Raw genomic sequence first — 57671 nt, forward strand, 5'->3', positions numbered from 1 at the left:
GCAGGGCCAGGCGCCGCGACGCAGACAGTGCGCCTGCACGGCAAGGAGCGGCAACGACGCCATGGTCTTTTTGGAACGGGTTCTTAGCGGTTGACGTCGCCGCTGGCGATGGTAGTGCCGCCCGCGCCGCCCGGTGCGGTGACGGCGTTCACGGCATTCACACGCGGGACGGCGAGGCCGTTGGCGCCGCCGGGCCGGTTGGCCGTCGCCACCGTGTCGTTGATGGCGTAGGCGGCGATGGCGCCGGCCAGGGCCGGATTGGCGCGCAGAGGGTCGGCCTGGCCGGCCGGGTTCCGGCCGGCGGCGTCGGCGGCCGCCTCGGCGTCGGCCGCGACCTGGGCCGCCAGGTCCGTGGCCGGGCTGGTGGAGGCGCTGGCCTGCAGCGCCGCCGCGTTGATGGCGGCGTTGGCCGCCGCCTGGGCCGCGCGCGCTTCGGCCATCGCGGTTTCCGCCGCCGCGTTGGCCGTGGCCAGCTGGGCGGCGATACTCTGCGCCTGGGCCGCCAGCTGGGCGGCGGAGTTGGCGCTGTCCCGCGTGGCGCTGGAGCTGGGGGCGCTGCGCGCTTGCGCCGCTGCCTGGGCGGCGGCGGTGCTGGCGGCTGCCAGTTCGGCGGCCGCGCTCTGGGCCGCGCGCGCCTGTTGGGCGGCGGTGGCGGCCGCTGCATTGGCTGCCGCCACGGTGGCGTTGGCGTCGACCTGCTGGGCGCTGGCCTGGGCAGCCGCCAGCGCGGCGGCGGCCTGCTGCGCGGCCTGGGCTTGCTGCGAGGCGGTGGCGCTGGCCGTGGTGGCGGTCTGCAGCGCGTTGGCCGCCGTCTGCGTGGCGCGGGCCTGGATGGCGGCGGCGTTGTCGGCGGCCTGTCCGGTCTGGGCCTGGGTGGCCTGCTGCTCGGCCGTGGTCCGGGCGGCTTGCTGGGCCCCGGTTTGCTGCTGGACGTCCTGGGCCTGGTTGGCCTGCTGTTCGGCCGTGGTCTGCGCGGCCTGCTGTGCCTCGGCCTGCTGCTGGGCGTCGAGTACCTCGTTGGCCTGCTGCTGGGCCTGCAAGGTGGCGGCGCTGTTGGCCGATTGCTGGACTTGCTGCCGGGCGGCGGTCAGCGCCGCTTGCCGGGTATCCTGGGCCGTGGCTTGGGCGTTGGCCTGCTGCAGCGCCAGCGTCTGCTGGTCGGATTGCGCTTGCTGGGCTACCTGCTGGGCTTGCTGCGTGGCCAGGTCGGTCTGTGATTGCTGCAGCGCTTGTTGGGTGGCGGCGCTGAGCTGGGCATTCTGCGCGGTCTGGGCGTTGGCCTGGTTGGCTTGCAGCTGGGCTTCCAGCTGCGATTCCAGCTGGGCCTGGGCAGCGGCCTGGGTCGGGGTCTGGTTGCCCGTCACTATGGCGGCGGCTTGCTGCGCGGCGGCCAGCTGGGCTTGCGCCGTGGCCTGCTGCAGTGCGGCTTGCTGGGCCGCGATCTGCTGGGCGGCGGTTTGCTGCGCCGCCGTCTGCTGTGCCGTCTGCTGGTTGGCGGCCTGGTTGGCTTGCAGCTGCGCGGCTTGCTGTTCTGCCGTCTGGTTCGCCTGCAGGCGTGCTGCCTGTTGCGCGCTCTGGTTGGCGGTTTGCTGCGCTGCTTGCTGGTCGGCCAGTTGGTTGGCCTGTAATTGCGCGGCCTGCTGTGCCTCGGGTTGATACTCCGCTTGCGTAGCCTGCTGTTGCGTGGCCTGGCCGGCCTGCAACTGCGCGGCCCGCTGTGCCGCTGTTTGATACGCTGCCTGGGTGGCTTGCTGCTGCGCCAGCGGGTCGGCTTGCAGTTGAGCGGCCTGCTGTGCCGCCGTCTGATTTGCGGCCTGCTGTTCGGCCAACTGCTGGGCTTGCAGCTGTGTAGCCTGCTGTGCCGCTGTCTGGTTCGCCGCCTCGATGACTTGCTGCTGCGTCAGCTGGTCGGCTTGCAGTCGAGCAGCTTGTTGGGCTGCCGCCTGGTTTGCCGCCTGCGTGGCTTGCTGCTCCGCGAGCTGGTCAGCCTGCTGCTGTGCTGCCTGCTGGGCTGCCGCCTGGCTTGCCGCTTGCGTGCCTTGCTGCTGTGCGAGCTGGTCAGCTTGTTGCTGCGCGGCCTGCTGGGCAGCCGCCTGGTTTGCCGCCTGCGTGCCTTGCTGCTGCGCGAGCTGGTCGGCCTGCTGCTGTGCCACCTGCTGGGCTGCCGTCTGGCCTGCCGCTTGTGTGTCCTGCTGCTGATCGAGCTGGGCAAGCTGCTGCTGTGCGGCCTGCTGCGCCGCTGTCTGGTTTGCTGCTTGTGTGCCTTGCTGCTGCGCAAGCTGGTCGGTCTGCAGCTGCGCCGCCTGCTGGGCTGCGGCCTGTTGTGTGGTAAGCAGGCTGGCGGCCTGGTTGGCCTGCAACTGCGCGGCCTGCTGTGCCGCTGTTTGTATCGTGCCCAGCCGGTTGTTGCCCAGCCCATTCGCCTGCTGCTGCAGCTGCGCCAGGTCGACCAGCGGCGAGGGCGTGCTCTGGATGCGCGGCGCCAGCCGGTCCAGCGCCGCGCGCTGGGCGGCGAGGCGGTCGGCGGCCGTTTCCGGCGCCGGCGTCAGCAAGGCCTGGCGGGCGGCGTTCAGCCGCAGATTGGCCGCCACGCTGGCCGGCGGCAAGGTGCCGTCCGGATTGGCGGCCTGCACCGCGCTGGCCGCATTGCTCAGCTGCTGGGCGAATTCGTTGCCGATGCGGCCAAAGGTGTTGGCCGTCTGCTGCAACAGGTTGGTGGTGCCCTGGCGGTCCACGTTGTAGGCCTGGCGCAGCACGTCCGCATCCAGGCTCAGCCCCGCGCTGGCGTCCGCCAGCAGCGGCGGCTGCAGCGTGATGCCGATGCGCGCCAGGTTGGTCGCCGTGGTGTTGGCTGCGGCCTGGTCGCCCCCATTCTGTCCCTGCTGGGTCAGGTTGTTCACGATGTTGTTGACCAGCGCCGCATTCTGCACCACCTGCGCCTGCTCGAAGGTGGTGGGCGGCAGCAGGTTGAACGCGTTCACCAGGTTTTGCGCTGCGGAATTCAGGTTGGCTTGCTCGGTTTCCGTGTCCGGCGGGCCCTCGCCATTGGCTACGGCGGCCTGCAGCTGGTTGAGCTGCTGTTGCGATTGCGAGACGCTGGAGAGGAATTGCGCCACCGGCGAGAAATCCACGGCCGTGGACGCCAGCGGCGCCAGCTCGATGGTGCTGCTGACGGTGGCCGCAGGATTAACCGTGACCGGCGTGGCCGGCAGCACGGGGTTGGACTGCTGTACCGTGGGCAGCGAGATGGCCGAGCTGGGAGTCGTGGACACGGGAAACATTTCCTTCTCCTGCAAAGAGATCCAAGCGCCTCAGTATCCTCCTTTTTGGGCCCCAGCGTCAGTGTGCGTACGCACATAAGCCCGCCAGCCGGGAGAGGGGGCGATTTTGTTAGCTGCCGCACTGTGGCCATGCGGCCGAGCGCCTATCGTGGATTGACCTAACAACCCCACATAAAGGAATGACCATGAGCGCTAACATCGACACCAGCACCGACAACAAAATCAACACCGCCCGCGAAGGCGTGACCCAGATCAACCGCGACCTGCGCGCCGACGCCCACACCGCCATCGACAAGGTGGCCGACAAGGTGCCGGCCGTGACCAACCGCCTGGCCACCAGCGCCCACAACGGCGTGGACAAGGTCGCCGACACCGTCGAAAACTCCTCCGTCAGCCTGTCCGAGCGCGCCAAGCAGTTCAGCGCCTCTTACAAGGAGTACGCCGAAACCGGCCGCGAATACGTGCGCAACAAGCCCGCCATCTCGGTGCTGATCGCTGCAGCGGCGGGCTATGGCCTGTCCAAGCTGCTGAGCTCGCGTAAATAAGCTCCTGCCGTGCCCCATATCGACGGCGGCGCCGCCACCCAGCGGTAGCCGCCGCATTTTTTGCCTACAGAAGCTGTTTCAGAATGACCATGGCGTCGTTGCAGCACCTCGCCGTGCAGGCGCACTGCCTTCGGTGCCGCGCCTCGCCCTGCTCATTCTGAAGCAGCTTCGTACCCGTGAGGAGACCTGCCATGCTATCGCAAGCCCCGATTCCCGGCGTCGCGCCGGCCACGGTGTTGACCGCCGATTTCGACGGCCACCACGCCGGCGTCAGCTGGAGCGCCGTATTTGCCGGCGCCGCCGCAGCCGCCGCCTTGTCCTTCATCCTGCTGATCCTTGGCTTCGGCCTGGGCCTGTCGGCCGTCTCGCCATGGCGCTACAGCGACGCCCCGATCGGCCGCTCCACCATCCTGTGGCTGACCTTCATGCAGCTGGCCTCGGCCGCCGTGGGCGGCTACCTGGCAGGACGCCTGCGCGTCAAGTGGGCCAGCGTGCACGATGACGAAGTGTATTTCCGCGACACCGCCCATGGCCTGCTGGCCTGGGCCGTGGCCACCCTGCTGACCGCCGCCGTGATGGCGGGCGCCGTCAGCGCCGTGTTCAGCGGCGCCACCAAGGCCGGCGCCGGCGTGGCTGCCGTCGCCGCCAGCGCAGCGCCAGCCATGGCCCAAGCTGCGGCGCCGGAGGGAAGGGAGCGCGCCCTGGGCGGCTACTACGCCGATGTGCTGCTGCGCAGCCCGAGCGCCGCGCCGGACACCGACAATGGCGCCCAGCGCGCGGAAGTGAACCGCATCCTGCTCGCCACCCTGCAGAACGGCAGCCTGGCCGCCGACGACCGCCAGTACCTGGCCACCCTGGTGGCGCAACGCACCGGCCTGGCCCCGGCCGACGCCGGGCGCCGCGTGGACGATGCCTATGCCCGCATGAAGAAGGCCGCCACCGACGCCGCCAACGCGGCCAAGGCCGCCGCCGACGAGGCCCGCAAGGCGGCCGCAGCCTCCGCGCTGTGGATGTTCATCGCCCTGCTGATCGGCGCTTTCGTCGCCAGCTTGTGCGCCACATTCGGCGGCCGCCTGCGCGACCGCGTCACGCTGCATCCCAGCCGCGTCTGAACAAGGAGAGAAAACATGCGTTCGATTTTACTGTGGCTGCTGGGCGTGCCCATCCCCGTCATCATCCTGATCGCCCTGATTTCGCACTGATCCCAACCCGAGAGGTAAACATGACGTCTTCCAAGCAATCGCCATCGCCCGTGCAGGGCGCCGGTTCCGTGTTGAGCACCGTGTCCGGGCCATCCTCGGCGCCGCCGCCGCAAAGCCTGGGCAACCCCGGCCCCGAGGCGGCGGCCCTGCTGCAGAAGGTGGCGGCGTCGCAGGAGTTGTCGGCGCAGATACCGTACAACGAAAGCAAGGCCGGCGAGCATGGCGAGGCGGCGCGCACGCCGCAGCCCGGCCGCACCTGCCCCATCCACCATGCGTCGGCCACGGCCAGCACGGCCAGCGAGACCAAGCCCAGCCCGAAAACCGGCGACGGCGTGCCGCCGCAGGGCGTCAATCCGTCCAACGCCGCGCTGGATAGGGTGCGCGTGGACTCGGGCGAACGGCAGCTGACCACCAACCAGGGCGTGCCGGTGGCGGACAACCAGAATTCGCTGAAGGTCGGCCTGCGCGGCCCGACCGCAATGGAAGACTTCATCCTGCGCGAAAAAATCACCCACTTCGACCACGAGCGCATCCCGGAGCGCGTGGTGCATGCGCGCGGCTCGGCGGCGCACGGCTATTTCGAGGCCTACCGCGACCTGGGCGACCTGACCCGCGCCGCGCCGTTCTCGGCGGCTGGCAAGCGCACGCCGGTGTTCGTGCGCTTCTCCACCGTGGCCGGCGAGCGCGGCTCGGCCGATACCGTGCGCGACGTGCGCGGTTTCGCCGTCAAGTTCTACACCGAGGAAGGCAACTGGGACCTGGTGGGCAACAACATGCCGGTGTTCTTCATCCAGGATGCGATGAAGTTTCCCGACCTGGTGCACGCCGTCAAGCCGGAGCCCCACTTCGCCATGCCGCAAGCCTCCAGCGCGCACGATACCTACTGGGACTTCGTCAGCCTGATGCCGGAATCGACCCACATGCTGCTATGGCAAATGTCGGACCGCGCCATCCCGCGCAGCTACGCCACCATGCAGGGCTTCGGGGTGCACACCTACCGCCTGGTCAACGCGGCCGGGGCAGCGGTGTTCGTCAAGTTCCACTGGCAGCCGCTGGCCGGCACCCACTCCCTGATGTGGGACGAGGCGGCCAAGATCATCGGCGCCGATCCCGATTTCCACCGGCGCGACCTGTGGGAGAACATCGAGGCCGGCAACTACCCCAAGTACGAGCTGGGCATCCAGGTGTTCACCGAGGAGCAGGCGGCGCAATTCCCCTTCGATATCCTGGACGCGACCAAGCTGGTGCCCGAGGAACTGGTGCCGGTGCAGATGGTAGGCAAGATGGTCCTGAACCGCAATCCGGACAACTTCTTCGCCGAGACCGAACAGGTGGCGTTCTGCACCGCGCACGTGGTGCCGGGCATAGACTTCAGCAACGATCCGCTGCTGCAGGGCCGCATCCACTCCTACCTGGACACCCAGATCAGCCGCCTGGGCGGCCCCAATTTCCACGAGATTCCCATCAACGCGCCGCTGGCCCAGGTCCACAACAACCAGCGCGACGGCATGCACCGCCAGGCCGTGCACCGCGGCCGCGTGGCCTACGAACCGAATTCGCTGGGCGGCGGCTGCCCGTTCCAGGCCGGCATGGCCGGCTTCACCACCGCCTTCAGCCGCCTGCGCGACGTCCCCGAGGACAAGGTGCGCGGCAAGCCGGAGCTGTTCGCGGAACACTATGGCCAGGCGCGCCTGTTCTGGATCAGCCAGTCGCCGGACGAGCAGGCCCACATCGTCAACGCCTTCCGCTTCGAGCTGACCCGCGTACAGACCCAGGCCATCCGCCTGCGCCTGCTGTCCATGCTGGCCAATGTCGATCCCATCCTGGCCGAGGGCGTGGCCCAGGGCCTGGGCCTGCAGGTGCCGGCGCCCATGCCGCTGGCCACTACCTTGCCGCCGCCCCAGTACGAACCGTCGCCCGCGCTGTCACTGCTGGCGCGCCCGGGCGAGAAGGGCATCAAGGGCCGCAAGGTCGCCATCCTGGCCGCCCCCGGCGCAAAAGGCGACAGCCTGAAGGCGCTGTACGCCGACCTGCTGGCGGCCGGCGCCGTGCCGCGCCTGGTGGCGCCGGCGCTGGGCCAGCTGGTGACGGAGGAGGGCGAGGCCATCGACGTCGAAATCTCCATCGACGCCGGTCCCGCCGTGCTGTATGACGCGCTGGTGGTGGCCGACGGCGTGGCCTCGGTCCAGGTGCTCAAGTCCGATGCGGACGCGCTGGAGTTCGTGCGCCAGCAGTACCGCCACTGCAAGCCCATCCTGGCGCTGGGCGCGGGCGAGGACTTGCTGCTGCGGGCCGGCATCCCCACCAACGGTCCGGCGCCCGGCGTGACCGACGCCTCGCTGTGGGTGGCCGCCGACGGCGGCAAGCTGCAGGAGTCCGTGGACGCCTTCAAGATGGCGCTGGCTTCGCACCGCAGCTTCCTGCGCGAAGCGGCCGGCGTCGCGGTCTGAGTCGTCCCCACCCGTCGCTCCCGCGCACGCGGGAGCCCATGCTGAGCCGGCCGGCCCGCCCAGCATGGACTGCCGCGTGCGCGGCAGTGACGGACAGGCGCATCGTCGCTATCGATACGCAACTCTGCCTTTCGGTTCTTCATTCCCGGGCGCCATGGTGATATGCTGGCGCTCAGCCTCTGCCGATCAATCCGACCCTGACGCCACGCATGGACGTATATGCCCCGCAAAAATGGCTCCCGCATGAGCGCCCCACCTTGCCCGGGTCGCCTTCCAATCCCGATCACCCGGCGGCGCGCCGCCTGGCCTACCTGGTCGTCGGCCTGATCGTCGCCATCACCGGCGGCCTGGGGAACGCCCTGGTCTCGGTCAACCTGCCCTACCTGCAAGGCTCGCTGGGGGTGTATTCGGCCGAGATCCAATGGCTGCCGGCCGCCTACGTGATGTCCACCGTGTCCATGAACCTGCTGCTGGTGAAATTCCGCCAGCAGTATGGCCTGCGCCTGTTCACCGAGCTGTTCCTCGGGATCTACGCGGCCGCCACCGTGGCCCACCTGTTCGTGCACGGCCTCAGTTCCGCCATCGCGGTGCGGGTGGCGCACGGCATGTCGGGGGCGGCCCTGACCACCCTGGGCCTGTATTACGTGCTGCAGGCCTTCACCGCCCAGCACCGCCTGAAGGCCGTGGTGCTGGGCATAGGCTTTTCGCAGCTGGCGTTGCCGCTGGCGCGCCTGTTCTCGTCCGAGCTGCTGGAATACGGCGAGTGGCGCGGCCTGTACTTCTTCGAGCTGGGCCTGGCCCTGCTGTCGCTGGCCTGCGTGCTGATGCTCAAGCTGCCGCCGGGCGACCGCATCCGCGCCTTTGAAAAACTGGATTTCGTCACCTTCGGCCTGTTCGCGCCCGGGGTGGCGCTGCTGTCGGCCGTGCTGGCGCTGGGCCGCACCGTGTGGTGGCTGGAATCGCGCTGGCTGGGCTATGCGCTGGCGGCGTCCATCGTGCTGATCCTGGCGGCCCTGCTGATCGAGCATAACCGCCAGCGCCCCCTGATCAATACGCGCTGGCTCTCGAACGGCAATATGGCGCGGCTGGCGCTATCGGTACTGCTGATACGCGTGGTGCAGTCGGAAGCCAACGGCACCGTCGGCTTCCTGCAGGCGCTGGGCCTGAACAATGACCAGATGCAGACCCTGTGGTGGGTAGTGATGGCCGGGACCATTGCCGGACTGGTGGCCAGCGCGCTGACCATCACGCCGGCGCGCATCCAGCCCTCGCTGATCTTCTCGCTGGCCGTGATGGCGCTGGGCGCCTACATGGATTCGGACGCCACCAACCTGACCCGTCCTTCCGACCTGTACCTGAGCCAGTTCCTGCTCGGCTTTGGCGGCGCCTTCTTCATCGGGCCGACCTTTGTGTCCGGATTCGGCGCCGTGATTGCCGCGCCGAACAACCTGGTCAGTTTTTCCGTGATGTTCTCGATCACGCAAAACCTGGGCAGCCTGCTGGGCAGCGCGCTGGTGGGGACCTTCCAGGTGCTGCGCGAGAAGTTCCATTCCAGTGTGCTGGTCGACCACCTGACCCTGCTCGACCCGCAGGTGGCGGCGCGCGTGCAGTCCGGCGGCGGGACGCTGGCCGATCCCGCCCTGCGCAGCGCCAATGGCGTGGCCAACCTGGGCGCGGCCGCCACGCGTGAGGCCAACATCCTGGCCTACAACGACGTTTTCCTGATGATTACCGTGGTCGCGCTGCTGACCATGGGCTGGCTGCTGGCGCGCTACCTGTGGAGCATCTGCGTCACCTGCCAGCCCGCGCCCATCAACAATGCCCAGACCGGGCTGGCGCAGGTTTCCCTCAACAATGCCGGTTCACGCTGAGTGACTACACTGACTCCACCATGACCAACCCGACTTCACCTACTCCAGCATCGTCCTCCACCACGCCGACCCAGGCCGACGTCAACGCGGTGGCCGCCGCCGCTGCGGCAGCCGCCGTGGCGGCGGCCCAGCCCACCGCGCCGCCTCCCGATACGCGCGGGCAGTGGGTGTCGGCCGCCATCTTTGCGCTGGTGGCGGTGATCGGCGTGCTGGTGGTGCTGTATGCGTGGCGGCTGCCGCCCTTCAGCAGCGCCATCGTCTCGACCGAGAATGCGCTGGTGCGCGGCCAGGTCACGCTGATCGGGACCCAGATCGCCGGCTATGTCACGGAAGTCCATGTGCAGGACTTCCAGAACGTGAAGCAGGGTGACTTGCTGGTGCAGATCGACGATCGCATCTACCAGCAGCGCTACGAGCAGGCCCAGGCCCAGCTGGCGGCGCAGAAGGCGGCGCTGGACAACTGGGCGCAGTCGCGCAACAGCGCCCAGGCCAACGTGGCGCTGAACCAGGCGGCGCTGGCCAATGCCGAGGCGCAGGCCGCCAAGGCGGTGGCGGACCTGAGCCGCGTCAACCAGCTGGCCGAGGATGGTTCGCTGTCGGTGCGCGAGCAGGACCAGTCCAAGGCGGCGCGGGCGCAGACGGCGGCCGCCGTGGCGCAGGCGCGCGCCAGCCTCGATATCGCGCGCCAGCAGGTGCAGTCGGTCACGGTCAACAAGCAGTCGCTGGAAGCGGCGGTGGCCAACGCCGCGGCGGCGCTGAAGGCGGCCAGGGTGGACCTGGACAATACCCGCATCACGGCGCCCGAGGATGGGCAGCTGGGCCAGGTCACGGTGCGCAAGGGTGCCTACGTGAACACGGGCGCACAGCTGATGGGCCTGGTCCCGCGCCAGCTGTGGGTGATCGCCAACCTGAAAGAGACGCAGATGAACAATGTGCAGGTGGGGCAGAGCGCCACCTTCAAGGTCGATGCGCTCGATGGCGCCACCCTGACCGGCCAGGTGGAGCGCATCTCGCCCGCCACCGGCTCCGAATTCAGCGTGCTCCCGGCCGACAACGCCACCGGCAACTACGTCAAGATTGCGCAGCGCATTCCCGTGCGCATCCGCATCGACCCGGGCCAGGCCCAGGCGCGCCGTTTGCGGCCCGGCATGTCGGTCATCGTCAGCATAGATACCTCCTCGGTGCTGAACGACGCCGACCGCAAGGCCGCCGCCAACGCCGGAGCCCAGCGATGAAGGCGGGGTCAGGTCGGGCAAAGCGACAACATAGCCTGCCCGCATGCACCCAGGCGCCGGCAGACGCGCGCGCTGGGGTGGCGCCGCGCCGTGCCGTGACCCGGCTTTCCGGGCTCGCACTGGCATCGCTGCTGGCGGCATGCGCGGCCAGGGCGCCGGCGCCGCCCGCCTCCACCTTGCAGACGCCGCCGCAGTGGCGCAGCGCGGCCTTTGCCGGGCCGGCCGCCCATGCGCCCGCCATCGAGCGCCAGTGGTGGGACAGCTACGGCGATCCGGCCCTGAGCGCGCTGGTGCGCACGGCGCTGGAGCACAATGGCGACCTGCGCATCGCCCGCGCCCGCGTGGCCCAGTACCGGGCACAAGTCGAAGCCACCGCCGCCGCCCAGAAAGCCAGCGTCATCGTGGACACGGCGCCCACCCGCGCCCGCCAGCTGGCCTACACCGGGCAGCCCTACGTCACCAATGTTTACCAGGCCGAATTCCAGGCCAGCTACGAGGTCGACCTGTGGGGCCGCCTGGCCGCCCAGACCGATGCCGCCAGCGCCAGCTATGCGGCCGAGCAGGCCAACGCCGCCGCCGCCGCGCTGTCCATTGCCGCCACCGTGGCCACCGGCTACCTCAACCTGCGCGGCCTGGACGCCCAACTGGAACTGACCGAAGCCACCCTCAAGCTGCGCCAGGAATCGCGCGACCTGGCCAAGCGCCAGTTCGACGTGGGCTACAGCTCACGCCTGGAATGGCTGCAGGCCGAAGCCGAGTACCAGACCACGGCCGAAACCGTGCCGCAGCTGAAGCGCTCCATCTTCGAGCAGGAAAACGCGCTGTCCATCCTCGCCGGCGGCAATCCGGGCCCGATCGCGCGCGGCCGTCCGCTGGCCGAACTGGCGCCGCCGCCGGTGCCGGCCGGGCTGCCGTCCGACCTGCTGCGCCGCCGTCCCGACATCGCCCGCGCCGAATTCAACCTGGTGGCGGCCAACGCCAACCTGCTGGCGGTGCGCGACCAGCTGCTGCCCTCGTTCAAGCTGACCGCCGTGGGCGGGGTGCAGAACCTGAAATGGCACGACTTCCTGAACGCGCCCACGGCGCTGTGGCACCTGACGGCCGCCGCCGCGGCGCCGCTGTATGAGGGAGGAAGGGTGCAGGCGCAGACCGACGCCGCCGCCGCGCAGCGCGACCAGACCGCCATCGCCTACGAGAACGCGGTGCGCACGGCCTTCGCGGAAACCGACAACAGCCTGGGCGCCATCTACCGCCTGAACGAGCAGGCGGTGCAGAACGATGCGCGGCGCGCCACGGCGGCCGAGACGCTGCGCATCGCGCACAACCGCTACCGCAACGGCTACGCCTCCTACCTGGAGGAGCTGGACGCCCAGCGCACGCTGTACAACGCGGACGTGGGACGGCTGCAATTGAAGACGCGGATACTGGTGGCCTCGGTTGACCTGTACCGCGCCATGGGCGGCGGCTGGACGCCGCGCCCCGTCACTGCACCGGAATGAACAAATCCGATTCGAACACGCCGTCCGCGCCCATGGCGTAGTCGGCGGCGTAGCGCTCGAAGCAGGGCCGCGCTGGATCGAAAGCATGGCCGGCCGGTTCCACGCTGGCCACGAAGTCCTGCCAGGCTTGCGGCACCTGGTCCGCCGTGCCCTTGAAATGCACGGTGGCGTAGCGCCCGCCCGGCAGCACGGCGTCGCGGGCCGGATCGGCGGTGCGGTAATTGTCGTCCACGGCCACGCAGGCGTCGTAGCGGCATTCGTTTTCCGGCGTGGTGTGCGGGTCGTCGCGGGTGACGCCATAGGTCACGCGGCCGGTCAGGTGGAAAGCCTGCTGCCAGGGCTGGAACACCTCGGCCCAGAACTCGCCCAGCGCCGGGCCGAAGGCGCCCTTGTAGCGCAGGTAGGCCACTTTCACGTCCGGCAGTTCCTGGATTTGCATGCTCATGCGGTACTCCTCAATGTTCGGCGGCCGGGGTGGCGGCCGCGGGGGTGGACTGGGCCTGGACGGCGGGCTGGCGGCGCAGCTTCTGCATGCCGCGCTTGAGCAGGTGCTCCAGGTCGTCGATGTAGGTGAACACGGCCGGCACCACCAGGAGGCTGAGCAGGGTGGAGGTGATCAGGCCGCCGATCACCGTGATCGCCATCGGCGAACGGAAGCTGGGGTCCGCGCCCCAGCCCAGGGCCAGCGGCATCATGCCCGCGCCCATGGCGATGGTGGTCATCAGGATGGGACGGCTGCGCTTGTGGCAGGCGTCCACCAGCGCATCGAAGCGGCTCATGCCCGCCTGGCGCGCCAGGATAGCATAGTCGACCAGCAGGATGGAGTTCTTGGTGACTATCCCCATCAGCATGATCAAACCTATCATGGACGGCATGGACAGCGCGCTGTGCGTGACCAGCAGCGCCACGAAGGCCCCGCCTATGGACAGCGGCAGCGCCGCCAGTATCGTCACCGGCTGCATGAAGTCCTTGAACAGCAGTACCAGCACGCCGTAGATGCACAGCACGCCGATCAGCATGGCGATGCCGAAGCTGGCGAACAGGTTGGCCATTTCCTCGGTATCGCCCAGTTCCGCGATCTTCACCGACGGCGGCAAATTCTTCAGCGCCGGAAGGGCGCGCGCTTCCTCGTTCAGCTCACCGAGCGAACGGCGGCCCAGTTCCACTTCCAGCGTGATGTTGCGGCTGCGGTTCAGGCGGTGGATCTCGGCCGGGCCGCTTTCCATGCTGATGGCAGCCACGGTGGCCAGCAGCACCGGGCCGTTCTTGCCCGGCACGGTGAGGCGGCCGATGGCGTCCAGGTCGGCGCGCACGGCGTCCGGCAGCTTGACGCGGATCGGCACCTGGCGCTCGGGCAGGTTCATCTTGGTCAGCGCCGTGTCGTAGTCGCCCGCCGTGGCCACGCGCACCGTCTCGCCGATGGAGGAGGCGGTCACGCCCAAGTCGGCGGCCTTGGCGAAGTCCGGCTTGACGATGATCTCGGGCCGCACCAGCGAAGCGGTGGAGCGCACGTTGCCTATGCCCTTCAGCGTGCGCAGTTCGCGCACGGCCTTTTGCGCGGCCTCGTTGAGCGCCACCGGGTCTTCCGAGCGCAGCACCAGCTGCATCTTGACGCCGTTGTCGGCCGCGCCGACCTTGAAGCGGGCGCCGGGGATGGCGTCCATCTTGCGGCGCAGCTGTTCCTCGATGTCGGGCAAGGACTCCTTGCGCTCGGTGCGGTGCACCGTGGTCAGGGTCAGGACGGCGATGCGGGCCTCGGCCGCCGCGCCGGGGGCGAAACTGTCGCCGCTGGAGCCGCCGCCGATGGAGCTGAAGATGCCGGTGATGCCTTTCACTTCCATGGCGGCCGCGCGCGCCTGCCCGGCAATGGCGCGGGTCTCGGCCAGGGTGGAGCCGGGCGGCAGTTCCAGCGTGATCTGGGTCTGGGCGCGGTCGGCGGCCGGCACGAAACCGGTCGGCAGCAGCCCGGTCAGCATCATGGAGCCGACGAAGAAGGCGGCCGAGGCCAGGCCGGTCAGCAGTCGATGCCGCAGGCACCAGCGCATGGTGCGCATGTAGCGCGCCATGATGGGGCCATCTTCCTGCGCCTTGTGCACGGCGGGTTTCAGCAGGTAGGCCGCCATCATGGGCGTCAGCAAGCGCGCCACCACCAGCGAGGCCAGCACGGCCAGCACGGCGGTCCAGCCGAACTGCTTGAAGAACAGGCCGGGAATGCCGCTCATGAAGGCGGTGGGCAGGAACACGGCCACCAGGGCGAAGGTGGTGGCGATTACCGCCATGCCGATTTCGTCGGCCGCTTCCGTGGCGGCCTGCATCGGCGTTTTCCCCATCTGCAGATGGCGCGCGATGTTTTCGATTTCGACGATGGCGTCGTCCACCAGCACTCCCACCACCAGGGCCAGCGACAGCAGGGTCACGGTGTTGAGCGTGTAGCCGAACAGGTAGATGCCGAGGAAGGCCGGCATCACCGACAGCGGCAGGGCGGCGGCGGCCACGATGGTGGCGCGCCAGTCGCGCAGGAACCACCACACCACCAGCACCGCCAGCAGCGCGCCTTCGTACAGCAGGTGCATGGAGCCGGCGAAGTCTTCCTCGACCGCGGTGGAGTTGTTGATGACCTGCTTGAGCACCAGCTTGGGATGGGCCTTCTGCAGTTCCTCGACGGCGGCGCGGGCGCCGCGCGCCACCGCCACTTCGCTGGCGCCCTTGGTGCGGAAGATCTCGAAGCCGACCACTGGCTTGCCATCCTGCTGCGCCAGGGCGCGCGGTTCGGACACGGTGTCGCTCACGGTGGCCACCTGGTCCAGCCGCAGGTGGCGGCCGTCGCCCAGCGGCAGGTCGATGGCGGCCAGTTCGGCCGCCGATTTCACGGTGGCGATGGTGCGCACGGCTTGCTCGGCGCCGCTGACGTCGCCGCGTCCGCCCGGCGCTTCCTTCTGCACCAGGCGCAGCTGGCGCGACACGTCCAGCGCCGAAACGCCCAGGGCGGCCATGCGGGCGTCATCGAGTTCCACGCGGATCTCGCGGTAGACGCCGCCCACGCGCTTGACGGCGCCCACGCCGGGCACGGCCAGCAGGCGCTTGGAGACGGTGTTGTCGACGAACCAGCTCAGTTCTTGCGTATCGTAGCTGTTGCCGGCGTCGGGGCCGGCGGCCACGGTGAAGGTCTGCACCACGCGGCCGGCGGTGCTGGCCTTGGTCACGGTGGGATCGCGCAGCTCGGCCGGCATGTCGGGCTTGACCCGCGCCACCGCGTCGCGCACCTCGTTGACGGCTTCGTTCAGCTGCTTTTCCAGGATGAATTCGACCGTGATGGTGGCGGCGCCGTCCAGCACCGTGGTGTAGATATTCTTCACCCCCTGCAGGGTGGCGACCGAGTCTTCGATCTTGCGCGCCACCTCGGTTTCCAGCTGGGCCGGGGCGCTGCCGTCCAGCACCGCGCTGACGGTGACGATGGGCAGTTCGATGTCGGGGAAGTCCTGCACCGGGTTGGCCTTGTAGGCCAGGGCCCCGGCCAGCGTGAGCAGGACGAACAGCATGATGGCCGGAATCGGGTTCCGGATCGAGAGGGCGGAAAAATTCATGGTCGTCCTCAGCGCGCGGCCACCCTGGGAGCGGCCGGCGCCGCCGGTGCCCCCGGTTCGGCGGCGGGGTTCACCAGGTCGCCGTCGTTGAGGAAGCCGGCGCCCTTGACGGCCAGCTGCATGCCCACGCTGATCCCGTTCAGCACCTCGATGCGCTCGCCCAGGCGGCGGCCGGTCTGCACCTTGACCTGGCGCACGTGGCGGCTGGGCTCCAGGCGGAACACGTAGCTGAAGCCGTCGCGCACCACGATGGCCTGCTGCGGCACGGTCAGCGCCTCGGAGGCGCCCAGCTCGAACTGGCCGCTGGCATACATGCCGGCCTTGAACGGCGAGTTGGCCACGGTGGGCAGGTCCACGTACACCAGGGCGCTGCGGTTCTGGGCGTCCACGGTGGGGCCGATCACGCGCACCTTGCCGCTCAGTTCAGCGCCGTTGGGGGCTTTCACCAGCGCGGCGGTGCCGGGCTTGAGGTGCTTGAGGTCGGCCGCCACCACCTCGGCCCGCCATTCGAGGCGGCCCTGGCGTATCATGCGGAACAGTTCCGTGCCGGCCCCCACCACCGCGCCCACGGTGGCGCTGCGGGCCGAGATCACACCGCTGTCCGGCGCCACCACCCGGGTGTACTTGAGGCGCAGCTGCTGGCTGGCCAGGGCCGCCCTGGCCGAGGCGATGCGGGCGTTGGCGGTCTGCTCGGCGGTCTGGTACTGGCTGATCTGCTGGGCGCTCAAGGCGCCCGTGCTTTGCAGGCTGCGGGCGCGGGCCGCGTTGGCGGCCGCCTCGGCGGCGTTGGCCTCGGCTTCCTGCAGCGCGGCGCGGGCCTGGGCCAGGTCGGCGTTCACGGTCTCGGACGAGAACACGGCCAGCACCTGGCCGGCCTTGACCACGTCGCCCACGTTGACGCGCACCTCGGTCAGGCGCAGGCCGCCCGATTCGCTGCCCACGCTGGCTTCCTGCCAGGCCGCCACGTTGCCGTTGGCGGCCAGCTTGATCGGCAGGCTGGCGCGCTGCGGCGCGGCGGTGGTGATGGTGAGGGCGGGTCGGGCCGCCTGCTTGCCCGCGTCCTTCTTGTCGTCGGCCGCATTGCCGGCCTGCGGGTACAGCGCCAGGCCGGCGCCGCCCAGGGTGAACACGGCCAGCAGGGCCAGCGCCAGGGGTTGCAGTTTCATGGAAGGGATCTTCATTGCGATGAGGCCAGGTTGGTGTGGTCGGGCGCGCTCCAGCCGCCGCCGGCGGCGCGGTACAGGGCGACCCAGGCGGCGTTGCGTTCCTGCCGCAGGTTGATGACGGTGTTTTCGGCGGCCAGGCGGGTGCGGCGCGCATCCTCCAGTTCCAGCAGGCTGGCCATGCCGTTCCGGTACAGGTCCTCGGTGGCGCGGTAGGCGCTGCGGTAGCCTTCCAGCGCCGTTTCGGCGTGGGTGGCGCGCTCGGAAGTTGCGTCCAGGTTGACCAGGGCCTGCTCCACCTCGCTGACGGCGGTACGGGCCGCGCCACGGTAGGCCGCCACCGCCGATTCATAGCGGGCGATGGCGGCGTCCACATAGGCTTGGCGGCGGCCGGCGTCGAACAGCGGCAGCGACAGGGTCAGCGGGCCCAGGGTCCAGGTGCTGGCCGTGATGCTCTGGCCATCGCTGCGGAAGCTGCCTTTGCCCACCGAGCCGGTCAGCGACAGGCGCGGGTAGCGCTGGGCGCGCGCGCCATCCACCTCGGCGCTGGCGGCCGCCACTTCGCGTTCGGCGCGGTAGACGTCGGGGCGCTGGCGCAGCACGGCGGCCGGCAGTGTAGCGATGGCCATGGCCGGTGCGCCATACGCGCCGGCGTGGCGGATGACCGCCACCGGACCCGGGATGCGGCCGCTCCACACGCCTGGTTCCTGGGGCTCGGCCGGCGGCACGTAGCCGGGCGTGGCGCTGGAGGGCGCCGCCAATGCCGACACGTCGCTGGCGTCCAGGCGCTGGCGCAGTTCGGGTTCCGGCACGGCGGCGAGCGCCACCAGCGACTTGACGCTGTTGTCGCAGGTGGCGCGCTGGGCGATGGCGCGGCTGGCGCCGTCGGCCGCGCTGGCGCGGGCCTGGGCCGCCGTGGCGGGCGGCTGGAAGCCGGCCCTGGCGCTCAGCTCGGTCAGCCGGGCCGTGCCGCGCCGCGATTCGGCGTCCTGCTGCGCCACCGACAGCAGCTGGCGGCAGGCGCGCAGGGCGTAGTACTGGTTGGCCACCTCGGCCGCCACCGAGACGCGCGCCTCGTGCCAGCCGGCCTGCGCGCTGTCCAGGCGCTGTTGGGCGGCGTCGCGCGCGGCGCGGTTGGCGCCGAACACGTCGATCTCCCACGCCGCCTGCAGGCTGGCGGTGGAGGTGGTGCCCATGGGCGTGGTCGATTGCTGGCTGGCGCGGCTGGTGCTGGCCACCGCGTCCACGGTGGGCGCCAGCGCCGCGCCGCTGGCGACGCGCTCGGCGCGGGCCTGGGCGATGCGCGCGGCGGCGCTGGCCACGCTGGGGCTGGCCTCCTGGGCCGACGCGATCAGCTGCGCCAGCAGGGGATCGGCATGATGCCGCCACCAGTCGGCCATGCCGGCCTGGCTGCCGCCGTGCGGCAAGGGCGCCTGCCATTGCTGCGGCAGCGGCGCCGCCACCGCCGGCGGCGTGGAGGAGGTGGCGCAGCCGGCCAGCGCGGCGGCGACAGCGGCCGCCGCTGCGGCCCGGGCCAAGCGCTTGGATCTGTTCATACGGGTTCTAGCCCTTCAGTTTGGATTTCTCGAAATGCACCATGGCCTGGGCGTAGTCCACCAGCCGCTCCAGCCAGCGTTCCAGCGCGTCGGGCCCGGCCAGCAGTTGGGGCGTGACGATGCTGACGATGTCGCGCGCGATCATCAGGTGCAGCGGCAGGGCGGCAATGGCATAGGTCAGGTGGTGCGCCGCATCCGGTATGCTCGCGCCGCCCGAGGCCCCGTCCACCGGCAGGCCGAGGTGGCGCGCCAGCACGCGCGCCATAGCCTCGTGCTCCGGCTTGATGCTGTTGACGATTTCATCGTCCCACAGGCCGGTGGGCTCCAGCTTTTCGCGCAGCCACAGGCGCAGCAGCAGCGGGCCGCTGCCATCCTCGTTCAGCAGCGGCGCCATCATCTGCTGGTAGAAGCCGCGTATGGCTTGCGCCAGCGTGAAATGCGGCTGGTCGAACAGGGCGATGTTCTGCGCCGGCGGCACGCACACGCTGTCGCGGATGGCGCGGTACAGGCCGGCCTTGTCGCCGTAGTAGTAGCTGATGGCGGCCACATTGGCATGGGCCGCGAGCGCGATCTCGCGGGTGGAGGTGTTGGCGTAGCCCCGTTCGGCAAACAGGCGCATGGCGGCCAGGCGCAGCCGCTCGCGCGATTGTTCGCCGTCGGAGCGTGGCTTTCGGACGTCGTCGGCCGGTTTGCCGGGATCGGAGGTGGACTTGGCGTTCATGGCGCCATTACACCACATAATTAAAACAAGTGATATAACTAAATCGATTGTTTTAATTGTTCAGTGCCGCGCTCGCTATGCTGCGCAGCAACCAGGATGAAAGCCAGGAGCGATGGGCAAAAAAATGGGCAAAAAAAAGGCCCGCAGCTTGCAGCGCGGGCCGAATTCCAATGTTCAGCGAACGGTTGGAGGAGACAGTTCCTATCTTAGGCCGATTTATGTTGCGGTGCAATACCGTAGTTCTACGGTGTGGGCCCGCTGTCTCCCCGCTACAACTATGTCCTGGGCAAAGCCAGGGTAAAGGTACTGCCGTGGCCGAAGTCGCTGGTGAAGAACAGCGAGCCGCCGATCAGGTTGGCCAGGTTCTGGCACAGGTACAGGCCCAGGCCGGCGCCTTCGGCGTGCCGGGTGGAAGTGGAATCGAGCTGGGAGAAGGCTTGGAACAGCTTGGCCTGGTCTTCCTGGCGGATGCCGGCGCCGCTGTCGGCCACCGAGAATTCCACCATCGGCTTGCCGTCGCCCTGTTTCTCGGCCAGGGTGACGCGCACGCCGCCCTTTTCCGTGAACTTGATGGCATTGTTGACCAGGTTGATGAGGATCTGGGTCAGGGCGCGGCGGTCGGTATTGAGCACGATGTCCGGCGCCGACAGGTCCACCTCCAGCGACAGGCCTTTTTGCGCCGCCAGCGGACGCAGGGTTTCCGCCACTTCCCTGACCAGGTGCTGGCACTGCACCGAGCCCAGTTCCAGGGTGACCTTGCCGGCCTCGATCTTGGCCACGTCCAGGATGTCGTTGATCAGGGAGAGCAGATGGCGGGCGCTGTTGCGGATGGTGTTGAGCTGCTTGTCCTGCTCGTCGGTCAGCGGTCCCGGGAGCTTCATCAGCAGGGCGCCGGTAAAGCCGATGATGGCGTTCAGCGGGGTGCGCAGCTCGTGCGACATGTTGGCGATGAAGGCCGATTTCATGCGGCTGGCCTCGGCCAGCTCGAGGTTCTTGAGTGCGATCTCGCGGTTGATGGTTTCCAGCTCGCCGGCGTGGTGGGCCAGGCGCATGTTGAGCTCTATCACCTGGCGCTCGCGCGCCTGCAGCTCGGCGTTGACCTGCACCGCCTGCTCGTAGGTGGAGATCAGCAGGTCGAGGATTTGCTGGCGCTCGGCGTTGATGAAGTGCTTTTGCTCGCCCAGGTAGAGCGCCACGCCCACTTCCATGTTTTGCGCGCGGCGCAGCTTCTGGTTCATCAGCATGTGGCCGATGCGGTTCAGCAGGTAGTCTTCGGCGTAGGGTTTGCGGATGAAGTTGTCGGCGCCGCACTCGATGCCGCGGATGATGTCCTTGGGGTCCATCAGCGAGGTCACCAGGATCACCGGGATGTCGCGCAGCGCTGGATCGGACTTGATGGCGCGGCACAGCGTGTAGCCGTCCATTTCAGGCATCACGATATCGGACAGCACCAGGTGCGGCTTGCGCTCGTGGATCGCGTCCAGCGCCAGCTTGCCGTTGCCGGCCACGCGGGCCTGGTAGTGGACGGATTGGATCAGGCGGCGCAGGCGCTCGGCTTGGGTCGGGCTATCCTCGACGATGAGGATTTCGATTTCGTCGGGCTTGATATCGTAGCTGGCGTCCACAGGACATTCTCCTCCTATTACCCTTTGGTGACTATAGCGGATTTGTCCCTCCGGAGGGAATTTTTGCCTGTCAGGCGTGTTCGCCCTGGAAGCCGCCGGCGCGGTAGGTCAGCACCAGGGTGTCGCGGTGCCCGTGTTCGCCGACTGGCTGGATGGGCGTCGATTCATGGATCACGGTGGCGTCGTCCAGCAGCAGCATGGACCACGGCTCGGTGATGGTGAAGCGCTTGCCGTTGGGGCCGTCGGCCTCGAAGATGCGGGTTTCGCCGCCCTTGATCTGCTCGCGCCCGACCAGGATCACGGCCACGAAATCGACGCCGTCGCGGTGCGCGCCTTCCGGCGTGGGGCGGCCTATGCCGTCGGTGGTGTCGATGCGGAACTGGTGCGCTTCCACATACCAGGCGTCTGGCGCCGCTTCGCCGCGCGCGGCGCTGCAGGCGCCGCCGATGGCGCGCAGCAGCCGGTCCCAGGCTGGCTGGGCCACCGTGGCCGGGTCCATGGGCTGGAACAGGCGGTGCATGCCGCCATGCAGGGCGTTGTATTCGAGCGGTTGCCAGTGCGCGCGGTGCTCGGTCTGCTGCACGGCGTCGCCGCGCTGGATGAAACAGGAGTGGCGGCGGCGCCGGTAGCGGCCGCCGTCCTTCAGGTAGTTGTCCAGCTCCAGCGCATCCCAGCTGGGGCGCAGCGCCTCCAGCGCTTGCAGCGGCACGCCGGCCAGGGCCGCCACGTCCAGCGGCGGCAGCAGGGCGTAGCCATCGTGGCGCAGGGCGGCGCTGATCTGGCGCGGATGGGTGAAGATGGGCACGGAGGTGGTCATGGGCGGCGCTTCGGTGGTTGATGTAGCTATTTTACGACGTTCTCACCCAGGTCAGAAGGTCTTCACCACGGTGGCGCGCAGCGAGCGCGATTCGATCGGGTGGAAGTGGATGTCGTCCACCGCCGCGCTTTCGCCCTTGAGCCGCGAGGTGTAGTAGTAATCGATGGCGGAGGCGCGCCGGTTGGCCAGGTTGAAGGCTTCCAGTTCCAGCGTCAGCGACTTGCCGAACTTGTACGCCAGGCGGCCGTTCAGGGTCAGGCTGGCGCTGGAGCGCACCGTATTGTCCTCGTCGAGGGGGCGCGGGCCGAAGTAGCGCAGGCGCAGCGCGCCGCTCCACGGGCCGCCCGCATCCACGGTCACGGCCAGCTGGCCGGTGCCTTGCACCGCGCCGGGTATGTGGTCGCCGGCCGGGTCGCCCTCGGGCAGCGGGCCGCGGTAGCGGGCGCGCGCATAAGCCAGGTCCAGGTCCAGCGTCAGCCAGCGGGCCGGCTTGTAGTAGTTGGAGAATTCGACGCCGTAGCGGCGGCTGGGCCGCCCGGCCTCGGTGGCGCCGGCGTCGCCCAGGTAGACCAGCTCGGAGTCGAAGTCCAGCCGGTACAGCGACAGCGAGGACTGCAGGCCGGGCAGCCATTCGCTGCGCACGCCCAGTTCCAGCGCGCGCGAGCGCACCAGCGGGGTGACGCGGCCGGCTTGCGCGCCGGTCTTGGGATCGACCGTGATGACGGCGCCGCGCGCGTCGTTGCTGTGGAAGCCGGTGCCGGCGTTCAGGTAGACCTCGGTGGCGGCCCACGGGCCCAGCACGGCGCTGGTGCTGGGACTGAGCAGGTGGTCGCGGGCGTTGCCGGAGTTGGCGGCCAGGTCGCTGGCGACGCGGAAGCGGTAGGCGTCGGCCCGCACCCCGGCCGTGGTGCGCAAACTATCGCTCCACCGTATGGCGTTCTGCAGGTACGCGGCGGCGCTGCTCTCGACGATGTGGTCGCGCCGCGTTATTTCCAGCACCTGCCTGGCCTCGGTGTGATACAGGCCGTTGTGGATATTGTCGTTCTGGAGCTGCAGCCCGGCCGTGGTGACGCTGGAACGGTCGCCGTCCAGGTGCTGGTGCCAGCTGTGGCTGGCGTTCAGGCCGCTGGTGACGCGCCGGTCGGGCTGGGCGAACTGATCGCCGTGCAGCGGGTCATCCAGGTAGTAGGTGAAGTTGGAATACAGGTCGAGCTGGTTGGCGATGAGATAGGCGCTGACGCGGCTGTAGCTGTCCGCGCCGGTGCGGGCCCAGGCGCCGGACAGGCTGTAGCGCCGCGCGCCGCCGCCGTCGCTGGGATCGATGTTGTCGTAGCGGCCCAGCCGTCCATCCTGGACGGCGCGCAGCGGGATCTGGTCGGTGGCGTTCCAGGTGGCGTGGTAGGCCATGGCCGTGATGTGGAAGCCGTTGTTGGCGTAGCCCTGGCTGTAGCGCAGCACGCCGTTGGCCTTGCGGTAGTCGTCGCCGCGCGTGAACGGGCCGTCGTTGTGCATCAGTTCCAGCGCGTACAGCAGGCTGCCGTCGCCCCATGGCGTGCTGACCTCCGGCGAGTCGGCCAGCAGGGCGCGGCGGTAGCCGTTCTGGCCGACGCCGGCGCTGGCCACGCCACGGGTCAGGCGGTTGGCGACCACCACGGAGGCGGCGCCGGCCGAGGCGAAGTCGCCGTTGGCGGCCGAGTAGGGGCCCTTCTGGTAGTCCAGGCGCGCCGCCAGTTCGGGGATCAGGAAATTCAGGTCGGTCCAGCCCTGGCCGTGGGCGTGGCTGCGCTGGTTGACCGGCATGTCGTCGACCGTGGTGCGCAGGTCGGTGCCATGGTCCAGGTTGAAGCCGCGCAGGTAGAACTGGTTGGCCTTGCCCTCGCCGCTGTGCTGGCTGACGATCAGGCCGGGCATGGCTTCCAGCAGTTCGCCGGGGCGGTAGTTGACGCGCTGGTCCAGCTGCTGCTGGCTGACCGAACCGGCGTTGGCGGAATCGGCCACGCCCAGCTGGCTGGCGCGCGAACCGCCGATCAGCACGGTCTGGATGTCGTCGGCGCGGGCCGGCAGGGCGAGGATGGCGAGGGCGAGGATGGTAAAGCGCGGCATGTCGTTTCGGGGAAAAAAAGCCGTAAAACCGGGGTGAAAACAGTTTTTATCGCAGGCGCTGCTCGGCGTGTGCCGCGTCGAAGGTCAGCGTGCGCACTTGCTTGCCGCTGCCGACGTTGACGGTGTTGATCTGCTGCGGCAGGAAGTCGGTCAGCATGCCGTTGTACAGCGCCGTATCGGGCGGCAGCGCGGTGCCGGGCAGCTCCTGGTAGATCAGCAGGGTGTCGGCGTTGGCCTGCATGCCGACCAGCTGCAGCGGCAGGCGGCGGCCTTCCGCCGTCAGGTAGAAGCGCTTTTCCAGGTAGCGCTTGAGCACCGCCTGGTCGTCCGCATCCGACAGGTCGAACTGGCGCTGGTACAGATTGCCCAGCAGGGCTTCCACGTCATGCGCGGTATAGGTGTGGACCACCTCGGTGCCGCCCGTGTTGGGGTTGTAGCTGATGTCCGCCATCCCCATGTGGAAGTTGTGCGCGGCCGCCGCCGCGCTGCACAGCAGCAGCGCGATGGCGGTTTTCAGGCGCAGGGCCAGTCTTGAGCGCGGGCTCATTTTTCCCCGGTTTCCGCCTTGGCCTTCTCGTCCTTGGCCTTGAGCGGGGTATTAAAGTCGCGCATCATGTCGTCCTTGGTCCGGTCGCTCTTGAACAGTTCCACGCGCGAGGGCTGCACCTTGCGCGGCCAGCTGTTGTTGCTGGTGTCGATATCGGCCGTTTCCCAGTACGGGTCCTGGGTCAGGCCCACCATGGGCGCGTCGGTGACGATCAGCTTGGTGATCTTCTTGGGCGTGTAGCGCCATACCTCGGCCGGGATGCGCTCGATGTATTTCTTGCCGCCTTCCAGTTCGATCTGCAGTATCAGCGGCATCACCAGCCCGCCGACGTTGGAGAAGTCCACCAGGTACAGGTGCTTGCCCTGCGCCAGCAGCGCCTTTTCCCACGGCTCCAGGCTGGCCGTGGCCTCGGCGTACTTGTTGCGGTCCGCATTGGTGACGGTGAAGTCGTCATGCTCGTTGTAGAAGTCTTTCAGTTCCGGGTGCTGGTCCACGCGGCGCACCATGCCCTTGTTCTTCTGGTCCGTCATGGAGATGGGTTCGGCGTCGCGCTGGGCTTTTTTCCAGGCCTTTTCCGTCTCCGGGTTCTTGCTGCTGATGCCGATCTCGGTGATGCCGTCCACGCTGATGTCGACCGCGTCGGTGGTGTAGAACCAGCCGCGCCAGAACCAGTCCAGGTCGGTGCCGGAGGCGTCTTCCATGGTGCGGAAGAAGTCGGCCGGGGTCGGGCGCTTGAACTTCCAGCGCTGTGCGTATTCGCGGAAGGCGCGGTCGAACAGTTCGCGGCCCAGGATGGTCTCGCGCAGGATGTTGAGCGCGGTGGCCGGCTTGGCGTAGGCGTTGTTCCCGAACTGCAGCAGCGACTCCGAGTTGGTCATGATGGGGACCTGGTTTTTGGAGCGCATGTAGTCCACGATGGCGCGCGGTTCACCGCGGGTCTGCGGATAGTTCTCTTCCCAGGCCTGCTCGGCCAGGTACTGCACGAAGGTGTTCAGGCCCTCGTCCATCCAGGTCCACTGGCGCTCGTCCGAGTTGACGATCATGGGGAAGTAGTTGTGGCCCACCTCGTGGATCACCACGCCGATCAGGCCGTACTTTGTGCGCTTGGAATAGGTCAGGGCACCGGTCTTCTTGTCCTTGGTGGGACGCGGACCGTTAAACGAGATCATCGGGTATTCCATGCCGCCCACCGGGCCGTTGACGGAAATCGCGGTCGGATACGGATAGTCGAAGCTGTACTTGTTGTACTGGTCGATGGTGTGGATGATGGCCTGGGTGCTGTACTTCTCCCACAGCGGGTTGCCTTCCTTGGGATAGTAGGACATGGCCAGCACGTTGGTGCCATCCTTCTTGTAGCCCTGGGCGTCCCAGATGAACTTGCGGCTGGAGGCCCAGGCGAAGTCGCGCACGTTCCTGGCCTTGTAGTGCCAGGTCTTGGTGGTGGTCGCCACCGATTTCTCGGCCGCCTCTGCTTCCTTCTGGGTGACGATGATGACCGGCGACTTGGCGTTGCGGGCCTGGGCCAGGCGCTCGCGCTGGGTGGCGGTCAGCACCTGCTCGGGGTTCTGCAGCTCGCCGGTGGAAGCCACGATGTGGTCGGACGGCACCGTCACCTCGACGTCGTAGTCGCCGAATTCCAGCGTGAATTCGCCCGAGCCGAGGAACTGCTTGTGCTGCCAGCCGACGGCGTCGTAGTAGGCCGCCATGCGCGGGTACCACTGGGCGATCTCGAACAGGGTGTTCTTGTCTTCCTCGAAGTATTCGTAGCCGGAGCGGCCGCCCAGCACCTTCTGCTCGTTGATGTTGTAGCTCCACTCGATGTTGAAGCTGTAGCTGGCGCCGGGTTTCAGCGGCGTGGGCAGGTCGATGCGCATCATGGTCTGGTTGATGACGTACTTGAGCGGCGCGCCGCCGGCCCCGGTCTTCACCGACTTGATGTCGAAACCGCCCTCGAAGCTGCGGCCTTCCAGGATGGCGCGCAGGCCTTCGTACTTCATGCCTTCCTCGTCGCCGCGCGCCTTGGCCCATTGTTCGCGCGAGGGCGCGGTCACCATGCGGCGGGCGTCGGAATCGGGCTTGAAGATGTTCTGGTCCAGCTGCACCCACAGGTAGGCCAGGGTGTCGGGCGAATTGTTGTGGTAGGTGATCTGCTCGCTGCCCGTGATCCGGCGCCTGGCCTCGTCCAGGCTGGCGCGGATGGTGTAGTCGGCCCGCTGCTGCCAGTAGGCGTGGCCGGGCGCGCCGGAGGCGGTGCGCTGGGCGCTGGGCGTGGGCAGCAGTTCATCGAGCTGGCGGAACTTGTCATCGAACGGATCGGCCGCGTAGGCCGAGGCGGTCAGGAACAAGGCGGCGAAACTGATCGTCAGACGCATTATTCAAACCTTCAGAAGTTGTCAATAGGAAAAACCACCGGCTATTGTAGACTTCCTGATATCTGAATAGTTCAGCGCTGTGTAACTAAATCGTTACAATTGGCGGCGCCGCCACAGTTGTGCGCGGCGCACGGCCAGCCGTGCGGAAAGCGGCACAATCAGGCGCTGGCCATGAGGCTGGCGCGCAGGGCGTCGAGCTGCTGTTTCATGTCCACCAGCTGCTGCACGCTGCAGCGCGTGGCCTGCAGGATCTCGGGCGGGAGCCTGGCCGCTTCGTGGCGCATCGCATCTCCCTTGGGCGTGAGCGAGATGATCACCTGGCGCTCGTCGCCGCGCGCCCGCGCGCGCGTCAGCAGCTCGGCCTGTTCCATGCGCTTGAGCAGGGGCGTCAGCGTGGCCGAGTCCAGGAACAGGCGCTCACCCACCTCGGACACGGTCAGCTGGTCTTTTTCCCACAACACCATCATCACCAGGTATTGCGAATACGTGAGCCCCAGCTGGCGCAGCAGCTTGCGGTACAGCTTGCTCATGGCCAATGAGGTCGAGTACAGGGAAAAGCACAGCTGCCCGTCCAGGCGCGGGACTTGTTGCGGGGAGGGGGTGTCGGTCGTCATGAATCCAGTATAGATAGCGTGCGATTGAATTGCAAGCGCCGTGTGAGGCAAAAATTTTTTGTCTGGCAACACCGCTCGGGTATCATGGCTGCAAGAGCGCCACCACGCCGCAGGGAGAAGCAGTGCATGAACACCAGAGCTAAGCCCATTGTGCTGTTAGTCGATGAGGCATCGGACAACCTTATCTACATGAACGGACTGTTGCAGGAGCAGTACGAGGTCAAGCTGGCCAATACCGGCGCCGCCGCCGTGCGCCTGGCGCAGCAGCTGCCCCGTCCCGACCTGATCCTGCTGGACGTGGACGTCCCCGATCCGGACGGCTACACGGTGTGCCAGCAGCTCAAGTCCAACCCGGACACCGCCGCCATTCCCATCATCTTCCTGCTCGAATCGGGCCAGGACGCGCACGAGGTGCGCGGCATCTGCGAGGGCGGCGCCGACGTGCTGCACAAGCCGCTGGTGGCGGAAACTTTCCTGGCCCGGGTCGACACCCACATCCAGCTGCGCGGCGCGCGCGAACTGCTCAAGCAGCAGCGCAACCACCTGGAGCACCTGGTGGAGGAAGTCACGCTGGAGCTGCAGCAGATGCTGGACGCCATGATATGGGCCATGGCCTCGCTGGCCGAGCGGCGCGAATCGGAGACCGTGAACCACCTGCGCCGCATCCAGCACTACGTGGCGGCGCTGGCGCGCCAGCTGCGCGGCCACCCGCGCTTCGAGGGCGAGTTCAGCGAGGGGAATATCAAGTGGCTGTTCAAGGCCGCGCCGCTGCACGACATTGGCAAGGTGGCGATACCGGACGCCATCCTGCTCAAGCCCGACCGCCTGACCCCGGAGGAATTCGAGATCGTCAAGCTCCACACGGTGTACGGCCACCAGGCCATCGTCAACGTCGAGCGCCACCTGGGCTATTCCAACACCTTCCTGCGCTACGCGCGCGAGATCACCCACTCGCACCAGGAAAAATACGATGGCTCCGGCTATCCGCAGGGCCTGGCCGGCGACCAGATCCCGGTCTCGGCACGCCTGGTGGCGGTGGCCGACGTGTACGACGCCCTGGTCAACCGGCGCGTCTACAAGCCTGCCTTCACCCACGAGACGGCGATGGAAATGCTACGCCAGAGTAGCGGTGAGCACCTCGACCCCGACATGGTGGACGCCATGCTGATGGTGGAGGAGGAATTCCGCGCCATCGCCGAACAATATAGCGACGACAACGACCCGGCCCTGGCCGAGGCCGGTTAAGCCGCAATGCGCCTGCGCGTACGCGCCTACGCCGCCTTCCTGGCGGGCCTCAGCTTGACCGCCTGGACCGCCATGTTCGTGATGGACGCCCAGCAGCAGCAGGTGCGCAACGAATTCCAGCGCGACGCCGACAAGGTCATGCGCGACACCTCGGTGCGGCTGCAGACGTATTTCGACATCCTGCATGCGCTCAAGGGCATGGTCGCGGTGGACGGCAGCATAGACCGGGGCCGCTTTACGCGCTTCGTGCGCGAGCTGCGCGTGGCGCAGCGCTATCCGGGCTTCCAGGCCATCCAGTTCGTGCGCGTGGTGCCGGAGGATCAACTGGAGCGCTACACGGCCGCCGTGCGGCAGGACACCAGCATCGACCCGGGCGGCTATCCCGGCTTCCGGATACATCCCGTCACGCGGCGCCAGCAGCACTACATCATCGAGTACACCGAGCCGCTCAAGGGCAACGAGAACGCCTTCGGCCTGGACCTGGCCGGCCTGCCCATCCACCTGCGCGCGCTGGAGATGGGCGCCGCCAGCGGCCAGATCGTCGGCACCGAGCGCATCACCCTGGTGCAGGACAGCAGCGGCGAAGCCGGCTTCATCGCACGCGCCCCGGTGTACCGCAACGATGCGCCGCTGCAGACGGCCGAGGAGCGGCGTGCCGCGCTGCTCGGCTTCGTCGCCATCGTTTTCCGCGTCAACACCCTGATGCGCGAAGTGATAGACACGCCGCTGCTGGAGCATTTGCGGGTGCGCATCGACGACGCCGGCTACGACGGCGACGGCAGCATGCCCAAGCCCGGCGTGGACACGCTGCTGTTCGACAGCCAGGGCCGGGTCGGCGCGTCCGGCGGCCCGGCCCTGGTCCCCGGCCTGGAGACGCGCACCACCCTGCTGGTGGGCCAGCGCCGCTGGCAGCTGCATTTCGAGGGCAAGGCCAGCCCGCGCTACAGCCGCGACCAGCTGCCGGTGATGCTGATCGTGGTGGCGGGCGTGATCATCAGCGCCCTGATCGCAGCCCTGCTGTCGGCCTTCCGGCGCGTGGTCGCCACCAAGCACGGGCTGGAACACAATATGCAGGAACTGGCGCAGCAAAAGGCTGCCGCCGAAAAGGCGCGGGCCGACCTGGCGGCGGTGCTGGTCACGCTGGAGCGTGCCCAGTCCGAACTGATCACCTCGGAAAAAATGGCCTCGCTGGGCGCGCTGGTGGCCGGCGTGGCGCATGAACTCAACACCCCGATAGGCAACAGCCTGCTGACCGCCAGCGCCTTGAGTGACATGGTGAACGAATTCGAGCAGCGCCTGCAGCGCGAGGGTGGGCTGAAACGCTCGGCGCTGGAGGCCCACCTGGCCGAGGCGCGCAACGCCTGCTACATCATGACCGGATCGCTGACCAAGGCGGCGGACCTGGTCAACTCCTTCAAGCAGGTGGCGGTGGACCAGAGCAGCGGCCAGCGCCGTCAGTTCCTGCTGGACGAGGTGGTGAGCGACACCCTGGCCACCTACGCCGCCCAGATGCGGCGCCGGTCCTGCAGCGTGCAGGTGGACGTGGAGCCGGGGCTGCGTTTCGATTCCTATCCGGGCAGCCTGACCCAGGTGCTGACCAATTTGATCGCCAACAGCCTGCTGCACGGCTTCGATGGCCGCGAGTGCGGCGCCATCCGCATCGTGGCGCGCCGCCAGAGCGAGGACAAGGTCAGGCTGGAATACAGCGATGACGGCGTCGGCATGACGCAGGAAGTGCTGCGCAAGGTCTACGATCCCTTCTTCACCACCAAGCTGGGGCAGGGCGGCTCGGGGCTGGGCATGAACATCGTGTACAACATCGTGACCGGGGTGCTCAAGGGCAGCATACAGGTCGGCTCGGCGCCGGGGCAGGGCACCACGGTAACCCTGGTGCTGCCACGCTCCCCTGCGTAGAACACAGCCGGCGTCTAACCCCGGTAACTCCGGTAACCCCGGTAACCCCGGTAACCCCGGTAACCCCGGTAACCCCGGTGTCAGATCTGCCATTGGTACATGAGTCCGCTTTACAAAGCAAGCTCATGTACCAATGGCAGACCTGACACCGCTTTATGTACCAATGGCAGACCTGACACCGCTTTAATGTGACACCGCTTTATGAAGGTGCTGCGTTAGCGGTAACGTGCCCGCAGCAGCTGGAGCATGGCCACGTTCTGTTCCCAGGCGCTGGACACCGGCGCGCCCGTGTAGGGCAGGGTCTGGGTGTAGGGCGCGGGCCCGAATTCCGGCGTGATGGTCAGGCGCTCGGCGCCGGCTGCGCGGCGCAGGCGTACGATCTCGTCCCACCAGCCCAGGTGCGCCTGCAGCGCGGCCTGCGCTTCCGGTGCGCGGAAGTCCGCCACCTGCGGTCCCTGCTCATGGCCCACGCGGGCGTGGATGTGGCGCACGTGCGGCAGGGTGGCGGCCAGCGTGTGCGGCTGGTCCTGCAGCAGCGACTCCGACACGCAGCACCAGTGCGACAGGTCGGCCGTCAGCTCCAGCTGCGGCAGTTGCTCCAGGTAGGGCCGCAGCAGCATGGGATGGGCGCTGAAACGGCTGCGGTGGATCTCATGCACGATGGGCACGCCGTGCTGGCGCGAGATGTTCTGCGCCAGCTCCAGCAGTTCCCGGTTCTGGGCCTGGGTGTAGTAGTCCTTGCCTGTCTGCGAATTGACCAGCAGCGGCCTGGCCGCGCACACATTGTGCAGGTGCTCGGCCAGGGCTGCCTTGTGGGCCGCGAAATCGGTGTGGAACACGGTCTCCCACTGCGCGCACACCAGGGCCAGGCCGGCCTCGGCAATGCGCCGCACCCAGTCCTCGCGCACGGCGGCGTCCAGCGGCATGGACATCTCGATGCCGTCGAAGCCCGCTTCCTTTACTTGCGCGATGAAGACGTCGGCCGGCAGCGCGTTGTTGCCCCACTGGGGCGCGAGGATCAGGATCTGCATTTTGGACTGCGCCTCAGACGAAACCGCGCACCGGGAAGGAGGCGTCGCGCTGTATCCAGTTGCGCGGCGAGTAGCGGGTGCGGCCATCCGTCACGTGCAGGGTATAGGCGTGGCGCGACACCGGCGAGCGGTTGGGCGCGCTGTAGTGCGGCAGCAGGCCGTGGAAGCACACCAGGCTGCCCGCCTTGCATTCCAGCGGCACGGCGGTGCTGTTGTCGGGCCAGGGCGTGCCGTCCAGCTTTTCCACCCGCACCTGATCGCCCTCGCGGATGAAGCGCTCGCGCATGGGCGTGCGGTGGCCGCCCGGTTCTGCCCACATGCAGCCGTTTTCCAGGGTGGCGTCCTCCAGCGCGAACCAGAAGGTGGTCACGCTGATGGGATCGGTGTCGAAATAGGTGGCGTCCTGGTGCCAGCGCACTTCGCCGCCTATGCCGGGCTGCTTGAAGATGTACATCGATTGCCATACCTGCGGCTGTTCCAGGCCCAGGTCGCGCGCCAGCTGTTCCAGGCGTTCATCGGCCGTGAAGGCGCGAAAGCCCGGGTCCAGGTCGTGCATGGCGTGGCCGATCTTGTTGATGGACAGGGATTTGTCCTGTTTCAGCTGGCCGTCCGGGCCGAATGCTTCCTCCTCGAAGAAGCAGCGTATGGTGTTGTCGGAGCCGAGGAAGTAGTCGTCGGCCTTCTTTTCCTGTTCCTTGGTGGTGAAGATGCCGGCCGCTACGCTGGGATCGAAATCGGCGACAATCTCAGCCGCGCGGGCGCGCAGGGTCGCGATCTCTTCGGCGCTCTTGAAGTTGGGCAGCACGATGTAGCCATCGCGCTGGTACTGTTGTTTCTGGGCTTCGGTCAGCATGGATAGGCTCCGGCAGGATGGTGATGGGGCATTGTACGTAGCGCCGGCGCCCATCACAATCGGCAAAAGGTTGACACATTGTCGCCAGATTGAAGACAATGCAAGCATGGATCAGTTACGCGCAATGGAAATCTTTGTCGAAGTGGCACGCCTGCGCAGCTTCAGCGAGGCGGGCCGCCGCCTGGGCCTCACGCGCGCCATGGTCAGCAAGCATGTGCTGCAGCTGGAAGACAAACTGGGTGCGCGCCTGCTGCACCGCTCCACGCGCGAAGTGAGCCTGACCGACGTGGGCCGGGCCTACCTGGAGCCGTGCACGGCGGCGGTGGCGCAGGCGCGCGAAGCGGCGCGGGTGGTGGCGCAGGCCGGCGACGAGCTGGCCGGGCCGCTGCGGATACAGGCGCCGTCCAGCTTTGGCAGTGAGTGGCTGGCGGGCGCGCTGGCCGATTTCGCGCTACAGCATCGGCTGCTGGAGCCTATGCTGTTCGTGGACGACGCGCTGCTCGATCCTATCGAACATGGCTTCGACCTGACCATACGGGTGGGCGGTATTCCGGACGTGCGCGCGCTGGCCATGCGGCCGCTGGCGCCGTGCCGCGGCGTGCTGTGCGCCTCGCCCGCCTATCTGGCGCAGCATGGCGCGCCACGCTCGCCGCAGGATCTGCAGCAGCACCGCTGCCTGCACTTCAGCCATCTGACCGACGGCACGCTATGGCACTTCACGCGCGGCGCCGAGCGGCAGGCGGTGCGGGTGCCGGCCTCGTTCACGGCCAACAACGGGCTGGTACTGCAGCAGGCCGCGCAGCGCGGGCTGGGCATTGTTTACAGCACCACCTTCCTCGCCTGGCGCAGCCTGCTGGACGGCTCGCTGGCGCCCGTCCTGGGCGACTGGGAACTGCCACTCAACCATTTGAGCGCGCTGTATCCGGCCAGCAGGCAGCCGTCGCCCAAGGTCCGCGCCCTGATCGATTTCCTGGTGGCCGCCTACCACCCGGTGCCGCCCTGGGACCGCGCCTTGAACGAGAGCAGATTGTTGTCGTCATTTTAATGATGTTCTAGCAAGATGGCCGCATTCGACCCGCCAGGAGTGCCCATGAAGCGTCGTTCCCTCGCCATCGCCGCCGTGCTGCTGTGCGCTGGCGCCCATGCCGACCAGCTGGACGACGTGATCCGGGCCGAGATGAAGCAGCGCCGGATTCCCGGGCTGTCGCTGGCCATCATCGAGAACGGCAAGATCGTCAGGGCCCAGGGCTATGGCGTGACGGAGCTGGGCGGCACCACCCCGGTCACGGTGGACACGCTGTTCCAGGCCGGCTCTGTCAGCAAGCCGGTGGCGGCGCTGGGCGCCCTGCACCTGGTGGCGCAGGACAAGCTGGCGCTGGACGAGGATGTCAACACCAGGCTGGTCACGTGGAAGGTGCCGGACAATGCGCTGACGGCGGAAAACAAGGTGACGCTGCGCCGGCTGCTCAGCCACAGCGCCGGGCTGACCGTCCATGGCTTTCCCGGCTACGCCAGCGGCGCGCCGCTGCCGACCACGGCCCAGGTGCTCAATGGCGAGGCGCCCGCCAACACGGCGCCGGTGCGCGTGGATATCGCCCCGGGCAGCAGGATGCGTTACTCCGGCGGCGGTTTTACGGTCATGCAGCAGCTGGTGGCCGACGTCAGCGGGCAGGACTACGCAGACTACATGCGCGATGCCGTCCTCAAGCCGCTGGGCATGAACGCCAGCTCCTACCAGCAGCCGCCGCTGCCGGAACGGGCGCGCCTGAACGCCAGCGGCCACCTGGCCGACCGCAGCGTGGTGGCCGGACGCTGGCATGCCTATCCTGAAATGGCGGCGGCCGGCCTGTGGGCCACCGCGTCGGACCTGGCGCGCTTCGCGATCGGCCTGCAGCAGGCCCTGGCCGGCAGCGCCAATCCGGTCATCCCGGCCGACTTGGCGCAGCAGATGCTGACGCCGCAAAAAGACAGCGCCGGCCTCGGTATCTTCCTGGAAGGGAGCGGCCAGGCGCAGCGCTTCCTGCACGGCGGGCGCGACCAGGGTTTCGATACGATGCTGACGGCGTTTTCCCGCACCGGCCAGGGCGCCGTCATCATGATCAACACCAACGACAATTCGAGGATGATGCTGCGGCTGGAAGCCGCCATCGCCCGCGCCTACCACTGGCCTAACGCGGACCAGGATGTGCTGCTCAAGCCGGCCGCCATCCCGGCCGACGCCGGCACGCTGGCGCGCTACGCCGGCCGCTATGAGCTGGCCAATAACGTGATGGGCAGCTTCGACGTCCAGCAGGGGCGCTTGCTGGCCATTGCCGGCGGCTTCCCTGACGAAGTCTTCATCCCCACCGGCCAGCACCGGTTTTACTCGACGTCGCGTAACTGCGAGCTGTTGTTTGTCCTGGATGCGCGCGGCGAAGTGGCGGGCGTGGAAGTTAGGACCAAGGACAAGACCAGCCTGGCGCCGCGCATAGGCCCGCTGATGCACACGCTGGCGTCGCGCCCGGATCCGGATCCAGCCCGTACCGCCGGGCTGCAAGCCCTGATTATCGCCGCCGCGCCGGGCGGCGCCGCGCTATCCAGCTCGCCCTTGGCCGCCGATGGCGTCAAGCGCGACTTTGGCAGAGATCCGGTCGGCGAACTGGCGAATATCACCTCGCTGACCTTCCTGCACGAGCAAGCGGTGGGCGGTGCCGGGTTCGAGCGCCACGGCGGCAAGGTCGCCAGCGTATTGGCGTTCCATGCGGACGGCAAGCCGCCGCGCAAGGTGCTGGTTTACCTGACCGCCGGTGGACTGTTCACCGACTACGACGTGGTGGCTGATTAATCAGGACGGCAAGTCCCAGGCGCCGTCGCGGTAGACCCGCTGGTCGTCGAGGTAGACCGCCTCCGTCACCGCGAACACGTCCACGTGGTAGCGCGCATCCTTGCGCTTGAACTGCGGCTTCTGGTACTGGCCATGTTTGGCGCCCAGCGACAGATGGATGCCGCACATGCGTTCGTAGGTGCCGATGTCGCTCACCATGCGCTCGCGCGAGAAGGCGCGGTTCATGCCGAAACCCAGCTCGCGCAGCCACACCTCGCCCTCGTGGGCGCGGATGATCTCCAGCATGCGGTCGAATTCCGGCGTGCTGTTCTCGGCGCCCACCACGCGGCCGCGCTCGACGACCATGGTGATCGGTTGTTGCGGGCGGTTGACGTGGAAGGAGGTGTCGCCGAACACGAACACGCGCACCCGGCCGCTGACGGCCTCCAGGTCCTTGGCCTCGGTGAACACTTCGCCCAGCGGGAACTGGCCGCCGACATTGTTCATCCCGCTGTAGTCGCCTATATTGAGTTTTGCGGGTTCCAGCGGCGAGGCGAACACCAGGCGCTCGCCGCCGCTATCCACCACGGCGCTGGCGGCGCGGTCGATGCGGGCCTTGAGTGCGTGGCCCACGCCACGGTAGTAGGCCGGGTCGTAGGCCAGCGATTCGATGTAGGCCAGCCCCTGCTCACCCGGCATGCGCGACAGGTGCACGTGCTCGATCACCTTGAGGCCGCGCTTGAACAGCTCGATGCGGATGCGGAAAGCCTCGAGGCGGAAGCTGCTCGACTGTATCAGCACCACCAGGTCGCCGGCCGCCAGGGTGGCGAAGCCGGCCAGCACCTGGTCCGGCGTAACGCTGTCGAAATCGACGAAGCGGGCGTCCGGCGCGGCGCGCCGGTAGGCCTCGGTCAGGGCGCGGCTGAGGTCGGTGCGAGTGTCGTACACGACCAAGGCATGGTGCGGGGCGGCGTGGCCTATGGCGTGGGCCAGGGTGTCGGCCACGTTGCGGGCGGCGGCGTCCACGGCCGTATCGGGGATGGCGCCGTAGCGCGGGGTGAAGGGGGCGGAAGTCATGGCAGGGCGGATTACGGTGATATCGCCAGCATTATACGTTGCTTGAAAGCCTCGTTTTCCTTGTACAGGGGGAGGGGGGCAAGGTAGAATCGGCAAAATATAGCCGTGTGGAAACTCGGCCGACTATGCGCGAAGGGTGTTTATGGCTACCTTGATGGGACAGGATTTACCGCTGGAGCGGCCGGATGCGACGGGCCGCGCGGCCTTGTTCGTCCCCACGCCGAACGCCAAGGCCGACATTTTGGAGGCCATCCGCAGCGGCGCCGCCGTGGTCGGGTTTGGCAATCATGACCGCACCTTGACGATATATTACGAAAGCAACCGTTTTAACGAGCCCAATCTGGTGAAGTGGGAGCAGAAGGCGCGCAAGGCCTTCGACCGCCTGATAGACAATCTGCCCACCGTGTCCAAGATGGTGGTCAAGCAGGATAATTTCGAGCAGGTCGGCTACATCAGCAGCAAGGGCATCCTGATACGTCGCATGGAAAAGCTGCGCAACTGGCTGGAAAAATCCGACTGCCTGGATGGTGCGCCGGAGTCGGAGGAAATCAAGTACGCTCCGCCGCCGCCGCCCAAGAAGAGCGTGGCGGACACCTGAGTCCGTCATGCCGTGCGCTGGCAAGGCGCGGCTTTGTGTATGCTCCGGTTCAAGCGGTGTTGTGCCGCGTACAACTATTCAGGAGCCAGACATGACCACTATCCGTACCCTGAGCGCGCTGTGCGCGCTGTCCCTTGCGCTGGCCGGCCTGGCCGGCTGCCAGAAAAAAGAAGACACCACCGGAGCCGGTCCGGCCGAGCAGGCGGGCCGCAAGATCGACCAGGCCACGGCCGAAGCGGGCGCCAAGCTGAACGATGCCGGCGCCAAGGTGAGCGAGGCGGCCGACAAGGCTGGCGCCCAGATGTCCGAGGCCGCCAAGGAAACCAGCGCCAAGCTGGACCAGGCCGCCGACAAGGCCGGCGACAAGCTCAACGAAGCCACCGACGCCACCGGCCGCAAGCTGGAGCAAGCCGGCGAAAAACTGCAGGACAAGGCCCGCGAAGACCGCGAAAAGTCCGGCAAATAACGCCCCCCGCCGCCGCAGTGCCGGCGGCAGTGTCCACCCTTTGTTGTCCACTCTTTGGTGTCAGGTCTGCCATTGGTACATGTGTCCACTCTTTGGTGTCAGGTCTGCCATTGGTACATGAGTTCGCTTGCTTAGGCAGCCTCATGTACCAATGGCAGACCTGACACCGGGGTTGGACATGACACCGGGGGTGGACACCGTGGCCGAGGGACCCAGTACGATGCTGAGGTCGACGTGGCCGGCGCGCCAGGCGCGCTCCAGGTCTTGTTCGATGGCTTCCATCGAGGTCTGCTCGAAATGGGCGAAGCCGCGCACGCCGTAGGCGCGGTTGCGGCCGTGGGCCTTGGCCAGGTACAGCGCCATGTCCACCAGGTTCACCGCCCGCTCCCAGGGCAGCGCGGCGTCGCCCGGGATCAGGGGATAGGGCGCAAAGCCCACCGAGACGTGCACCGTGATCTCGCGCTCCTGGTGCAGCACCGGCGTGTCCGCCATACTGGACAGGATGCGGCGCGCCACTTCGTCCAGGCTGTCGCGCGGCACCGCCGGCAGGAAGGCCAGGAATTCTTCGCCGCCCCAGCGGACTATCATGTCGGTTTCGCGCAGCGCCACCCGCAGGCTGTCGGCGATCGCTTTCAGCACGGCGTCGCCGGCCGCGTGGCCATGGGTGTCGTTGATGTGCTTGAAGTGGTCCACGTCCAGCAGGAACAGGGCGCCCACCAGGTCGTCCGCGCGCGGGTTGCGCTGTTCCGGTACCGCCGGCAGGCCCAGGTCCAGGCTGCGCATGTAGTCCTGGAAGTGGCGCCGGTTGTACAGCGAGGTCAGCGGATCGAGCGTGCTCTGCGCCTTCAGCTCCAGGTTCTTTTCCTTCAGGCGCGCATTGGTGTGGCGCACCTTGCGGTACAGCAGGCCGACCACGGCGGCAGCCAGCGCGAACACCAGGGCCAGCAGCCACCACACGCGCTGCTGCAGGCGGCGGTTGTCGATCTCGGCGCCCTTGATGGCGTTGTCGCGGCTGAGCAGGTCGATCTGGCGCTGCTTTTTTTCGGTCTCGTATTTTTCCTGCAGCTCCAGCACCGCCTTCTGGCGCTGCTTTTCAAACAGCTCGCTGGAGAGCTCGCGCTCGCGGTGGTACGCCTGGATCGCGCCCCGGTAGTCGCCCGCCCGTTCCAGCGCTTCGCCGTATTCCAGGAGCACCGATTGCAGGTCGGGCTTGTTGTCGCTCTTGAAGTAGAACGCCAGCCCGGCCTCCACATGCTTCTTGCCTTCGGCCACCCGGCCCTGCCCCAGCAGCGCCTGCCCGATGTTGAACTGGGCCGTGCTGGCCAGCGCGGGATCGTTCAGGCGGCGCGCGGCCGCCAGGGCCTCGGTGCTGAACTGCAGCGCCTGAGCATGGTCGCGCTGCTTGAGGTAGGCGTCGGCCAGGTTGACCAGGGTGTTGGCCTCCATCTGGCGCGCGCCCAGCCGGCGCTCCAGCGCCAGTCCTTCCACCAGCGCGCGCAGGGCCCGCTTGGGCTGGCCGGCGTCGATTGCCAGCCCGTATTCGGTGCTTCTGGCGATCGCCATGCGGCCCGGCGAATTGAGCGCGGCCGATACCGCCAGCTGCTCGTCCAGCGTGGCAAAGCCCTTCTCATACTCCTTCATCTGGGTGTACAGCTGGGTTAGCTTGTTGAGCGCGGCCGCCAGGTAAGTGCGGTCCGGCACGCTGCGCGACATTTCGACCCCGGCCTGCAGCTTGGCCAGCGCGGCAGGGAAGTTGCCTTCCTCGGCATAGGCCTGGCCGGACGAGACCAGGGACTGGGTCTGCAGCTCCTTGCGTCCGCTTCCCTGGGCCAGCGGTTCGGCCTGGAAGGTGAGCTGGTGGCAAGCCGCCACGTCGCCCTGCGCGAACAGCACGTAGCTCTTGGCCAGCATGCCCTTGGCGAGGATGTAGTCGCTGCGCTCCTGCTTGCCGAGCGCGATGGCCTGTTCGGCGTCGGCCAGGGCTTCCTGGTGGCGTCCCAGGCGCATGCGGGCAGCCGACAGCTGCACCATGATCTCGGCGCGCATCTCGGGAGTGGGATCGGGAATCTCCGCGCGCAGGCGCAGCAGGGCGCCCAGCGCCTGGTCCGGTACGAAGCGGCTCTGTTCCCGGATATCGACCAGGCGCTGCTCCAGCGGCGTCTGGGCGCAGGCGGGGACCAGTACGCAAGCCATGGCGAACGTCAGGGCACGCAAGGCCGCCCCCATCCTGATTGTGCTCCGGTCTGCCACCTGTGTGCCTTTGTGATGCCCCGCGCGCCCTCGCTCGGGGTGAGCCCCATTATATTCTTGTTGCAGGTTGGAAAGGCAGGCCGGGCGCGGCTTTTGGTACGAACGGCCTGATGGAGAGAGGTTTTTTTACTACAAGCTTGCCACTGCGTACTAGCCTTGCTCATGTACTTGAACAGTTGTTGACTCGCCGTCTATCTCCTCCGGCGTAGCCAGCTGCTGCAGCAGGTAGAGGCGCTGGTACAGGCCGTCCGGGATGCGCATCAATTCCTCGTGCGGGCCGGATTCGGCGATGCGGCCGTGGTTCAGCACGATGATGCGGTCGGCGTCGCGGATGGTGGACAAACGGTGCGCGATGGCGATCACCGTGACCTGGCCGCGCAGCTCGTCCAGCGCGGTCTGCACTATCTGTTCGGTCTGGCTGTCGATGTGCGAGGTGGCTTCGTCCAGCAGCAGGATGCGCGGCCGGCCCGCCAGGGCTCGGGCAATGGCCACCAGCTGCTTCTGGCCCACCGACAGGCGCGAGCCGCCTTCGCCCAGCATGGTGTCGTAGCCCTGTTCCAGCGCCTGGATGAAGCCGTGCGCGTGGGCGGCGCGCGCCGCATCCTCGATCTGCTGCCGGGACAGGCCGCGTCCCATGGCTATGTTCTCGCGCGCGGTGGCGGCCAGCAGGAAGGGATCCTGCGGCACCAGGCCGACCTCGGCGCGGAATTGCTCGTTGCCGATCTGGTCCAGCGGCTGGCCGTGCACCAGGATGCTGCCATGGCGCGCCGGATAGAAGCGCAGCAGCAGCGACAGCAGGGTGGACTTGCCGCTGCCGGTGTGGCCGACGATGCCCACAAAAGCGCCCGCCGGGATCTCGAGCGACAGGTCGTGCAGCACGGTCTGGCCTTCCACGTAGGCGAAGTCCAGGCGGCGGATGGCCACCGCCGGCGCCGTTTCCTCGCCGTTCGCCGCCGGTCTTGTCCGGCGGTCCTGCGGCGAGCCGGCTTCGATCCGCGGCCGGTGCTCGTGCGCGGCCGGCTGCTCCAGCAGGGCGGCCACGCGGGCGCTGGCCACCACCGACTGCTGCAGCTCGCTGAATTGCATGGTGATCTGTATCAGCGGCTCGATCACGCGCGCCAGGTAGCTGATGAAGGCGTACAGCACGCCCACCTCGGTGGCGGTCATCTCGCGCTGGCCGAACACATACACCACGGCCGCCAGCAGCACGATGTTGAAGAAGTCCAGCGCGGGCCGCAGCAGCCAGGCATTGGCGCGCAGCTCGGCCATGCGCGCATGGTAGTGCTGCTGGTTGACGCCGGCGTAGCGCTCGGCGTAGCGGCCCTCCGCGTTATTGGCCTGCAGCACGCTCATGCCGCCTATCGATTCGGCGATCTGGCCGTTGATCTCGCTGCGCAGGGCGCGCGCCCGGGTCACGGCCGGCGCGCTCCAGCGCTGGTACAGCCAGACGATGCCCAGCACGGCCGGCAGCAGGGCCAGCACGATCAGCATCAGGTGCCAGTCCAGCCAGGCCATGGCGGCCATGGTGCCCAGCAGGACAATGGAGCTGTCCAGCATCACGAACAGCACCTGGATGTACAGGCTTTTCACGGCCTCGGTATCGTTGGTCACGCGCGAGACCAGCTGGCCGGTGATGGCGCTGTCGAAGAAGGACATGGGCAGGCGCAGCACGTGGCCGTACACCAGCTCGCGCAGGCGCCGCACCGAGCGCATGGCCAGGCCGGACAGGCGCACCAGCTGCAGGTAGCGCAGGCCGCTGGCGATCCAGCCGGTCAGCAGCACGCCGGCCAGCAGGCCGGCCATGCGCGGCCAGTCCAGGTGGTGCGGCAGCAGGTGCTGGTCGATCAGGGCCTTGCCCATGATGGGGCCCAGCACTTCCAGCAGGGCGGCCAGGGCCAGCCACAGCACGGCCCAGCCCAGGTGGTGCTGGTCGGGGCGGGCGGCGTCGCGCAGCAAGGCGACGGCTTGCCGCGCCGCCTTGCGGGTGTGGGGCGGCAGGGTGGTGTCGGTGTCAGTCATCGAGGCTGGCTTCCAGTTGTTGATAGCGCCATTGGCTGGCGTACCAGCCGCCGCGTTCCAGCAGTTGTTGGTGGCTGCCGGTCTCGCTGATGCGGCCGTCGCGCAGCACGATGATCAGGTCGGCCTCTACCACGGCGCTCAGGCGGTGGCTGGCGATGATGGCGCTGCGACCCGGGCGGTTTTGCCGCAGTTCTTCCAGGTGGCGCAGGATGCGCGTTTCGGTGCCGGTGTCGACCGCCGACAGGGCGTCGTCCAGCAGCAGCAGGTCGTTATCGGCCAGCAGGGCGCGGGCGATGGCCACACGCTGGCGCTGGCCGCCGGAGAGCGTGATGCCGCGCTCGCCCACCGGGGTTTCGTAGCCCTGCGGGAACAGCAGGATATCGTCGTGGATGGCGGCCAGGGTGGCCGCGTGCTCGATCTCGGCGCGCGTGGCGTCGGGGCGCGCCAGGGCGATGTTTTCGGCGATGGTGGCGGAGAACAGGAACGATTCCTGCGGCACCCAGCTGGTGGCGGCGCGCAGGGCGTGCAGGGTGTAGGCGTCCAGCGGCTGGCCGCCCCAGCAGATGCGGCCCTGCTGCGGTTCCAGCTGGCGCAGGATCAGGCGCAGCAGGGTGGTCTTGCCGCTGCCGGTGGGACCGACCAGGCCCAGGGTCCGGCCGGGCTGCAGCGCCAGCGTGATGTCGCGCAGGGCGGCCTGCCGTGCCGGCTGCGCGGCATGGTTCATCTGCGCGGCAGGGTACTCCTGCGCCGCGTGGACGCCGTAGCTGTAGCTCACGCCGCGCAGCTCCAGCGGGCCGGCCTGCAGCTGCGCCAGCGTGCCGTGGTCCTCGACCGCCAGCGGCGCTTCCAGCATGGGATGCAGGCGCGCGTAGGCGGCGCGTCCGCGCTCGATCAGCGACAGCACCCAGCCGGCCGCGAACATGGGCCAGATCAGCTGCCCCAGGTACATGGTGAAGGCGGTCAGCGAGCCCACCGTCAGCTGTCCCTGCCAGATCAGGTAGCCGCCCAGGCCCAGGCTCAGGCCGGTGGCGGCGGTCAGGGTCAGGCCGACCGCCGGTTCGTAGGCAGCTTCCCACACCTGGGCCCTCAGGCTGGCGTCGGCGGCCTTGCCGGCCAGCTCGCCGAACTGGGCGGCGCTGCGCTGCTCCAGCCCCAGCGCGCGCAGGGTGCGCACGCCGGACAAGGTTTCCTGCACGTGGCCGTTCAGGGCCGAGAAGTGCTCCAACGATTCGGCCGAGGCCGTGTGGATGTGGTCCGAGATGCGCCAGAACGCCAGCGCCATCAGCGGGAAGGGGATCAGGGCGATGCAGGTCAGGCGCCAGTCCACGCCCAGCAGCATCACGGCCAGCACCATGGCCAGGGTCAGCATGCCGTCGAAGCCGGCCAGCATGGCTTCGCCGGCCGCCATTTCGATGGCGTCGATGTCATTGGTGGCCAGCGCCATCAGGTCGCCGGTGCGCTGGCGCTGGTAGAAGCCGGCGCCCTGCAGCGCCAGGCGCCGGTACAGGCGCACGCGCAGTTGCACGCCAAGCTGGTAGGCGGCCGCGTACAGGGTCTGGCGCCAGCCCACGCGCATGAAGTAGATGGCCAGGCCGGCAAGCAGCAGGGCGCCGATGTCCAGCAGCAGCTGGTGGCCGGACACTCGGTGCGCGGCCAGGCCGTCTATCATGGCGCCAACCTGGCGCGGCACCCAGGCGGTGAGGGCGGCGACGCCGGCCAGCATGAGGCCGGACGCGATATAAGCGGGGCTGTGCTGGCGCACGAAGGCGCCGATCAGCCGGGATAAGGTCATGTCGTATTCCAGGCATAAAGTAGCCCGCTAGGATACAACATGCGGCGGCCGGACGTGGCCGCCAGCCGTGACGCGGCGCTTACTTCTTGGGCGGGGCCTTGACGGCCGGCTTGGCCTTGCCCGGGGCCACCGATTTCACCACCACCGGGGCCGGTTCTTCGATGGGGGCGGCCAGCGGTTGCGGCGGCACGGCCGACACCGGCGTGGCCTGTTCCACCTCGGCCACGGCCTCGACGGCGGGCTTGAGCTTGGCGGCGGGCTTGGCGGCGGGCGCCGGTTCCGCTTCCGCCACCACTTCCACCGCCACCGCCGGCGCGGCCGCAGCGGGTGCGGGACTCTTCACGGCGGCCAGCAGCGGGGCCGGCGCAGCCGCAGTGGCGGCATCCTTGAACTGGGTGGCGGCCTTGATCAATTCATGCTGCGCCTGGGTGGCGATATCGAACAGCTCCTTGCCGTAGGCGCTCAGCTTGTCGAAGCTGGGCGGCTGCACCAGCGAGAACAGCTCCTTGGGGTCCTTGGCGTCCAGCAGCTGCCTGGCAGTGGCGGCGCCTTTTTCCAGCGTGGCCTTGCCGGCGTTCAGGTGCAGGTTGATGAACTTCTCGGCGCTGTCGACCGCAGTGCTGGCAATGGCGGTGACGACGTTGAACTGGGTTTCGAGTTGCGACTTCGTGGCTGCGGAAAACTGTTCTGTGATCGAAGACATGGTTTCTCCTGGACGATTAGAATGTCGGCTTGCCGGAATGGCACAAGAGTGGCGCAAGGTGGCGCCGTGGCCGATATTTGATGCGCTGCAATAAACCCATTTTAGCCACGAATCCCCGCGCTGAAAAGTTATTTTTATCTCTACTGTACAGCTTCGTGGCATTAAGCAATTTTCGCAGATAGTTATTTGCGATTCGTTTGATTTAGCGCAATATACCCAACAGAAAACGCGCATTTATTTGCCGTAAATTAATGCGACGCAGCAATTTCTATGAACCGCGTTGATACGAGGATGCTTATGGATGTGGTTATACGCAACGCCAGCCTGCCGGACGGCCGCCGGCAGACCGATATCGCCATCGAAGGCGGACGCATCGCCGCCATCGGCCCGGCGCTGCCGGTGCAAGGTGCGCGCGAGATCGACGCCGGCGGCGACCTGGTCTCGCCGCCTTTTGTCGACGCCCACTTCCACATGGACGCCACCCTCAGCTACGGCCTGCCGCGCGTCAACCAGTCCGGCACCCTGCTGGAGGGCATCGCGCTGTGGGGCGAGCTCAAGCCTGAGCTAAGCCAGGAGGCGCTGGTCGGGCGGGCGCTGCAGTATTGCGACTGGGCGGTGGCGCGCGGCCTGCTGGCAATCCGCTCCCATGTCGATGTGTGCGACGACCGCCTGCTGGCCGTGGAGGCCCTGCTGGAGGTAAAGCGCCGCGTGGCGCCCTACCTGGACCTGCAGCTGGTGGCCTTCCCGCAGGACGGCGTGCTGCGCAGCCCGACCGCGCTGGCCAACCTGAAGCGCGCCATTGCCATGGGCGTGGACGTGGTGGGCGGCATCCCGCACTTCGAGCGCACCATGGCCGACGGCGCCGAGTCGGTGCGCATCCTGTGCGAGTTCGCGGCCGAGCAGGGCCTGCGGGTGGACATGCATTGCGACGAGTCGGACGATCCGCTCTCGCGCCACATCGAGACCCTGGCCTACCACAGCCAGCGCCTGGGCCTGCAGGGCAGGGTAGCCGGCTCGCACCTGACGTCCATGCACTCGATGGACAATTACTACGTCAGCAAGCTGCTGCCGCTGATCCGCGAAGCCGGGGTGGCCGCCATTGCCAACCCGCTCATCAACATCACGCTGCAGGGCCGCCACGACACCTATCCCAAGCGGCGCGGCATGACACGGGTGCCGGAACTGCTGGCGGCTGGCGTCGAGGTCGCCTTCGGCCACGATTGCGTGATGGACCCCTGGTACAGCCTGGGTTCGGGCGATATGCTGGAAGTGGCGCACATGGGCCTGCACGTGGCCCAGATGACGGGCCAGGACGCCATGCGCGCCTGCTACACGGCCGTGACCGAGACCCCGGCCCGCATCCTGGGCCTGGAGGGCTATGGCCTGGAAGTGGGCCGCCACGCCGACCTGGTGCTGCTGGATGCGGGTTCGCCGGTGGAGGCGATCCGCCTGCGCGCCGCGCGCCGGCTGGTGATGCGGCGCGGCCAGGTGCTGGCCGAGTCGCCGCGCGCCGAGGCCCGCCTGCACCTGCCCGGCCGGCCGGACCAAACGGGCTTCCGGCTCGGGCGCTGAAGTTGGCACGGCTGCAACCGTACTGGACTTGAATGCCGAAATGCATGACAATCAGCCATCAAGTCCTCCATGGAGCCGCCTTGAAAGAGATAGCAATCCGTCTTGCATCGGAAAACGACTTCGAGGCCATGTGGTCGATTTTCCAGGAATTGATCGCCAGCGGCGACACCTATTATTTTGCCGCCGACACCAGCCGCGATGATTGCCACGCCTACTGGTTCGGTCCCGGCATCCAGAGTTTCGTGGCCATCCTCAACGGCGACCGCCTGCTCGGCATGTACCGCCTGGTGGCCAACCAGCGCGACCGCGGTGCGCACGTGGCCAACGCCTCCTTCATGGTCAGCCCGGCCGCGCAGGGCATAGGCATAGGCAAGCTGCTGGGGCGCGACTGCCTGGCCAGGGCGCGCGCCGAGGGCTACCTGGCGATGCAGTTCAATTACGTGGTCAGCACCAATGTGGCGGCGGTGCTGCTGTGGAAGAAGCTGGGCTTCTCCATCATCGGCACCCTGCCGCGCGCCTACCGCCACCAGCAGCTCGGTTTTGTCGACGTGTACGTGATGTACCAGCTGCTGGACGATCCCTCCAACTGGCCTGAGGGCTGACCATGCTGATACTGGAAACCGAACGCCTGCGCCTGCGCACCATGGAGCCGGAAGACGCGGCCTTCTACCTGGAGCTGGTCAACGACCCGACCTGGATCGCCGGCATAGGCGACAAGGGCCTGCATACGGTGGAGGCGGCGCGTGCAGCCATCCTGGACGGACCATGCGCCATGCAGCGCGAGCGCGGCCACTCGCTGTACGTGGTGGAACGCCGCGCGGATGGCGCGCTGCTGGGCCTGTGCGGCCTGATCAAGCGTGACGCCCTGCCGGACGTGGACATCGGCTATGCCCTGCGGCCCGCCTACTGGGGCCAGGGCTATGCCCAGGAAGCCGGCGCCGCCGTGCTGGGCCTGGCCCGCGATGGCTTGAAGCTGCCGCGCGTGCTGGCCATCACCAAGCCCTCCAACACCGTCTCCGGCAGGTTGCTGGAAAAGCTGGGCCTGTCCTGTACCGGCACCATCTCCATGCCGCCGGACGGCCGCGAAACCCGGCTGTACCGCATAGACTTCCCCTGACTGTTGTAGCGGCGGCGTGATTGCACGCCATTTCCCCTGCCACGGTGGCTATTTGCGCCGTGGCGCGGCATGATGATCGGTGAGCAGCTTTCGTTGTCCATCCGAACCATGGCGAGGGGGAACATTGTGAAATTGGCTAATCTCAAGATAGGCGTGCGCCTGGCGCTGCTGGGCGCCTTCTTTTTTCTGGCCTTGATGGTGGTCGGGCTGGGCGGCTGGCGCGGGCTGGACGCCAGCAATATCCGCAGCGCCCAGGCCCTGCAGCGTTCCGTGGCCTTGAGCGAGGCCATCGATACGGCGCGCAGCGCCCAGGTGGAGTTCAAGATCCAGGTCCAGGAGTGGAAGAACACCCTGCTGCGCGGGAATGACAGGGAGCAGTTCGAGCGCTACAGCAAGGCTTTCGTCAAGAGCGGCGAATCCACCCATGCCCAGCTGGAAAAGCTGGGGCGGCTGATGGCCGGGCTGCAGCTGGAGTCGCCGCTGGTGCAGGAGGCGCTGCGCACCCACGCCGAGCTGGGCCAGCGCTACCTGGCCGCGCTGCAACAATACGAACCCGCCAACCCGGACAGCGCCCACCTGGTGGACGCCCTGGTCAAGGGCGTGGACCGCGAGCCTACCCGGAAAATCGATGACATCGTGGACTACATCGGTGGCCAGTCCAGGCGCCTGATGCAGGACATGCAGGCGGAAAGCGAGCGCGCGCACCGCGCCACCGTGGCGGCCATGGCGGCCACCGTGCTGGTGACGCTGGTGGTGGGCTGCGTCACCGTGACCTGGCTGATACGCAGCATCACGCGGCCGCTGCATGCCGCCGTGGACGTGGCCCAGACCGTGGCCGCTGGCGACCTGCGCAGCGAAGTGCGGGTGGACAGCCGCGACGAGATCGGCGTGCTGCTGGGCGCCCTCAGGCAGATGCAGCATAACCTGGCCGGCATCGTCAGCCAGGTGCGGCAGGGGACCGAGGCCATCCATACCGCCTCGTGCGAGATCGCCACCGGCAATATGGACTTGTCCAACCGCACCGAGCAGCAGGCCGGTTCGCTGGAGGAGACCGCCGCCTCCATGGTGCAGCTGACCACTACCGTCAAGCAGAACAACGAGAACGCCAGCCAGGCCGCGCAGCTGGCCGATGCGGCTTCCTCGGTGGCGCAGCGCGGCGGGCAGGCGGTGCAGGAGATGGTGCGCACCATGGGCGACATCAATGCATCGTCGCGCAAGATCGTCGACATCATCGGTGTGATCGACGGGATCGCCTTCCAGACCAATATCCTGGCGTTGAACGCGGCGGTGGAGGCGGCCCGGGCCGGGGAGCAGGGGCGCGGTTTCGCCGTGGTGGCTTCCGAGGTGCGCAACCTGGCCCAGCGCTCGGCCTCGGCGGCGCGAGAAATCAAGCAGCTGATCGGCGATTCCGTGGGCCGGGTCGAGGATGGCAGCCGGCTGGTGGGCCAGGCCGGCGCAACCATGGGCGAGGTGGTGGCCAGCGTGCAGCGCGTCACCGCCATCATTGCCGAGATTGCCGTGGCCAGCGGCGAACAGCGCGACGGCATCGAGCAGATCAGTACCGCCATCAGCCACATGGATGGGGTGACCCAGCAGAACGCGGCCCTGGTGGAGCAGGCCGCGGCGGCGGCTGATTCGCTGGAGCGCCAGGCCGCCAGCCTGCAGCAGGCGGTCAGCGTGTTCAAGCTGCACGGCGACCAGGCCCGCCCGGCCGCGCCATCGGGCCGGCGCCCGCTGCTGGCTGGCTGAGCCGCTCGGGACCGCCGGGCGCCCACGTGCCCGGACCGGCCGGTAATCAGACTGTTGCGCCGCTGCCGCCGTGGTTTGATGCGGCGCAAACCATGGCCGATTGGCTGCTTGCCGCCGCGTCCGCTCGCCTATCATTGCCTTTCCGCCACGAACAGGCCGCCGTGCCCACGGAAGGAAGGGAAGCATGAATACCACGCTGCTTGCCGTATCCACATTTGCGGGCGTGCTGACGCTGCTGCTGGCTGTCAGCGCCCAGCGCGCCGTGCAATGGCGTTCGCGCTGCCATGCGCTGGAATCGGCCCTGGAGCAGGGCCGCGACGCCGAATCGCGGCTGGAATTCATCGCCCACCATGACGCCCTGACCGGGTTGCCTAACCGGGTCCAGCTGCAGATCCAGCTGCAGCACGGCATGGCCTATGCGCGCCGCCACGCCAGCCAGATGGCGGTGCTGTTCATCGATATCGACCGCTTCAAGGAAATCAACGACACCCTGGGCCACGACGCCGGCGACCAGCTGCTGGTGCAGTTCGCGCGCCGCCTGCAGCAGAGCGTGCGCCAGGTGGACACCGTGGCGCGCCAGGGGGGCGACGAATTCATCGTGCTGCTGTCCGAGCTGCGCACGGCGGCCGACGCGGCCCGCGTGGCGGACAAGATCGTGGCCGCCATGGCGGTGCCGTTCAGCATAGGCGAGGCCACGCTGACGGTGGCGGCCAGCGTCGGCATCGCCGTCTACCCGGACGATGACAAGGACCTGGACGCGCTGATCGACAAGGCCGACCTGGCCATGTACGCGGCCAAGCAGCGCGGCAGCGGGGCGCAGCGCTTCACGCCCAGCATGCAGGCCAGGGCCTATACGCGGGTGGTGCTGGAGACGGCCCTCAAGCACGCCCTGGAGCACAATGAATTCACGCTGTTGTACCAGCCCCGGCTGGATCTTGCTGAACGCCGCGTGTGCGGGGTCAAGGTGCTGCTGCGCTGGCAGCATCCCGAGCTGGGGCAGGTGCTGCCGGCCGACTTCATGCCGGTGCTGGAGAACAGCGCCCTGGTGCTGCCGGTGGGCGCCTGGGTGCTGTCCACGGTGGCCGAGCAGGCCAGGCGCTGGCTGGAGCAGGGCCACGCCGTGACGGTGTCGCTGACCTTGTCGCCGCGCCAGTTCTACAAGAAGGATATCGCCCAATACTTCGCCGCCATCCTCAAGGAAGCCGGGCTGCCGGGCCGCTGTATCGAACTGGATGTGGCCGAGAGCATCCTGATCGACAAGAACCAGGACTGCGCAGCCATCCTGCGCCAGTTCCGCCAGCTGGGCATGCGCATCACCATCAGCGGCTTCGGCACCGGCTACGCTTCGCTCAATTACCTGCGCCGCTTCCCGGTGGACCAGGTACGGCTGGACAAATGCTTCGTGGACGAGTTGCGGCGCGGCGCCCAGGGCGAGGGCGGGGCGGACGGCGGTTCCATGGTGCGCGCCATCATCGCCATGGCCCATACCCTGAACATGAAGGTGATTGCCGGCGGCGTGGAAAACGAGGAGCAGCTGGATCAGCTGCGGGCGCTGGGCTGCGACCAGGCCTATGGCTACACCCTGGGGCCGCCGGTGGCGGCGGCCGAGGTGGAGCGCCTGCTGGCGGGCCGCTGGCGCCAGTACGAGATGGCGCCGGCGGCCTAGCAGCCGCCTGGCGTGCGACCGGAAGCCGCTTCAGGGCCCCGCTGGCGCCGCGCCCACTGCCTTTACTGGCGGCGCTGGCAGGATGCGTATGCCATACAAGTCGGCCCGGTTGGACGGGCCGCGCACCCCGCCCGCGTCCGCGTAGCTGCCGTTACTCTGCAAATAGCTCATGTTGTAGAAGTCGCCCAGGCGCAGCGTGTAGCTGCCGGCCTTGAGCATGGCGGACAGCGGCGTCGAATACGCCGGCGCGCCATCGGCCTTCGAGTGCGGCAGCTGCACCACGCCTTGCGCCACCACGGTCCCTTGCTGGTCCAGCAGCGCCGCCCATTTCACCGCGCCCGTGATGCCCAGGTTGACCTGGTGCGCAGTGTTGCGGTACTTGAACTGGATGCGGTAGGCGCCGTCGCGCGCAATGGCGATGTTTTCCCGGGTGTAGACATCGGCCGGCGCGCCCCAGTCCCGCAGCGGTCCGTTGGCCGCCGGTCCGCCGGCCGCCGGTTCGCCGGCCGCCGGTTCGCCGGCCGCCGCGAGCTGCAACCCCGGGTCCAGGCAGGCTGGCGCGCTGTGGTGGCTGCGGTTGCCCGAATCGCGGTACACGGCTTCCACCGCGTAGCAAACGCCGTTGCCGCGCCGGTCGGACCAGGCGCCGCTGGTGATGCGCTGCGCCGCCAGCACGCCGTCGCGGTAGATGTTGTAGTAGATGTCCTTGCCGCCACCCTCCATGCGCAGCGTGGGCAGGCCGTAGGCGCCGCGTTTCAATTGCGTGATGCGCGGCTCGCGCGGGGCGTAGACGCCGCTGCCTTCCTGCAGCGGCCTGGCCTGCACGCTGCGCTTTTCCTGCAGGCCGGGCAGCAGCCGGCCGAGCCGGATCTCGATCACGTTGTCCTCGCCCAGCGCGTCCCAGGCGATATCGGCGCCGGCGGGCTTGCCGTTCAGGGTGATGCCTTCCACCGCGTAGTAGCCGTCCCTGGGATTTGCCACGGGCAGCTGTACCCGCACGGCGACCTGCTTGCCGCGCAGGCGCAGCTGGCGCAGTTCGATCCGGCCGCTGCCGGCAAAGGCCGTGCGCCGCAGCCTGGCCGTGATGAAGGGTTGCAGGCGCAGGCCGCTGCCGGTGGTGGAGACGCCGAACACCTGGCCCACCACCATGCCGAGGTAGCCGCCCACCGACCACAGCTGGCGGCGCGAATTGACCACCGGCCCGCTCAACTCGCCGTCGCGCAGCAAGGGCTGGCCACTCAGCCATTCCAGGTTTTCCATGTTGGACAGGCTGGTGGCGGCGCTGCGCATCAGGGTATCGTAGGCGGCGTCGGCCACGCTCACATTGGCGGCCAGCGCCGCCGCCTTGAGCCCGTAGGCCGTGACAAAGGGCCAGATGGCGCGGTTGTGGTAGATGGCCACGCCGCTTTGCTGCGGATAGATCACGGGCGCGCCCAGCGGGCCGTGCGGATAGCGCGCCAGGATGCTGCGCGCGCGACGCTGGTCCGCCACGCCGGTGACGATGGCCAGCGACTGTCCCAGCCAGTCGAACTTGTGCAGCGGCGCGCCATCGAAGTGGCCGGCCGTGAGGCTGCTGTACATGCCCTCGTCGTCCAGCCACAAACGGGTGTTGATGGCTTGCTTGAGCCGGGCGGCCCAGGCGGCGTACTTGTCCGCCAGCGCGGCCTGGCCCTGTTCGCGCGCCAGCTGTGCGGCCAGGGTCAGCGCCTTGTAGTGCGCCACGTTGGTGGACAGCGCCCTGGAACTGGCCATGCTGGCCAGGTCGTCCGCTATCCAGGCCGCGTAGCTTTGCTCGCGCCAGTCGAGGAAGGACTGTTCGCCGTTATACAAGCCGGTGGCGGCGTCGTAGGCGGCCAGCCTGTCGTTCTCTATGGTGTTGGACAGCGCCCGCAGCGCCACCGGGGCAAAGGCCGCGCGCTGCGCCGGCGCCAGCGCCTTGAGCGCCTCGTCGGCGCCGAAGGCCCAGCTGACGCGGTCGGTGCTGACCGGCCAGCTGCCGCCGCTGCCGGTGTCCTGGATGATTTGCAGGCCGTCCTTGCTGCCGGCCGCCTGGGCGCCGGGCGTGACGCCGTCGCGCCAGCCGGACAGCTTGAACAGCAGTGAATTGCGCACCCGCTCCGGGTCCAGCATGGCCAGGCCCAGCGAGGCCGCGTAGGACAGGTCGCGGGTCCAGACGTAGTGCCACAGCTCGCCCGTCTCGAAGCAGTCGCAGGGGATGGCCTGGCCGCCGTTGTAGCTGCCGTCGCGGATCTCGGATACGGCGTCCTGCCGCATCTCGCTGGCGGCCAGCGCGAACAGGGCGTCGAACGCCAGGCTGCCGCTGCGCACCAGCGGCAGGCCGGCCGCCTCGGCATAGGCAACCTGCTGGCTGGCGCCCTCCCGCATGGGCATGTCGCTGGCCTGGGTGTAGCTGCGCAGCGGGGCGTCCGCCTCCGGCGTGGCGTAGCGCACCGTAACGGGCTTGCCGTCCCAGGCCGGATACACGGTGCTGGAGGAGGCCGGCGCCGCCTGCAGGGCTGGCATCCATAATGCCCCCAGCGCGGCGGTCATGGCGGCCATGTTGGTCCTGGCGTGCGGGCGCGCGCTGGCGGTTGCAGCGCCGCGGGAGACCGGCCGGCGGGCGGTGATGCCGAGCATGCTAGGCCTCATGGCTGCACCTCCAGGATCAGGGCCGAGCGCGGCGGCAGTGTCAGTTCGCCGTCCAGGGCATAGCGCCGGCCGGTGGCCACGTCCACCCCGGCGCGGGCGCCGCGCAGGCGTTCCTGGAAGCGCGCGGTCTGTAGGGTGGTGGGCTTGTCGTTCTTGTTCAGTGCGACCATGATGTTCTGCCTGTCGTTGTAGCGGAAGTAGATATAGGTGTTCTGCTCCGGGCCGAAGTGGGTCATCTTGCCGCTGTGGATGGCGCTGGCGCCCTTGCGCCAGTTGAGCAGCTTTTTCAGGTAGGCCTGGGCCTCGCGCTGCGGCGCGCCCAATCCCTCGCCGGTGAATGCGTTGACCTGGTCGCCGGCCCAGCCGCCGGGGAAGTCGCGGCGGTAGGACGCGTCGTCGCGCGGGCCGGTGGAGCTGGTCATGAGGATTTCGCTGCCGGCGTAGAACTGCGGGATGCGCGGCGCGGTGAGCACGAAGGCGGCCGCCATGCGGAACAGGTCCGCGTCGCCATTCAATTCGCTGTAAATGCGCGACAGGTCATGGTTACCCTCGAACAGCACCAGGTTGGCGGCGTTTGGATACAAATAATCCTGGGACAGCGCCTCGTACAGGTTGTTCAGGCCCACCTCGTCGCCGTCGGCGGATTTGAGCGCGCGGCGCAGCGTGTCGGCCAGCGGAAAGTCCATCATGCTGGGCATGTGCGAGACATAGCCGTCGAAATTGCGCTTGCCGGCCTGCCAGTGCGCCACCACCGGGATCAGCGGACTCCATTCTTCGCCCACCAGGTTCAGGCGCGGATATTCGGCCATCACGGCGCCCGACCAGCGCGTGAGGAAACCCGGTTCGGAATAGCTGTAGGTATCGACCCGCAGGCCGGATAGCCCGGCGTACTCTATCCACCAGATGCTGTTCTGGATCAGGTAGGTGGCCAGCAGCGCATTGGCCTGGTTCAGGTCCGGCATGCCGCGTGCGAACCAGCCTTCGGTCTGGTTGCTGCGGTCGGCGGCCGAGGCGTAGGGGTCCTGCAGCGCCACCCGGTGGTGTTCGGTCGGCACGAACTTGCCGCCGTAGGTGAGCCAGTCCGGCGTGGGCAGGTCGCGCATCCACCAGTGGCCGGACCCGATGTGGTTCAGCACCACATCCTGGATCACGCCCAGGCCCTGGGCGCGGGCCTGGGCCACGAAGCGGCGGTAGCCCTCGTTGCTGCCGTAGCGCGGGTCGATGCGGTAATGGTCGGTTGCCGCGTAGCCGTGGTAGGAGAAGCCGGGCGAGTTCGATTCCAGCAGCGGCGTGGGCCAGATCTGGGTGTAGCCCATGTCGTGCATATAGTCCAGGTGCCCGGCCATGCCCTGCAGGTCGCCGCCATGGCGGCCGGAGCCATCGTCACGGTTGGCCTGCTCCAGCATGCCCGGCGCGTTGTCGTTGGAAGGATCGCCGTTGGCGTAGCGGTCCGGCATCAGCTCATAGATGACATCCTTGTCCCCAAAGCCCTGGCGCAGCGCCGAACCGGGCGCGCGCGCCTGCAGCCGGTATGGGTGGCGCAGCACCGCCTTGCCCTGGCCCTGCAGGCGCAGCTCCAGCTGGCCCGGCCGGGCGGCGGCGCCTATGTCCAGGGTGATGAACAGGTAGTTGGGGTTGGCGACGCGCTGCACGGCGGTGATGCGTACGCCCGGATAGTCCAGCGCCGGCTCCAGCATCCCCACATCCTTGCCATGCACCATCAGCTGCAGCGCCGGGTTGTGCATCCCGGTCCACCAGCTGGGCGGCTCGATGCGGTCGATGTCCTGGGCGGCGGCGGAACACGCGGCGCAGAGCGCCGCAAGCAGGGCAAGTTTCATTGTTGGTCTCCTGGTAGTCGTACTACAGATTCCTTGTGGGCGGCTGGATGGGCGAATGGCGCAGAGAATACTATGAAAACTGCGGCTTGCGGGTCGGATGAAACGATATTGATCTAGTCAAAATACAGCATTGCGCGCGCTAGCATGGTTGAAGTGTTGCGGTGGCGCAAAAACCCGGCTTCCCTGCTGCCTATTTCGCGTGCAGAATGTTTTTCATTTCAAATTTGGCGGCTTATGGTAGTCAATATGTAGTTCCACTACACCACCTGGACGTGTCTGCTGTAGCCGAAATACAACGCGCCCGCGATATCTGTACTGTGAGCCCATCTGGAGCGACCTATGGTTGCGTAACTGGATAGAAGTTTAATTGACACCAAATCTAGTTTTAGTACAAAATTCTCTCCTAGAACGTCTGTTAGAACGTTTGCAATCCAGGATCCCGTGTAGTCAAAAACGCCCATGTGTGGCTCGCGACGGGAATGTGTTTAGATGAATAGGGGACAATTGATGAAAAAATCCGCCATCCAGCGCGGCGCCATCCAGCGCGGCGCCGTCCAGGCGCGCACCAGCGTAGCCTTCAAACTGAGCCCGGTCGCTGCAGGCTGCGCCGTATTGCTGTCGGCCATGGCCGTCCCGGCGTTTGCACAAGACTCGTCCGCCACTCCGGCCGCGGACCAGCCCATCCAGAGCGTGAAGGTGACCGGTATCCGCCGCGGTATCGAGGACGCCATCTCCGTCAAGAAAGACGCCAGCTCCATCGTGGAAGCGATCTCGGCTGAAGACATCGGCAAGCTGCCCGACGTGTCCATCGCCGAGTCGATCTCGCGCTTGCCCGGCCTGGCCGCCCAGCGCGTGGCCGGCCGCGCCCAGGTGATTTCCGTGCGCGGCCTGTCGCCCGACTTTGCCACCACCCTGCTGAACGGCCGCGAGCAAGTCTCGACCGGCGACAACCGCAGCGTGGAATTCGACCAGTACCCGTCCGAGCTGATGGCCGGCGTGACTGTGTACAAAACCCCGGACGCCGGCCTGGTCGGCCAGGGCCTGTCCGGCACCATCGACATGCAGACCGTGCGCCCGCTGAACTTCAGCGGCCGTACCGTGGCGCTGAATGCCCGCGGCGAGAAGAACTCGATCGGCAAGATTGCCAATTCCAAGGATACCGGCAACCGTTTCAGCGTCAGCTACATCGACCAGTTCGCCAACCGCACGATCGGTATCGCGCTCGGCTACGCGCATCTGGAAACCCCCATCCTGTCGAATGAAACCGGCCTGTACGAGCCATGGAAGCGCGACACCCGTTCCGGCCTGACCGCCGGCACCTTCGCCACCGACGGCGCCAAGGCCGTGGCCCGCAGCGGCCGCAATGAACGCGACGGCCTGATGGGCGTGCTGCAATACCGTCCCAACAAGCAGTGGACCAGCATCATCGACGTCTACGCCTCGCGCTTCAAGAGCGAAGACACGGCCAACCAGCTGGAAGTGGGCCTGGGTAACTACAACGGCGGCTACACCCCCGGCCTGAACTACACCGGCACCAGCATCGTCAACGGCACCCTGGCCAGCGGCACCGCCACCGGCGTCTACCCCCTGGTGCGCGGCATGTACAACCACCGCCAGGACGACATCCGCGCGGCCGGCTGGAACAATGAATGGAAACTGGACGGCTGGTCGCTGGTGGCCGACGCCAGCTACTCGAAAGCCAAGCGCGACGAGCTGAGCCTGGAAAACAACCTGCAGATCAGCAACGCGGCCGGCGATCCTTTCCTGGACTCCGTCAAGATGGTCTACGGTAACGGCGGCTTCACCCAGCTGACCCCGGGCCGCGACTACAGCGACGTGAGCAAGCTGTACGTGCGTAACACCATCTACGGTTCCGGCTATGGCAAAACCCCGCACGTGGAAGATGAGCTGAAGAGCTTCAAGCTGGCGGCCAACATCCGCACCAGCGGCGACCTGGAGAAGTATTTGTCCAGCTTTGACGTGGGCGCCAACTACAGCGACCGCAGCAAGGACAAGCACCAGCCTGAAGGCAATATCAACCTGAAGGGCGCTCCCACCACCATCTCGTCCGATCTGCTGTACAGTTCGGCCAACCTGGGCTTTGCCGGCGCCGGCACCATCCCGACCTGGAATGTGCCTGCCGTGGTGTCCAAGTACATGGTGTTCGCCCCGGTGGACAACCTGAGCTACCTGATCCCGAAAACCTGGACCGTGAACGAAAAGATCACTACCGCGTTTGCGAAGGCTAATATCGAGACCGAACTGAGCCCGGACGTCAGCTTGCGCGGTAATTTTGGCGTGCAGGTACAGCATACCGACCAGTCCTCGGATTCGCGCTATTGGAACTCCGCCAAAGTCGGCAACGAAGTCACGCCAGTGCATGACGGTAAAAAGTACACCGACGTGCTGCCCAGCATGAACCTGGCCTTCGGCCTGGACAACCAGCAGACCGTTCGCCTGGCGCTGGCCAAGCAGCTGGCCCGTCCGCGTGTCGACCAGATGCGTTCCGCGCTCGAAGTCGGCATCGATACCACCAAGCTGCAGCCTGGTGGCAGCGGCGGCAACGCCAAGCTGGACCCGTGGCGTGCCAAGGCGTTCGATATCTCGTATGAGAAATACTTCGACAAGAAGGCTTATTTTGCTGCGGCTGCTTTCTTCAAGAAGCTGGACACCTACATCTTTACGCAAACCCGTTCGTACGACTTTGCGAGCAGCTTCGACTCGAAAATGGTGTGCGCAGTGGGGTGCCCGCTGCAGACCACGGTCGGCAACTACACCGCGGCATACAACGGCAACGGTGGCATTCTGAGGGGAGTGGAGCTGTCGGGTTCGCTGCCGCTGAACATGCTGAGCAAGTCGCTGGATGGTTTTGGCGTCAGCGCCAGCACCACCTACACTGACAGCAAGATCACGATCCAGGACCCGAACAGCAACATCGGCAACAACATTCCCCTGCCGGGCCTGTCCAAGCGCGTGAGCAACCTGACCGCCTACTATGAGCGTGGCGGCTTCGAAAGCCGCATCAGCCAGCGCAAGCGTTCGGACTTCGTGGGCGAGATCGGCAACTTCTCCAACGACCGCACCCTGCGCTACGTGGTGGGCGAGAACGTGATCGACTTCCAGGTCTCGTACACCTTCAACGAA

Annotated in this window: 39 protein-coding genes (1 of these 39 running past the window's edge); 18 read left to right on the forward strand and 21 right to left on the reverse strand. The window is 67.7% G+C overall.

Going from position 1 to position 57671, the window contains the following annotated elements; translation table 11 throughout:
• Window positions 1-83 precede the first annotated feature (83 nt).
• Window positions 84-3272 (reverse strand): hypothetical protein, encoded by a 3189-nt coding sequence (locus ACLB1G_RS26705; protein WP_491630308.1) that lies wholly within the window; start codon window positions 3270-3272, stop codon window positions 84-86.
• Between the two features lie 194 nt (window positions 3273-3466).
• Here ACLB1G_RS26705 and ACLB1G_RS26710 point away from each other — a divergent pair, with 194 nt between their 5' ends.
• The 6 genes from ACLB1G_RS26710 (at window position 3467) to ACLB1G_RS26735 (ending at window position 12083) form a co-directional block, all read left to right on the forward strand.
• Window positions 3467-3826: an ElaB/YgaM/YqjD family protein gene (locus ACLB1G_RS26710; RefSeq protein ID WP_491630309.1), complete on the forward strand. Its 360-nt coding sequence runs from the start codon at window positions 3467-3469 to the stop codon at window positions 3824-3826.
• A 191-nt stretch (window positions 3827-4017) separates the two neighbouring features.
• On the forward strand, window positions 4018-4938 hold the full coding sequence (locus tag ACLB1G_RS26715) for a hypothetical protein (RefSeq protein ID WP_491630310.1): 921 nt from the start codon (window positions 4018-4020) through the stop codon (window positions 4936-4938).
• Window positions 4939-5048: 110 nt separating this feature from the next.
• Complete coding sequence (locus tag ACLB1G_RS26720) at window positions 5049-7478, forward strand: catalase (RefSeq protein ID WP_491630311.1); 2430 nt, start codon at window positions 5049-5051, stop codon at window positions 7476-7478.
• Window positions 7479-7735: 257 nt separating this feature from the next.
• On the forward strand, window positions 7736-9349 hold the full coding sequence (locus tag ACLB1G_RS26725; protein WP_491630312.1) for an MFS transporter: 1614 nt from the start codon (window positions 7736-7738) through the stop codon (window positions 9347-9349).
• Window positions 9350-9369: 20 nt separating this feature from the next.
• Window positions 9370-10584 (forward strand): HlyD family secretion protein, encoded by a 1215-nt coding sequence (locus ACLB1G_RS26730; RefSeq protein ID WP_491630313.1) that lies wholly within the window; start codon window positions 9370-9372, stop codon window positions 10582-10584.
• A 95-nt stretch (window positions 10585-10679) separates the two neighbouring features.
• Window positions 10680-12083 carry an efflux transporter outer membrane subunit gene (locus ACLB1G_RS26735; protein ID WP_491630314.1) on the forward strand — a complete coding sequence of 468 codons (1404 nt, stop codon included), beginning with the start codon at window positions 10680-10682 and terminating at the stop codon, window positions 12081-12083.
• Here ACLB1G_RS26735 and ACLB1G_RS26740 read toward each other — a convergent pair.
• The 11 genes from ACLB1G_RS26740 to ACLB1G_RS26790 form a co-directional block, all read right to left on the reverse strand.
• Window positions 12067-12528 (reverse strand): AraC family transcriptional regulator, encoded by a 462-nt coding sequence (locus ACLB1G_RS26740; protein WP_491630315.1) that lies wholly within the window; start codon window positions 12526-12528, stop codon window positions 12067-12069. The genes ACLB1G_RS26735 and ACLB1G_RS26740 overlap by 17 nt on opposite strands.
• Window positions 12529-12538: 10 nt before the next feature.
• On the reverse strand, window positions 12539-15667 hold the full coding sequence (locus tag ACLB1G_RS26745) for an efflux RND transporter permease subunit (protein ID WP_491630316.1): 3129 nt from the start codon (window positions 15665-15667) through the stop codon (window positions 12539-12541).
• Window positions 15668-15675: 8 nt separating this feature from the next.
• Complete coding sequence (locus ACLB1G_RS26750) at window positions 15676-16833, reverse strand: efflux RND transporter periplasmic adaptor subunit (protein WP_491630317.1); 1158 nt, start codon at window positions 16831-16833, stop codon at window positions 15676-15678.
• A gap of 11 nt (window positions 16834-16844) precedes the next feature.
• Entirely contained in the window at window positions 16845-18386 is a 1542-nt protein-coding gene (locus tag ACLB1G_RS26755; protein ID WP_491630318.1) for a TolC family protein, read from the reverse strand.
• A gap of 7 nt (window positions 18387-18393) precedes the next feature.
• On the reverse strand, window positions 18394-19107 hold the full coding sequence (locus ACLB1G_RS26760) for a CerR family C-terminal domain-containing protein (RefSeq protein WP_491630319.1): 714 nt from the start codon (window positions 19105-19107) through the stop codon (window positions 18394-18396).
• A gap of 275 nt (window positions 19108-19382) precedes the next feature.
• Window positions 19383-20732 carry a hybrid sensor histidine kinase/response regulator gene (locus ACLB1G_RS26765; RefSeq protein WP_491630320.1) on the reverse strand — a complete coding sequence of 450 codons (1350 nt, stop codon included), beginning with the start codon at window positions 20730-20732 and terminating at the stop codon, window positions 19383-19385.
• Between the two features lie 70 nt (window positions 20733-20802).
• Window positions 20803-21549: a 2OG-Fe dioxygenase family protein gene (locus tag ACLB1G_RS26770; RefSeq protein ID WP_491630321.1), complete on the reverse strand. Its 747-nt coding sequence runs from the start codon at window positions 21547-21549 to the stop codon at window positions 20803-20805.
• A gap of 51 nt (window positions 21550-21600) precedes the next feature.
• Window positions 21601-23652 (reverse strand): TonB-dependent receptor, encoded by a 2052-nt coding sequence (locus tag ACLB1G_RS26775; protein ID WP_491630322.1) that lies wholly within the window; start codon window positions 23650-23652, stop codon window positions 21601-21603.
• 46 nt (window positions 23653-23698) lie between these two features.
• On the reverse strand, window positions 23699-24199 hold the full coding sequence (locus ACLB1G_RS26780; RefSeq protein WP_491630323.1) for a DUF6702 family protein: 501 nt from the start codon (window positions 24197-24199) through the stop codon (window positions 23699-23701).
• Window positions 24196-26571 carry a M1 family metallopeptidase gene (locus ACLB1G_RS26785; protein WP_491630324.1) on the reverse strand — a complete coding sequence of 792 codons (2376 nt, stop codon included), beginning with the start codon at window positions 26569-26571 and terminating at the stop codon, window positions 24196-24198. Before ACLB1G_RS26785 ends, ACLB1G_RS26780 begins: the two co-directional genes overlap by 4 nt.
• A gap of 158 nt (window positions 26572-26729) precedes the next feature.
• On the reverse strand, window positions 26730-27185 hold the full coding sequence (locus ACLB1G_RS26790) for a MarR family winged helix-turn-helix transcriptional regulator (RefSeq protein ID WP_491630325.1): 456 nt from the start codon (window positions 27183-27185) through the stop codon (window positions 26730-26732).
• A gap of 126 nt (window positions 27186-27311) precedes the next feature.
• Here ACLB1G_RS26790 and ACLB1G_RS26795 point away from each other — a divergent pair, with 126 nt between their 5' ends.
• The gene (locus tag ACLB1G_RS26795) at window positions 27312-28430 is read left to right on the forward strand and encodes an HD-GYP domain-containing protein (protein ID WP_491630326.1); all 1119 of its coding nucleotides are present in this window, start codon (window positions 27312-27314) and stop codon (window positions 28428-28430) included.
• A 6-nt stretch (window positions 28431-28436) separates the two neighbouring features.
• On the forward strand, window positions 28437-30344 hold the full coding sequence (locus ACLB1G_RS26800; RefSeq protein ID WP_491630327.1) for a CHASE domain-containing protein: 1908 nt from the start codon (window positions 28437-28439) through the stop codon (window positions 30342-30344).
• 215 nt (window positions 30345-30559) lie between these two features.
• On the opposite strand, the gene ACLB1G_RS26805 is transcribed toward ACLB1G_RS26800, so the two are convergent.
• Window positions 30560-31375, reverse strand: coding sequence for a sugar phosphate isomerase/epimerase family protein (locus ACLB1G_RS26805; RefSeq protein WP_491630328.1), 816 nt, complete (start codon window positions 31373-31375; stop codon window positions 30560-30562).
• A 13-nt stretch (window positions 31376-31388) separates the two neighbouring features.
• The gene (locus ACLB1G_RS26810; protein WP_491630329.1) at window positions 31389-32228 is read right to left on the reverse strand and encodes a phytanoyl-CoA dioxygenase family protein; all 840 of its coding nucleotides are present in this window, start codon (window positions 32226-32228) and stop codon (window positions 31389-31391) included.
• 106 nt (window positions 32229-32334) lie between these two features.
• Here ACLB1G_RS26810 and ACLB1G_RS26815 point away from each other — a divergent pair, with 106 nt between their 5' ends.
• Together ACLB1G_RS26815 and ACLB1G_RS26820 are read left to right on the forward strand one after the other, a co-directional pair.
• Entirely contained in the window at window positions 32335-33273 is a 939-nt protein-coding gene (locus ACLB1G_RS26815) for a LysR family transcriptional regulator (protein WP_491630330.1), read from the forward strand.
• A gap of 45 nt (window positions 33274-33318) precedes the next feature.
• Window positions 33319-35052, forward strand: coding sequence for a serine hydrolase (locus ACLB1G_RS26820; RefSeq protein WP_491630331.1), 1734 nt, complete (start codon window positions 33319-33321; stop codon window positions 35050-35052).
• Here ACLB1G_RS26820 and ACLB1G_RS26825 read toward each other — a convergent pair whose 3' ends face one another.
• Complete coding sequence (locus ACLB1G_RS26825; protein ID WP_491630332.1) at window positions 35053-36108, reverse strand: M29 family metallopeptidase; 1056 nt, start codon at window positions 36106-36108, stop codon at window positions 35053-35055.
• Between the two features lie 142 nt (window positions 36109-36250).
• Between ACLB1G_RS26825 and ACLB1G_RS26830 the strand changes: the two genes are divergently transcribed.
• On the forward strand, window positions 36251-36706 hold the full coding sequence (locus tag ACLB1G_RS26830) for a hypothetical protein (RefSeq protein WP_491630333.1): 456 nt from the start codon (window positions 36251-36253) through the stop codon (window positions 36704-36706).
• A gap of 91 nt (window positions 36707-36797) precedes the next feature.
• On the forward strand, window positions 36798-37172 hold the full coding sequence (locus ACLB1G_RS26835; RefSeq protein ID WP_491630334.1) for an apolipophorin: 375 nt from the start codon (window positions 36798-36800) through the stop codon (window positions 37170-37172).
• A 141-nt stretch (window positions 37173-37313) separates the two neighbouring features.
• Here the strand turns inward: ACLB1G_RS26835 and ACLB1G_RS26840 are convergent, their stop codons facing one another.
• The 4 genes from ACLB1G_RS26840 to ACLB1G_RS26855 all read right to left on the reverse strand — a co-directional run bounded on the left by ACLB1G_RS26840 (window position 37314) and on the right by ACLB1G_RS26855 (window position 43936).
• A complete protein-coding gene (locus ACLB1G_RS26840; RefSeq protein WP_491630335.1) occupies window positions 37314-39386 on the reverse strand; it encodes a tetratricopeptide repeat-containing diguanylate cyclase in 2073 nt (690 codons plus the stop codon).
• Window positions 39387-39572: 186 nt separating this feature from the next.
• On the reverse strand, window positions 39573-41441 hold the full coding sequence (locus ACLB1G_RS26845) for an ABC transporter ATP-binding protein (protein ID WP_491630336.1): 1869 nt from the start codon (window positions 41439-41441) through the stop codon (window positions 39573-39575).
• Window positions 41434-43233 (reverse strand): ABC transporter ATP-binding protein, encoded by a 1800-nt coding sequence (locus tag ACLB1G_RS26850; RefSeq protein ID WP_491630337.1) that lies wholly within the window; start codon window positions 43231-43233, stop codon window positions 41434-41436. The genes ACLB1G_RS26845 and ACLB1G_RS26850 overlap by 8 nt, the downstream gene beginning before the upstream one ends.
• A gap of 79 nt (window positions 43234-43312) precedes the next feature.
• Complete coding sequence (locus ACLB1G_RS26855) at window positions 43313-43936, reverse strand: phasin family protein (RefSeq protein ID WP_491630338.1); 624 nt, start codon at window positions 43934-43936, stop codon at window positions 43313-43315.
• 297 nt (window positions 43937-44233) lie between these two features.
• Here ACLB1G_RS26855 and ACLB1G_RS26860 point away from each other — a divergent pair, with 297 nt between their 5' ends.
• The 5 genes from ACLB1G_RS26860 (at window position 44234) to ACLB1G_RS26880 (ending at window position 50040) form a co-directional block, all read left to right on the forward strand.
• Window positions 44234-45508: an amidohydrolase family protein gene (locus ACLB1G_RS26860; RefSeq protein WP_491630339.1), complete on the forward strand. Its 1275-nt coding sequence runs from the start codon at window positions 44234-44236 to the stop codon at window positions 45506-45508.
• 80 nt (window positions 45509-45588) lie between these two features.
• Window positions 45589-46110: a GNAT family N-acetyltransferase gene (locus ACLB1G_RS26865; protein ID WP_491630340.1), complete on the forward strand. Its 522-nt coding sequence runs from the start codon at window positions 45589-45591 to the stop codon at window positions 46108-46110.
• A 2-nt stretch (window positions 46111-46112) separates the two neighbouring features.
• Window positions 46113-46625 (forward strand): GNAT family N-acetyltransferase, encoded by a 513-nt coding sequence (locus ACLB1G_RS26870; RefSeq protein ID WP_491630341.1) that lies wholly within the window; start codon window positions 46113-46115, stop codon window positions 46623-46625.
• A 126-nt stretch (window positions 46626-46751) separates the two neighbouring features.
• Window positions 46752-48374: a methyl-accepting chemotaxis protein gene (locus ACLB1G_RS26875; protein ID WP_491630342.1), complete on the forward strand. Its 1623-nt coding sequence runs from the start codon at window positions 46752-46754 to the stop codon at window positions 48372-48374.
• Between the two features lie 184 nt (window positions 48375-48558).
• Window positions 48559-50040: a putative bifunctional diguanylate cyclase/phosphodiesterase gene (locus ACLB1G_RS26880; protein WP_491630343.1), complete on the forward strand. Its 1482-nt coding sequence runs from the start codon at window positions 48559-48561 to the stop codon at window positions 50038-50040.
• 30 nt (window positions 50041-50070) lie between these two features.
• On the opposite strand, the gene ACLB1G_RS26885 is transcribed toward ACLB1G_RS26880, so the two are convergent.
• Together ACLB1G_RS26885 and ACLB1G_RS26890 are read right to left on the reverse strand one after the other, a co-directional pair.
• The gene (locus ACLB1G_RS26885; protein ID WP_491630344.1) at window positions 50071-52689 is read right to left on the reverse strand and encodes an MGH1-like glycoside hydrolase domain-containing protein; all 2619 of its coding nucleotides are present in this window, start codon (window positions 52687-52689) and stop codon (window positions 50071-50073) included.
• Window positions 52686-54527 (reverse strand): glycoside hydrolase family 13 protein, encoded by a 1842-nt coding sequence (locus ACLB1G_RS26890; protein ID WP_491630345.1) that lies wholly within the window; start codon window positions 54525-54527, stop codon window positions 52686-52688. Before ACLB1G_RS26890 ends, ACLB1G_RS26885 begins: the two co-directional genes overlap by 4 nt.
• A gap of 507 nt (window positions 54528-55034) precedes the next feature.
• Between ACLB1G_RS26890 and ACLB1G_RS26895 the strand changes: the two genes are divergently transcribed.
• A protein-coding gene (locus tag ACLB1G_RS26895) for a TonB-dependent receptor (protein ID WP_491630346.1) crosses the window boundary here: on the forward strand, window positions 55035-57671 show its 5' portion. 147 nt of this gene lie beyond the right edge of the window; only the first 2637 of its 2784 coding nucleotides appear in the window; the start codon lies at window positions 55035-55037; its stop codon lies beyond the right edge, outside the window.

The organism is Duganella kummerowiae (assembly GCF_053572355.1).

Excerpts from the sequence above, each read along its gene's own strand:
- ACLB1G_RS26710 (WP_491630309.1), top strand. The coding sequence starts at position 3,467 with ATGAGCGCTAACATCGACACCAGCACCGACAACAAAATCAACACCGCC.
- ACLB1G_RS26715 (WP_491630310.1), top strand. The coding sequence starts at position 4,018 with ATGCTATCGCAAGCCCCGATTCCCGGCGTCGCGCCGGCCACGGTGTTG.
- ACLB1G_RS26720 (WP_491630311.1), top strand. The coding sequence starts at position 5,049 with ATGACGTCTTCCAAGCAATCGCCATCGCCCGTGCAGGGCGCCGGTTCC.
- ACLB1G_RS26730 (WP_491630313.1), top strand. The coding sequence starts at position 9,370 with ATGACCAACCCGACTTCACCTACTCCAGCATCGTCCTCCACCACGCCG.
- ACLB1G_RS26740 (WP_491630315.1), bottom strand. The coding sequence starts at position 12,528 with ATGAGCATGCAAATCCAGGAACTGCCGGACGTGAAAGTGGCCTACCTG.
- ACLB1G_RS26745 (WP_491630316.1), bottom strand. The coding sequence starts at position 15,667 with ATGAATTTTTCCGCCCTCTCGATCCGGAACCCGATTCCGGCCATCATG.
- ACLB1G_RS26750 (WP_491630317.1), bottom strand. The coding sequence starts at position 16,833 with ATGAAACTGCAACCCCTGGCGCTGGCCCTGCTGGCCGTGTTCACCCTG.
- ACLB1G_RS26755 (WP_491630318.1), bottom strand. The coding sequence starts at position 18,386 with ATGAACAGATCCAAGCGCTTGGCCCGGGCCGCAGCGGCGGCCGCTGTC.
- ACLB1G_RS26760 (WP_491630319.1), bottom strand. The coding sequence starts at position 19,107 with ATGAACGCCAAGTCCACCTCCGATCCCGGCAAACCGGCCGACGACGTC.
- ACLB1G_RS26770 (WP_491630321.1), bottom strand. The coding sequence starts at position 21,549 with ATGACCACCTCCGTGCCCATCTTCACCCATCCGCGCCAGATCAGCGCC.
- ACLB1G_RS26775 (WP_491630322.1), bottom strand. The coding sequence starts at position 23,652 with ATGCCGCGCTTTACCATCCTCGCCCTCGCCATCCTCGCCCTGCCGGCC.
- ACLB1G_RS26780 (WP_491630323.1), bottom strand. The coding sequence starts at position 24,199 with ATGAGCCCGCGCTCAAGACTGGCCCTGCGCCTGAAAACCGCCATCGCG.
- ACLB1G_RS26785 (WP_491630324.1), bottom strand. The coding sequence starts at position 26,571 with ATGCGTCTGACGATCAGTTTCGCCGCCTTGTTCCTGACCGCCTCGGCC.
- ACLB1G_RS26790 (WP_491630325.1), bottom strand. The coding sequence starts at position 27,185 with ATGACGACCGACACCCCCTCCCCGCAACAAGTCCCGCGCCTGGACGGG.
- ACLB1G_RS26795 (WP_491630326.1), top strand. The coding sequence starts at position 27,312 with ATGAACACCAGAGCTAAGCCCATTGTGCTGTTAGTCGATGAGGCATCG.
- ACLB1G_RS26800 (WP_491630327.1), top strand. The coding sequence starts at position 28,437 with ATGCGCCTGCGCGTACGCGCCTACGCCGCCTTCCTGGCGGGCCTCAGC.
- ACLB1G_RS26805 (WP_491630328.1), bottom strand. The coding sequence starts at position 31,375 with ATGCAGATCCTGATCCTCGCGCCCCAGTGGGGCAACAACGCGCTGCCG.
- ACLB1G_RS26810 (WP_491630329.1), bottom strand. The coding sequence starts at position 32,228 with ATGCTGACCGAAGCCCAGAAACAACAGTACCAGCGCGATGGCTACATC.
- ACLB1G_RS26815 (WP_491630330.1), top strand. The coding sequence starts at position 32,335 with ATGGATCAGTTACGCGCAATGGAAATCTTTGTCGAAGTGGCACGCCTG.
- ACLB1G_RS26820 (WP_491630331.1), top strand. The coding sequence starts at position 33,319 with ATGAAGCGTCGTTCCCTCGCCATCGCCGCCGTGCTGCTGTGCGCTGGC.
- ACLB1G_RS26825 (WP_491630332.1), bottom strand. The coding sequence starts at position 36,108 with ATGACTTCCGCCCCCTTCACCCCGCGCTACGGCGCCATCCCCGATACG.
- ACLB1G_RS26830 (WP_491630333.1), top strand. The coding sequence starts at position 36,251 with ATGGCTACCTTGATGGGACAGGATTTACCGCTGGAGCGGCCGGATGCG.
- ACLB1G_RS26835 (WP_491630334.1), top strand. The coding sequence starts at position 36,798 with ATGACCACTATCCGTACCCTGAGCGCGCTGTGCGCGCTGTCCCTTGCG.
- ACLB1G_RS26845 (WP_491630336.1), bottom strand. The coding sequence starts at position 41,441 with ATGACTGACACCGACACCACCCTGCCGCCCCACACCCGCAAGGCGGCG.
- ACLB1G_RS26850 (WP_491630337.1), bottom strand. The coding sequence starts at position 43,233 with ATGACCTTATCCCGGCTGATCGGCGCCTTCGTGCGCCAGCACAGCCCC.
- ACLB1G_RS26855 (WP_491630338.1), bottom strand. The coding sequence starts at position 43,936 with ATGTCTTCGATCACAGAACAGTTTTCCGCAGCCACGAAGTCGCAACTC.
- ACLB1G_RS26860 (WP_491630339.1), top strand. The coding sequence starts at position 44,234 with ATGGATGTGGTTATACGCAACGCCAGCCTGCCGGACGGCCGCCGGCAG.
- ACLB1G_RS26870 (WP_491630341.1), top strand. The coding sequence starts at position 46,113 with ATGCTGATACTGGAAACCGAACGCCTGCGCCTGCGCACCATGGAGCCG.
- ACLB1G_RS26880 (WP_491630343.1), top strand. The coding sequence starts at position 48,559 with ATGAATACCACGCTGCTTGCCGTATCCACATTTGCGGGCGTGCTGACG.
- ACLB1G_RS26885 (WP_491630344.1), bottom strand. The coding sequence starts at position 52,689 with ATGAGGCCTAGCATGCTCGGCATCACCGCCCGCCGGCCGGTCTCCCGC.
- ACLB1G_RS26890 (WP_491630345.1), bottom strand. The coding sequence starts at position 54,527 with ATGAAACTTGCCCTGCTTGCGGCGCTCTGCGCCGCGTGTTCCGCCGCC.